The sequence below is a fragment of the Polaromonas sp. genome, from assembly GCF_016185115.1.
Classification (GTDB): Bacteria; Pseudomonadota; Gammaproteobacteria; order Burkholderiales; family Burkholderiaceae_C; genus Polaromonas.
In genome coordinates this window covers 54,263-110,884 of record NZ_JACPOF010000001.1, presented here as the reverse complement: position 1 = coordinate 110,884, position 56,622 = coordinate 54,263, and the positions used below count along the sequence as shown (strand labels likewise).

The 56,622-nt window shown below is 59.8% G+C and carries 56 protein-coding genes (2 of these 56 only partly in view); 39 read left to right on the top strand and 17 right to left on the bottom strand.

Annotated elements, in window-relative coordinates; translation table 11 throughout:
• Together HYX42_RS00610 and HYX42_RS00605 are read left to right on the top strand one after the other, a co-directional pair.
• Positions 1-654, top strand: partial view of a PAS domain-containing protein gene (locus tag HYX42_RS00610; protein WP_293398670.1) — the end only. It extends 4,251 nt beyond the left edge of the window; the window shows 654 of its 4,905 coding nt (coding positions 4,252-4,905); its start codon lies off the left edge, out of view; it ends in the stop codon at positions 652-654.
• 55 nt (positions 655-709) lie between these two features.
• Positions 710-1,087, top strand: a complete 378-nt coding sequence (locus HYX42_RS00605) for a response regulator (protein WP_293398669.1) — start codon at positions 710-712, stop codon at positions 1,085-1,087.
• A gap of 35 nt (positions 1,088-1,122) precedes the next feature.
• On the opposite strand, the gene HYX42_RS00600 is transcribed toward HYX42_RS00605, so the two are convergent.
• The 4 genes from HYX42_RS00600 to HYX42_RS00585 form a co-directional block, all read right to left on the bottom strand.
• The gene (locus HYX42_RS00600; protein ID WP_293398668.1) at positions 1,123-1,713 is read right to left on the bottom strand and encodes a cytochrome b/b6 domain-containing protein; all 591 of its coding nucleotides are present in this window, start codon (positions 1,711-1,713) and stop codon (positions 1,123-1,125) included.
• An 8-nt stretch (positions 1,714-1,721) separates the two neighbouring features.
• Complete coding sequence (locus tag HYX42_RS00595; protein ID WP_293398667.1) at positions 1,722-2,000, bottom strand: PepSY domain-containing protein; 279 nt, start codon at positions 1,998-2,000, stop codon at positions 1,722-1,724.
• Positions 2,001-2,197: 197 nt separating this feature from the next.
• Positions 2,198-2,911 (bottom strand): Fe2+-dependent dioxygenase, encoded by a 714-nt coding sequence (locus HYX42_RS00590; protein ID WP_293398666.1) that lies wholly within the window; start codon positions 2,909-2,911, stop codon positions 2,198-2,200.
• 76 nt (positions 2,912-2,987) lie between these two features.
• A complete protein-coding gene (locus tag HYX42_RS00585) occupies positions 2,988-5,162 on the bottom strand; it encodes a TonB-dependent siderophore receptor (RefSeq protein ID WP_293398665.1) in 2,175 nt (724 codons plus the stop codon).
• Between the two features lie 52 nt (positions 5,163-5,214).
• Between HYX42_RS00585 and HYX42_RS00580 the strand changes: the two genes are divergently transcribed.
• A complete protein-coding gene (locus HYX42_RS00580) occupies positions 5,215-5,406 on the top strand; it encodes a hypothetical protein (RefSeq protein WP_293398664.1) in 192 nt (63 codons plus the stop codon).
• A 194-nt stretch (positions 5,407-5,600) separates the two neighbouring features.
• Here the strand turns inward: HYX42_RS00580 and HYX42_RS00575 are convergent, their stop codons facing one another.
• On the bottom strand, positions 5,601-6,359 hold the full coding sequence (locus HYX42_RS00575; protein ID WP_293398663.1) for a protein phosphatase 2C domain-containing protein: 759 nt from the start codon (positions 6,357-6,359) through the stop codon (positions 5,601-5,603).
• A gap of 88 nt (positions 6,360-6,447) precedes the next feature.
• Between HYX42_RS00575 and HYX42_RS00570 the strand changes: the two genes are divergently transcribed.
• On the top strand, positions 6,448-6,651 hold the full coding sequence (locus HYX42_RS00570; protein ID WP_293398662.1) for a YdcH family protein: 204 nt from the start codon (positions 6,448-6,450) through the stop codon (positions 6,649-6,651).
• Positions 6,651-8,657 (top strand): ATP-dependent DNA helicase, encoded by a 2,007-nt coding sequence (locus HYX42_RS00565; RefSeq protein ID WP_293398661.1) that lies wholly within the window; start codon positions 6,651-6,653, stop codon positions 8,655-8,657. Before HYX42_RS00570 ends, HYX42_RS00565 begins: the two co-directional genes overlap by 1 nt.
• Here the strand turns inward: HYX42_RS00565 and HYX42_RS00560 are convergent.
• Positions 8,620-9,411 (bottom strand): outer membrane protein assembly factor BamD, encoded by a 792-nt coding sequence (locus HYX42_RS00560; protein ID WP_293398681.1) that lies wholly within the window; start codon positions 9,409-9,411, stop codon positions 8,620-8,622. The genes HYX42_RS00565 and HYX42_RS00560 overlap by 38 nt on opposite strands.
• Positions 9,412-9,516: 105 nt before the next feature.
• Between HYX42_RS00560 and HYX42_RS00555 the strand changes: the two genes are divergently transcribed.
• The 22 genes from HYX42_RS00555 to HYX42_RS00450 all read left to right on the top strand — a co-directional run bounded on the left by HYX42_RS00555 (position 9,517) and on the right by HYX42_RS00450 (position 31,729).
• Complete coding sequence (locus HYX42_RS00555) at positions 9,517-10,500, top strand: RluA family pseudouridine synthase (protein WP_293398660.1); 984 nt, start codon at positions 9,517-9,519, stop codon at positions 10,498-10,500.
• Positions 10,501-10,619: 119 nt separating this feature from the next.
• Positions 10,620-11,339 (top strand): SMC-Scp complex subunit ScpB, encoded by a 720-nt coding sequence (scpB, locus tag HYX42_RS00550; RefSeq protein WP_293398659.1) that lies wholly within the window; start codon positions 10,620-10,622, stop codon positions 11,337-11,339.
• Between the two features lie 9 nt (positions 11,340-11,348).
• Complete coding sequence (locus HYX42_RS00545) at positions 11,349-12,998, top strand: pseudouridine synthase (RefSeq protein WP_293398658.1); 1,650 nt, start codon at positions 11,349-11,351, stop codon at positions 12,996-12,998.
• A gap of 135 nt (positions 12,999-13,133) precedes the next feature.
• Complete coding sequence (gene ndk / locus HYX42_RS00540; protein ID WP_293398657.1) at positions 13,134-13,559, top strand: nucleoside-diphosphate kinase; 426 nt, start codon at positions 13,134-13,136, stop codon at positions 13,557-13,559.
• Between the two features lie 79 nt (positions 13,560-13,638).
• Positions 13,639-14,787 (top strand): 23S rRNA (adenine(2503)-C(2))-methyltransferase RlmN, encoded by a 1,149-nt coding sequence (rlmN, locus tag HYX42_RS00535; RefSeq protein ID WP_293398656.1) that lies wholly within the window; start codon positions 13,639-13,641, stop codon positions 14,785-14,787.
• The gene (gene pilW / locus HYX42_RS00530) at positions 14,784-15,593 is read left to right on the top strand and encodes a type IV pilus biogenesis/stability protein PilW (protein WP_293398655.1); all 810 of its coding nucleotides are present in this window, start codon (positions 14,784-14,786) and stop codon (positions 15,591-15,593) included. The genes rlmN and pilW overlap by 4 nt, the downstream gene beginning before the upstream one ends.
• Complete coding sequence (locus HYX42_RS00525) at positions 15,586-16,608, top strand: helix-turn-helix domain-containing protein (RefSeq protein WP_293398654.1); 1,023 nt, start codon at positions 15,586-15,588, stop codon at positions 16,606-16,608. The genes pilW and HYX42_RS00525 overlap by 8 nt, the downstream gene beginning before the upstream one ends.
• Entirely contained in the window at positions 16,608-17,876 is a 1,269-nt protein-coding gene (ispG, locus tag HYX42_RS00520) for a flavodoxin-dependent (E)-4-hydroxy-3-methylbut-2-enyl-diphosphate synthase (protein ID WP_293398653.1), read from the top strand. Before HYX42_RS00525 ends, ispG begins: the two co-directional genes overlap by 1 nt.
• Positions 17,877-17,884: 8 nt before the next feature.
• Complete coding sequence (hisS, locus tag HYX42_RS00515) at positions 17,885-19,183, top strand: histidine--tRNA ligase (RefSeq protein ID WP_293398652.1); 1,299 nt, start codon at positions 17,885-17,887, stop codon at positions 19,181-19,183.
• 80 nt (positions 19,184-19,263) lie between these two features.
• Positions 19,264-19,953, top strand: a complete 690-nt coding sequence (locus tag HYX42_RS00510) for a tetratricopeptide repeat protein (RefSeq protein WP_293398651.1) — start codon at positions 19,264-19,266, stop codon at positions 19,951-19,953.
• On the top strand, positions 19,950-21,113 hold the full coding sequence (bamB, locus tag HYX42_RS00505; RefSeq protein ID WP_293398650.1) for an outer membrane protein assembly factor BamB: 1,164 nt from the start codon (positions 19,950-19,952) through the stop codon (positions 21,111-21,113). The genes HYX42_RS00510 and bamB overlap by 4 nt, the downstream gene beginning before the upstream one ends.
• 29 nt (positions 21,114-21,142) lie before the next feature.
• Positions 21,143-22,486 carry a ribosome biogenesis GTPase Der gene (gene der, locus HYX42_RS00500; protein ID WP_293398649.1) on the top strand — a complete coding sequence of 448 codons (1,344 nt, stop codon included), beginning with the start codon at positions 21,143-21,145 and terminating at the stop codon, positions 22,484-22,486.
• 50 nt (positions 22,487-22,536) lie between these two features.
• Positions 22,537-22,806 carry an RNA chaperone Hfq gene (gene hfq / locus HYX42_RS00495; protein ID WP_293398648.1) on the top strand — a complete coding sequence of 90 codons (270 nt, stop codon included), beginning with the start codon at positions 22,537-22,539 and terminating at the stop codon, positions 22,804-22,806.
• 35 nt (positions 22,807-22,841) lie between these two features.
• The gene (hflX, locus tag HYX42_RS00490; RefSeq protein ID WP_293398647.1) at positions 22,842-23,996 is read left to right on the top strand and encodes a GTPase HflX; all 1,155 of its coding nucleotides are present in this window, start codon (positions 22,842-22,844) and stop codon (positions 23,994-23,996) included.
• Positions 23,997-24,051: 55 nt separating this feature from the next.
• The gene (gene hflK / locus HYX42_RS00485) at positions 24,052-25,464 is read left to right on the top strand and encodes an FtsH protease activity modulator HflK (RefSeq protein ID WP_293398646.1); all 1,413 of its coding nucleotides are present in this window, start codon (positions 24,052-24,054) and stop codon (positions 25,462-25,464) included.
• 11 nt (positions 25,465-25,475) lie between these two features.
• Positions 25,476-26,381 (top strand): protease modulator HflC, encoded by a 906-nt coding sequence (gene hflC / locus HYX42_RS00480; RefSeq protein ID WP_293398645.1) that lies wholly within the window; start codon positions 25,476-25,478, stop codon positions 26,379-26,381.
• A 9-nt stretch (positions 26,382-26,390) separates the two neighbouring features.
• Positions 26,391-26,585 (top strand): DUF2065 domain-containing protein, encoded by a 195-nt coding sequence (locus HYX42_RS00475; protein ID WP_293398644.1) that lies wholly within the window; start codon positions 26,391-26,393, stop codon positions 26,583-26,585.
• A gap of 131 nt (positions 26,586-26,716) precedes the next feature.
• A complete protein-coding gene (locus tag HYX42_RS00470; RefSeq protein ID WP_293398643.1) occupies positions 26,717-27,898 on the top strand; it encodes an ATP phosphoribosyltransferase regulatory subunit in 1,182 nt (393 codons plus the stop codon).
• 53 nt (positions 27,899-27,951) lie between these two features.
• Positions 27,952-29,292, top strand: a complete 1,341-nt coding sequence (locus HYX42_RS00465) for an adenylosuccinate synthase (RefSeq protein WP_293398642.1) — start codon at positions 27,952-27,954, stop codon at positions 29,290-29,292.
• Between the two features lie 14 nt (positions 29,293-29,306).
• Positions 29,307-29,831, top strand: coding sequence for a phosphoribosyltransferase (locus HYX42_RS00460; RefSeq protein WP_293398641.1), 525 nt, complete (start codon positions 29,307-29,309; stop codon positions 29,829-29,831).
• A gap of 467 nt (positions 29,832-30,298) precedes the next feature.
• The gene (locus HYX42_RS00455) at positions 30,299-31,504 is read left to right on the top strand and encodes a PLP-dependent transferase (protein WP_293398640.1); all 1,206 of its coding nucleotides are present in this window, start codon (positions 30,299-30,301) and stop codon (positions 31,502-31,504) included.
• A 42-nt stretch (positions 31,505-31,546) separates the two neighbouring features.
• Entirely contained in the window at positions 31,547-31,729 is a 183-nt protein-coding gene (locus HYX42_RS00450; RefSeq protein ID WP_293398639.1) for a hypothetical protein, read from the top strand.
• A gap of 85 nt (positions 31,730-31,814) precedes the next feature.
• On the opposite strand, the gene HYX42_RS00445 is transcribed toward HYX42_RS00450, so the two are convergent.
• Positions 31,815-32,408, bottom strand: a complete 594-nt coding sequence (locus HYX42_RS00445; RefSeq protein ID WP_293398680.1) for an arylesterase — start codon at positions 32,406-32,408, stop codon at positions 31,815-31,817.
• A 109-nt stretch (positions 32,409-32,517) separates the two neighbouring features.
• On the opposite strand from HYX42_RS00445, the gene HYX42_RS00440 reads away from it, so the two are divergent.
• Entirely contained in the window at positions 32,518-33,243 is a 726-nt protein-coding gene (locus HYX42_RS00440; protein ID WP_293398638.1) for an ABC transporter ATP-binding protein, read from the top strand.
• A 10-nt stretch (positions 33,244-33,253) separates the two neighbouring features.
• On the opposite strand, the gene HYX42_RS00435 is transcribed toward HYX42_RS00440, so the two are convergent.
• The gene (locus HYX42_RS00435) at positions 33,254-35,497 is read right to left on the bottom strand and encodes a protein kinase (protein ID WP_293398637.1); all 2,244 of its coding nucleotides are present in this window, start codon (positions 35,495-35,497) and stop codon (positions 33,254-33,256) included.
• Positions 35,498-35,519: 22 nt separating this feature from the next.
• Complete coding sequence (locus HYX42_RS00430) at positions 35,520-36,392, bottom strand: DUF3365 domain-containing protein (protein ID WP_293398636.1); 873 nt, start codon at positions 36,390-36,392, stop codon at positions 35,520-35,522.
• 137 nt (positions 36,393-36,529) lie between these two features.
• Here HYX42_RS00430 and rlmB point away from each other — a divergent pair, with 137 nt between their 5' ends.
• A complete protein-coding gene (gene rlmB, locus HYX42_RS00425) occupies positions 36,530-37,288 on the top strand; it encodes a 23S rRNA (guanosine(2251)-2'-O)-methyltransferase RlmB (RefSeq protein WP_293398635.1) in 759 nt (252 codons plus the stop codon).
• Between the two features lie 11 nt (positions 37,289-37,299).
• Here rlmB and HYX42_RS00420 read toward each other — a convergent pair whose 3' ends face one another.
• The 6 genes from HYX42_RS00420 to HYX42_RS00395 form a co-directional block, all read right to left on the bottom strand.
• The gene (locus HYX42_RS00420; RefSeq protein ID WP_293398634.1) at positions 37,300-39,414 is read right to left on the bottom strand and encodes a hypothetical protein; all 2,115 of its coding nucleotides are present in this window, start codon (positions 39,412-39,414) and stop codon (positions 37,300-37,302) included.
• 110 nt (positions 39,415-39,524) lie between these two features.
• Positions 39,525-40,121 carry a chromate transporter gene (locus HYX42_RS00415; protein ID WP_293398633.1) on the bottom strand — a complete coding sequence of 199 codons (597 nt, stop codon included), beginning with the start codon at positions 40,119-40,121 and terminating at the stop codon, positions 39,525-39,527.
• Positions 40,118-40,717 (bottom strand): chromate transporter, encoded by a 600-nt coding sequence (locus HYX42_RS00410; RefSeq protein WP_293398632.1) that lies wholly within the window; start codon positions 40,715-40,717, stop codon positions 40,118-40,120. Before HYX42_RS00410 ends, HYX42_RS00415 begins: the two co-directional genes overlap by 4 nt.
• Before the next feature lie 46 nt (positions 40,718-40,763).
• Positions 40,764-41,756, bottom strand: coding sequence for a helix-turn-helix domain-containing GNAT family N-acetyltransferase (locus HYX42_RS00405; RefSeq protein WP_293398631.1), 993 nt, complete (start codon positions 41,754-41,756; stop codon positions 40,764-40,766).
• A gap of 68 nt (positions 41,757-41,824) precedes the next feature.
• Positions 41,825-41,995 carry a hypothetical protein gene (locus tag HYX42_RS00400; protein WP_293398630.1) on the bottom strand — a complete coding sequence of 57 codons (171 nt, stop codon included), beginning with the start codon at positions 41,993-41,995 and terminating at the stop codon, positions 41,825-41,827.
• Between the two features lie 116 nt (positions 41,996-42,111).
• Positions 42,112-44,088: an alkaline phosphatase PhoX gene (locus tag HYX42_RS00395; protein WP_293398629.1), complete on the bottom strand. Its 1,977-nt coding sequence runs from the start codon at positions 44,086-44,088 to the stop codon at positions 42,112-42,114.
• Between the two features lie 182 nt (positions 44,089-44,270).
• Here HYX42_RS00395 and HYX42_RS00390 point away from each other — a divergent pair, with 182 nt between their 5' ends.
• The 3 genes from HYX42_RS00390 to HYX42_RS00380 all read left to right on the top strand — a co-directional run bounded on the left by HYX42_RS00390 (position 44,271) and on the right by HYX42_RS00380 (position 47,026).
• A complete protein-coding gene (locus tag HYX42_RS00390) occupies positions 44,271-44,939 on the top strand; it encodes a DsbA family oxidoreductase (protein WP_293398628.1) in 669 nt (222 codons plus the stop codon).
• 181 nt (positions 44,940-45,120) lie between these two features.
• The gene (locus HYX42_RS00385; protein WP_293398627.1) at positions 45,121-46,104 is read left to right on the top strand and encodes a tripartite tricarboxylate transporter substrate-binding protein; all 984 of its coding nucleotides are present in this window, start codon (positions 45,121-45,123) and stop codon (positions 46,102-46,104) included.
• Between the two features lie 25 nt (positions 46,105-46,129).
• Positions 46,130-47,026, top strand: a complete 897-nt coding sequence (locus tag HYX42_RS00380; RefSeq protein ID WP_293398626.1) for an NAD(P)-dependent oxidoreductase — start codon at positions 46,130-46,132, stop codon at positions 47,024-47,026.
• 209 nt (positions 47,027-47,235) lie between these two features.
• Here HYX42_RS00380 and HYX42_RS00375 read toward each other — a convergent pair whose 3' ends face one another.
• A complete protein-coding gene (locus tag HYX42_RS00375) occupies positions 47,236-48,135 on the bottom strand; it encodes a LysR family transcriptional regulator (protein ID WP_293398625.1) in 900 nt (299 codons plus the stop codon).
• Between the two features lie 402 nt (positions 48,136-48,537).
• Between HYX42_RS00375 and HYX42_RS00370 the strand changes: the two genes are divergently transcribed.
• Positions 48,538-49,989: an MFS transporter gene (locus tag HYX42_RS00370; protein ID WP_293398624.1), complete on the top strand. Its 1,452-nt coding sequence runs from the start codon at positions 48,538-48,540 to the stop codon at positions 49,987-49,989.
• Positions 49,990-49,992: 3 nt separating this feature from the next.
• Here HYX42_RS00370 and HYX42_RS00365 read toward each other — a convergent pair whose 3' ends face one another.
• A complete protein-coding gene (locus HYX42_RS00365) occupies positions 49,993-50,697 on the bottom strand; it encodes an FCD domain-containing protein (protein ID WP_293398623.1) in 705 nt (234 codons plus the stop codon).
• A 72-nt stretch (positions 50,698-50,769) separates the two neighbouring features.
• On the opposite strand from HYX42_RS00365, the gene HYX42_RS00360 reads away from it, so the two are divergent.
• The 6 genes from HYX42_RS00360 to HYX42_RS00335 all read left to right on the top strand — a co-directional run.
• On the top strand, positions 50,770-51,672 hold the full coding sequence (locus tag HYX42_RS00360; RefSeq protein WP_293398622.1) for an alpha/beta hydrolase: 903 nt from the start codon (positions 50,770-50,772) through the stop codon (positions 51,670-51,672).
• Positions 51,672-52,055, top strand: a complete 384-nt coding sequence (locus tag HYX42_RS00355) for a RidA family protein (protein ID WP_293398621.1) — start codon at positions 51,672-51,674, stop codon at positions 52,053-52,055. Before HYX42_RS00360 ends, HYX42_RS00355 begins: the two co-directional genes overlap by 1 nt.
• Positions 52,056-52,122: 67 nt before the next feature.
• Positions 52,123-53,115 carry a tripartite tricarboxylate transporter substrate binding protein gene (locus HYX42_RS00350; RefSeq protein ID WP_293398620.1) on the top strand — a complete coding sequence of 331 codons (993 nt, stop codon included), beginning with the start codon at positions 52,123-52,125 and terminating at the stop codon, positions 53,113-53,115.
• 95 nt (positions 53,116-53,210) lie between these two features.
• Positions 53,211-54,545, top strand: a complete 1,335-nt coding sequence (locus HYX42_RS00345; protein ID WP_293398619.1) for a tetratricopeptide repeat protein — start codon at positions 53,211-53,213, stop codon at positions 54,543-54,545.
• Between the two features lie 126 nt (positions 54,546-54,671).
• On the top strand, positions 54,672-55,652 hold the full coding sequence (locus HYX42_RS00340; RefSeq protein ID WP_293398618.1) for a tripartite tricarboxylate transporter substrate binding protein: 981 nt from the start codon (positions 54,672-54,674) through the stop codon (positions 55,650-55,652).
• 69 nt (positions 55,653-55,721) lie between these two features.
• Positions 55,722-56,622 carry the 5' portion of an aldehyde dehydrogenase family protein gene (locus tag HYX42_RS00335; protein WP_293398617.1) on the top strand. The gene runs 524 nt beyond the window's last position, so the window shows 901 of its 1,425 coding nt (coding positions 1-901); the start codon lies at positions 55,722-55,724; its stop codon lies off the right edge, out of view.

Below are 56,622 nucleotides of genomic sequence, written 5' to 3'. Positions count from 1 at the left end.
CCGCCGCTCACCGTCACCACGGCGTTCAATGGCAGGGTCGCGCTGGAGATGGTTGAGCAGGAGGTGCCCGACATCATGTTCATGGACCTGGACATGCCCGTCATGGGCGGGCTGGAAGCCATAGGCCTGTTGCGCCAGCAGGAGGCCGACATGGGCAGGCCGCGTGCTTATGTGGTGGTGCTGTCGTCGCATGACGATGAGGAGACCCGGGCGCGCTGCCTTGCTGCGGGCTTTGACCATTACCTCACCAAGCCTGTGACGCGCGAGCTCATACAGCAGACGCTGCTGGACTTTGTATCGTCGTCAAAACCTGTGGCCCCCGCAGTCGCTGCTGCGCCTGTGGGCTCACTGGCGCCCGTCGTGGTGGACCCGGATATTTTTGAACTGCTTCCGGGCTTTTTACCGACCCGGCTCAGGCTGCTCGATGACATGGCTGCGGATATTGCATCGGGTGACCGTGAGGGACTGCGGCGCAGGGCGCACCAGCTTGCCGGCAGCCTTGGCCTGTACGGCTTTCACTGGGCGGCAGAACAGGGCAAACACATGGAGACCGAAGCGGCCGTCATGGATCTGCAGCAGGCCGCCGCTCTGGTCAATGACTTGCGCGTACATTTGCAGACGGCCACAATCCTCAAGGGCGAGATGGCGCAATGACATGGCCGGGTGTGCCGCCTGCTGAAGACAAAGATTGAATAAAACGGAGTAAACAGTGCTCGACGAACGAAAAAAGATTTTGCTGATTGATGACGATGAAGCCATCGTTACCTACCTGGTCACCAAGCTGGCCAAGAACTACCAGCTTGCCAGCACCACGCAGCCGCGCACGGCGGTAGCGCTGGCCAAACGCGAGAAGCCCGACGTCATTCTTTGCGACATTGACATGCCTGACTTCAGCGGTGGTGATGTGGCTGCGGCGCTGGCCGAAGACCCGGTCACTGCGCGTATTCCGTTCATCTACCTGACGGCGCTGGTGTCTCCGCAAGAGGCGGAAGACATGGCCGGTTATGTGGGCGGGCGGCCAGGCGTCGCGAAAAAAGCACCATTGGCCGAACTGCTCAAACGCATTGAAGAAGAAACGGCGCGCTAGCAGGAGATCGACCGCGCGTGTGCGACGTGTGAATGTCAGTCCTCGATGTCGCCCGGAGCCGCCGCCTGCTTGCGGCCTGTGAACATGGCGCCCACGAGGTTTTCGCGGTGCCTGTAACTGGTGACCAGTACGCCGCCCAGATGGCCGGCGATCAGCAGCAAAAGCACCCATGCCAGGGCGCCATGCAACTGGTCAAGCCAGGCCGTGCCCCAGAAATAATCGGTGGTGTACAGCCAGCCCGTGATGCCCAGCGCACCCACCACTGCCAGCAGCAGCACAACCATCCACCCGCCCAGCGGGTTGTGGCCTGCATACCGCAGTTCGCAGCCTGACTTGAGCTGCAGTGCGTAGTTGCGTACGGCCCGCGGCTTGCGCACGAACTGCGCAAAGCGCGCGTGGCGGCTGCCGGCAAACCCCCAGATCACGCGTGTGACCACGACGGCGAGGGCCACGTAGCCTGCGGGTTCATGTGCCTTGACCCAACCCAAGCCCAGTGTGCTGAGCCATGCCAAAGCCACCGACAGCACCAGCAGCCAGTGCAGCAGGCGAACCAGTCCGTCCCATACCTTGACGGTGTTGTGCGGCGCGGGCATCAGGCTTTCAACAGCGATCGGCGGGGCTGCCATGCGGGCTGTCAGGAGGGCTGCTTGACCTCGCCGATTTTTTCAAAGGTCTTGGGGTTGAAGTAGATTTCGATGCGCTTGCCGGTGCTGTCAAAACCGTAAACCTCATAACAGCCGTTGTCGACCTTGACCTGCCGCACCTTCCAGCCTTCGGCTGTGAGCTTGCGCTGCAGTTCCATCTGGGGTTGCCATTCGGCCTTGGGTACGTCGCATTTGAAATCACCGTGCGCGAGGGCGCCAGCGGAGGCCAGGGAGAAAAAAGCCGCAAGTGCGAAAGAAGTGCGTTTCATTTGATTTCCTGCTTGTCTGATGTTTGAAGAAGAGACTGTCGAATGCGCTGGAGTCCGGCGATTCGGCGTCTGCTTGCGTTTGGTTTGTTTTCTGGCTTTCCGGTCACGGCCCAAATCCGGATGGCTGGTCTGATTATAAATGCGAATGTGTCGCATTTATATGAATACCGATGGGCGGCAGCATCAAGGGCAGAGTCTCAGACGTCAGCCCACATCCGCAGCAGATTGTGATAGCAGCCTGTCAGGCGCACGACCTCGTCACTTTCAACATGGGCCTGGTCGCGACCGGCCCTGTCCAGGTCTTTTTGCCGCAGCGCCGTAATGGCCATGTCCATGTCGTAGAGCAACCTTCTCTGCGCATCAGAGCGGACCATGCTTTCGATCCAGAAAAAGCAGGCGAGCCGTTCGCCCCGGGTCACCGGAGTTACCCGGTGGACGGAGGTGCCCGGGTACATCACCAGATCACCAGCAGCGAACTTGATGCTCTGCTCGCCGTAGGTGTCCTGTACGACCAGTTCGCCGCCGTCATAGGTTTGCGGCTCGCTCAGAAACAGCGTGCACGAAATGTCTGTGCGCACATGCCTTGCCGTGGCGGCATGGGTGCGGACGGCATTGTCGATGTGGTTGCCGAACGCATTGGACTGGCCGCCATACCGGTTAAACAGGGGAGGGTAGACCGACTTTGGCAAGGCACCCGTGACGAACATGGGGTTGCGTGCCAGCGCGACCGAAACAATATGTCTGGCCTGCTGTGCCTCAGGCAACTCTTCAGGCAGCTGAAGGTTGTTTTTGACCGCACCGCTCTGCACGCCTGCAGTGATGCGGCCATCCGACCAGGGCGCTGTGAGTACGAGCTGTCGAACCTGGGTCAGTTCTTCAGGGGTCAAGACCTGTGCAACGCGGAGCAACATGTTTGCTATCCAAAATAAGAATCGGACATCCTGGTATGTGCCTGGATGCCCGGTTTAACGCTCCGATATCGGGTACCTAGAACTTGCTTGTGAGCGTTGCCCTGACCGTACGCATCGGCGACTGTGTTGGCCAGCCCTGGTAGAGCGAGCCGTAGTAAACCTTGTTGGTCAGATTGTCCACGTTGAGCTTGATGGTGTTGTCCTGGTTGATGCGATATTCAACCAGTGCATCCCATTTTGTGTACGCGGGTGCGTGGTTCATCAGGTTTGCTGCCGAGGCTGACGATGGTGCCTGGGCGCCTATATGCGTGAAGCCGCCGCCTATGCGCCAGTTGGCTCCCAGCCTGTAGGTGGTCCACAGGTTGGCCTGCCGGTTGGGGGTCAAACCAGGGTTGAGCCCGACAGTAGCCTGGGCTGCGGCGGAGGAGCCTGCCTTGTCAATGACACCGTGCATGAACACTATCCCGCCGAAAACATCCCATTGCGGATTGATGCGGCCGGCGACTTCAAACTCCAGGGCATTGGTGTGGCGCTGGCCTGACAGCAGGAACTCTCCCGTCGCCTGGTTCACGTCGGTGTTGCGCTCGTTGTATTTGTCGGTGCGGGCCAGTGCAGTGCGCAGGGAGAGGTCGCCTCCGTACAGTTCCCACTTGGCGCCAATTTCCAGGTTCCGGCTGCTCTCCGGTGGCGTTTTTGCGCTGTTTGCATCGTATTGATAGAGGTCGCCTGACGTGTTGAAGGAGGTTCCGTAGGACGCGTAATAACTCACCTCATCCGTCGGCTGGTACATCACACCGGCCCGCTTGCTGAGTTTTGTATCCCTGCGTGACAGATCTCCGGCAGGTACCGCCAGCCCCGAACGATCGTATGTGCCACCGAAGCTGTCGAGGCGAAGCCCGCCCACAAGCTTCCAGGATGGCGTGAGGTTAATGGTGTCCTGGACATAAGCTCCTATGGCAGTCGACGTGAAAACCGTGGAGCGAATCAGGTTGCGCCTATCCATAAGTGCCAGGTTTGTCGGGTCGCCCACCGTCACGTTGGTCCGTGTCGGTACGTTGACGTAGCGGTAAACGATGGCGTTTTCGCGCGCGATATCCGTTCCTGCCAGAATCTGGTTTTTGCGGCCGAACCAGTTGGTTGTTGTGATGTAGTCGCTCTGAAGGAAAGTGTGATGATCGCGGCCGGCGCGGGTTTGCGTACCTCGCGGAACCACCGTATTGAATCCAAAATTGGCCTGGGTGACGTTGGCCGCCAGGCCATTGAGCTGTGTTGCCCACAGGTCACGGTTGAAATGTCCATCCCTGAAGGTTGTTTTCAGGGTGCTGCCGTCATTCCAGCGGTGAGTGTGGGTGATTGTTCCGATGTCGGCGGCGTCTCTTTGATAGTCGGAAGCGGCGTTATATGACAGCCCCGATGGAAACGGCGCAGGAGCACCTTGCAGCCACCTTCCGCCCAGGTTATCGGGCTTGTCGTTGTAGTTCAGGTGATAGAAGCTGAAACTGAATTCGTCTGAGGTGCCTATACCCAGGCTGTAGTCAAAAGCCAGTCCACGGCGCCTGGTTGAAACCTTTCCGCCTTTGCTCTCACCGTCAGTCGTCATGGCCCCAATGCGCAGGGCGGACTCTTCGCCGGTACGGACGTTGAAATCACCCGTGGTACGCAAATAGCCAGGGCCAACTGTCAGATTGACTTCATTCTCGGTCAGCAGGCGAGCGGTCTTGCTCACCTGATTGACGACGCCACCGGTGGACCCGCGGCCAAACAGCATGGAGGCCGAGCCGCGCAGCACTTCGATACGGTCGTAGTTGAATGTGTCACGGTTGTACTGCGCGATATCGCGCATGCCATCGAGATAAATGTCACCCGCAACGCTAAAACCGCGCAGGCGGATGTTGTCACCTATGCGGCCGCCTTCGCCGGCTTCAAAAGTAATGCCAACGACGTTTTCGAGCGCGCCCTTGAACGTGTCACGGCCCTGATCGTGGATGAGCTTCTCGTTGACCACTGTCAGCGATTGCGGCACGTCTTTGGCAGCAACCGGAACCTTGCCAATCGTAGTGACCCCGCTCTGATAGGTTTGTGTGGCCCGGTCCCTCGTATCCTTGATCGTTACTGGGGCCAGCGTTTTTCCATCGACTTGCGTGATGGCTGTTGTCGTGGTCGCAGGCGTACTGGGCAACGCAGTCACGGTTTGTGCCCAGCCGCTTACTGAGGCGGCAAGCATGAGCGCGCCCAGCGGAATTGCGTTCATCTCTGCGGCTCTCGGCCTGTGAGCAGTAATTGCTGGTGTGGAGTTAACGGTGATGGACGATGATTTGTCGGGAGTGCTGCGTTTTACGCTGCTCTTGCGTGATGTGTGGCGTGCCAAGGAAAGCTCCAAGCGATGTGATCTTTTGCCGGTCCGGCAAAAATGGTGGTTGGGCAAATGCTTGGCTGTGCTGTCCCGGATGATCTGGACGCGTTGGCTGGATTTGTGCAGCAATAATTATATTTGAAAAAGAATGATTCGCAATAACATTTGGATTGATACATGTTATTTCGCCATGTGTGTAACGTCTGAAACGGCCTCAAGCGGGTTGCCGGAAGCGGATTTTTCGGGGGCGGGAATGTCAACAGGCCGTGGTCGTGCACTGTCAATATCAGTACGAATTGAGCGCCCGAAAAGTATGGCGCGCGGGTGCCTGGCTGCTTATTCGAGGGGCTCGAACTTGACGATGACCAGTGACAGGTTGTCGCCGCCGCCACGTGCCCGGGAGCGGGCTTTCTGGATCAGGAATTCGGTCGCCTCGCGCGGCGAAAGCATGGAGAGGGCGGAACCCATCTCGCTGGGGCTGAAGTAGTGCCAGACGCCGTCGCTGCAGGCGATCAGCACGTCCTCAGGCTGCAATTGCTGAATAAAGTGATGGCTGATGGGGGGCGGGTCTTCGGTGCCCAGGCAACCCATGAGGATGTTTGACTGTGGGTGCACATTGGCTTCTTCTTCGGTGATCTCACCCTTGTCGACAAGCGTCTGGACATAGGAGTGGTCAACCGTGCGATGGACAAGCTTGCTGCCATGGAAATGATAGATGCGCGAATCGCCGGTATGCACCCAGTGACAGTCGCCAGCCGGGTTGATGAGGAAGGCTGCGAGTGTGCTGTGCGGCTCCTGCTCTGCGGAGATCGCTGTCAGCTTGATGACGATGTGGGCTTCTTCAACGATCTGCTTGAGCATTGAAGGCGCGTCGTCGCTGTCAGGGGAGTAACGCTCAAACAGCTGTTTGGCAGTCATCATGACCTGATCGGATGCCTTGCGTCCACCGCTGCGACCGCCCATGCCGTCGGCCACGATGCCCAAAATGCAGCCGGCTATGCGCTGGTGGCTGATCAGGTTGACTTGGTCCTGCTGGTACTCCCGGTCTCCCTTGTGGATACCTGTTGAAGCCGTGATTCGATAGCCTTTTGACATCTTGCAATTGGTCGAGCCGTTGGGACTCGATTTATCTCCGTAATCAACGTATTATCAGAGCAAGCAGCGAGCGCTGATAAAAAATACCTTGGACCTAAATTTACACTCGCCGGAACGTCGGCTGATCGAACTCAAGATCGAACATGCCGACCTGAATGCGCTGGTGGATATTACGGCACATGCAACGCCCATTGACGAACTGATGCTGCGCCGTCTCAAAAAACGACGCCTCCATCTCAGAGACCAGATTTGCCAGCTTGAACTGGCGCTGGATCCGCCCGAACCCGCCTGATGTACCTGGAACTTGAAGTTCAGGAGGCATTTGCCCCCGATGGCGTGCTGTCGCGCACCACCGAACAGTTTGTCGCAAGAGCAGGGCAGACTGAGATGGCCGTCGCGATTGCACGCGCGATTGAGCGTTCGGAAGTGCTGGTGGTTGAAGCCGGCACCGGTGTGGGTAAAACATTTTCCTATCTGGTACCAGCGCTTCTCAGTGGTGAGCGCGTGCTGGTATCCACCGCTACCAAGGCCCTGCAGGACCAGCTTTTTGTTCGTGATCTGCCGCTACTGGTCGAGGCACTTAATGTTCCTGTGCGCATCGCCCTGCTCAAGGGGCGTGCCAGCTATCTGTGCCTGCACCGCATGGCGTTGGCGCGGCAAGACCCGGCGCTCGCCGACAGGACGGCCGCACGCTCGCTGGCAAAAATTGAGGAGTGGGCGCAGTTCACCAAGGCTGGCGATCTGGCCGAGCTGCCAGGGCTGGATGAGCGTTCGCCCTTGATACCGCTGGTGACGTCCACGCGTGAAAACTGTCTGGGCGCGCAGTGCCCCCAGTTTCGTGCCTGCCACGTCAACCTGGCGCGCCGCGAGGCACTGGCGGCTGATGTAGTCGTGATAAACCATCATCTTTTTTTTGCCGACCTGGCCGTGCGCGAATCTGGCGTTGCCGAGTTGCTGCCTTCGGTCAAGGTCGCTATTTTCGACGAGGCCCACCAGCTCAACGAGACCGGCGTCCAGTTTCTTGGCAAAAACCTCACCACTGGGCAACTGCTGGATTTTTGCCGTGACCTGTTGGGCGCAGGCCTGCAATTGGCCCGGGGACTGGTTGACTGGCAGGCAGTGGTCGGCGCCTGTGAACAGGCCGCACGTGAATTGAGGCTTTGTGCAGGGCGGCAGCACCCGGGAACAAAGCTTCGCTGGACGAGTGTCGCACCAGAAACAATAGAAGCTGGCGCCTGGACGGTGGCTCTCGACAATCTTGGCGTGGCTTTGTCTGGTGCCTCCGAGTCCCTGGCCACCGTCAGTGAGATCGCAGGCGATTTCCCGAGGCTGCAAGAGCGTGCGTCAGAGCTGGCTGAGCGCGCAGCCGCTTTCGCGCGTGCCTGCCCACCCGGATTGGTGCGCTGGGTAGATGTCGGGACGCAATTGCGGCTGGTGGAGTCGCCGCTCAATATTGCTGAAGCCGTAAAGACCAAATTGCTGGGAGCTTCGGGGGAGTCTGCGAAGTCCTGGATTTTTACGTCGGCCACGCTGGGCGACGACGAGAAGTTGAGCTGGTTCACTGAACCCTGCGGACTAGGGGACGCACGTGTGCTCAAGGTGAGCAGTCCATTCGACTATGCGCAGCAGGCCGCCATTTATATTCCTGCCGACTTCCCCAAGCCTGCAGATCCGTCTCATTCCCAGGCCGTGGCCGATTCGGCGGGCCGTTGGGCCGCCCGGTTGGGTGGACGCACCATGGTGCTGACCACAACGCTGAAGGCCTTGCGTGTGATCGGTGACAGTCTGCACAACACATTTTCAGACTCGGGCGGGATTGAGGTGCTGGTTCAGGGCGCCATGCCCAAGCGGGTGTTGATCGAGAGATTCCGGCTCGGCAATACGGATGGCCAGCGGGGCTGCATCCTCGTGGCTTCAGCTTCTTTCTGGGAAGGCATTGATGTGCCGGGCAATGCGCTTCAACTGGTGATCATCGACAAGCTCCCTTTCCCGCCACCCAACGACCCGATGGCAGAGGCGAGATCCAGAAGCCTGGAGGCAGAAGGCAAAAGCGCCTTCAATGACTATTTTTTGCCGGAAGCAGCAGTTGCGCTCAAGCAGGGGGCCGGCAGGCTGATTCGACGCGAGACTGACCAGGGTGTACTGGTGATCTGTGATACCAGAACCCGGCAGATGGGCTACGGCAAACGGCTTTTAAGGGCTGTTCCACCGATGCAGCGCCTGAATTCTGATGAAGAACTCCTGACGCGGCTGGATGAACTTACCAGAACTTGTACCAGGGATTGTCAGCAGACCTGAATCCCTTGGTGGTGAATTCGCTTTGCGGATAGGTTTTTTCGAGTACGCGTCTCGCGTCGTCCCGCAGTTGGGTCATGCCCAATGCGTCGTACGACTTGTAAATGATGTACGTGGCTTCCTCGAGCGCTGGCACGTCGCGGTAGTCGCTGATGGCGGTCTGGGCCCGGTTAATGGCTGCGATATAGGCGCCGCGCGAGTAATAGTAACGTGCCACATGGACTTCGGACTGGGCCAGCGAGTTGACGGTATAGGTCATGCGCAGGCGGGCGTCTGGTGTGTATTTCGAGTCCGGGAAGCGTGTCACGAGTTCCCTGAACGACTCAAATGACTCCTTGGCGGCTTTCTGGTCACGCTCGGCAAGATCCTGACGCGAGATGGCACCGAACAGGCCGAGGTTGTCGTTGAAATTGACAATGCCTTTCAGGTACAGCGCGTAATCCAGCGCGGGGCTTGCGGGATGCAGCTTGATGAACCTGTCAAGGGTTGCAATGGCCTGGGCCTGTTCGTTGCCCTTGTATTGGGCGTAGGCCTTGTCGAGCTGTGCCTGCTGAGCCAGGGGTGTACCTGCTGCACGGCCTTCAAGTTTTTCAAACAGGGGTATGGCCTTCTCATAACCGCCGTTATTGAGCTCGTCCTTGGCCTCTGCGTATATCTTGTTGGGGCTCCAGGTCGATGTTGGGTCAATGGGCTTGCTGGAGCAGCCGGCCATCAGGGCGCAGAGCAATGCGATCGCCGCCACAAATGGCGATGCCATGGGTGATGCACTGGGAACAACCGATAATTTGGTGGAAAACATTGCGATCGACCTCTACTAATGACTGATTCTGAACAAAGCAAATCGATTATATCGAGCGTTGTCATGCCCGATGCCACTGATCACGCTGGTGACGAATCCGACGTAGACGGCGAGATTGAACTGCGGCAGCTACGCGTGCCGCTGGAATCCCACGGAAAGAGGGTTGACAGTACCCTGGCCCTTACCGTGCCGGAGTTCTCGCGCAGCTACCTGCAGCAATTGATCGCGGCCGGTTTGGTCCAGCTCAATGGCGTGGTTCTGGTGAAGGCGTCGCATGCCGTCAAGGCGTTTGACGAACTCCGCATCGAATTGCGACCGACGCCTCAAAGCCAGGCGTTCAAACCCGAGGCCATGGCGCTTGACGTGGTGTTTGAAGACGAATTTTTATTGGTGATCAACAAGCCTGCAGGCCTGGTTGTCCATCCTGCGCCTGGCAACTGGAGCGGTACGCTGCTCAATGGCCTGCTTGCGCGCGACAGGGAGGCTGGATTGCTGCCCCGGGCTGGCATCGTGCACCGCCTTGACAAGGACACCAGCGGTCTGATGGTGGTTGCCAGGAAGCGGCAGGTGATGGACGAACTGGTCAGGATGATTGCTGCGCGCAGTGTCAACCGCCAGTACATCGCCCTTGCACATGGTGCATGGACCGGGGCTGCGACACGCCACGTCAATCTCCCGGTGGGGCGTGATCCCCGTAATCGCCTGAGGATGGCTGTTGTGGATATGGACAGGAATCCGGGCAAAACAGCGTCCACGGATATTTCTGTTCTCCAGAGCAATACTGATTACTGCATGGTCCGCTGCAAGTTGCACACCGGCCGGACCCACCAGATCAGGGTGCACATGGCTGTGCTGGGGCACCCGCTGGTTGCGGACGAGCTATACGGCGGCCGGAGCGCGGGGGGGCTGGAGAGGCAGGCTCTTCACGCTTGCCGGCTGGCTTTTGAGCATCCGATCAACGGCAAGTTGCTTGAATTCAGGTCGCCTCTGCCGAAAGACATGGCAGCCGCCGCCGTAGCTTTGGGCCTGCGATACAATCCCGAATAGTAAGTTAGAAGCTTCTGCAGAACCCAGCCGTTGACCGCAATGGCATCTCACAGGTACTGCGCTCCATGTGAGTCGCGCCTTTCGGCGCCATACCCGACCATTTTCGGAAACAAGAAATCATGAATACGACGGATGCGAAGCGCGTCCTCGAGACGGCACTTATTTGCGCCCAGCAGCCTTTGCCGCTCCGAGAGATGGGGGTTTTGTTTAACGGTGCCCTGACGCCTGACAGCATCCGGCTGGCGCTCGACGAACTTCAGAATGACTGGGCGGGGCGGGGCGCGGAACTGGTCCACGTGGCCACCGGCTGGCGCTTCCAGAGCCGGCCACAGATGCGCGAATACCTTGACCGGTTGCATCCAGAAAAACCGCCTCGCTATACGCGGGCAACCCTCGAGACGCTCGCCATCATTGCGTATCGTCAGCCGGTCACCCGCGGTGATATGGAAGATATTCGGGGTGTGACCATCAACAGCCTCATCCTCAAGCAGCTTGAGGATCGGGGTTGGGTTGAGGTCATCGGGCATAGAGAGACCGTGGGCAGGCCTGCGCTGTATGCGACGACAAAGCAGTTTCTGGACGATCTGGGCGTTGATTCGCTGGATCAGTTGCCGGCCATGGATGGCGGCGCGGGGCAGGCGGCGATGCTTGAGCAGATCGAATTTGGAATGGCGGACGCAGAGCCCCTGGCCAAAGATGGTGGGCAGGCCCCTGCCGTTGAAGAGTTGCAGGAAGCCGTACAACCCCAGGCAGCGCCTGTGGAAACCGCGGATGAAGTAAACGAAATCAAGGACGTTGCCGGGCCGGGTGAGAAACAGCCCGATGAACCCAGCGCATGAAGTAAAAGCATGAACCTACCAGACCATCAGGATCCTCCGGCACCGCTTGAGCCCCCTCCAGGGCATGTCGAAGCCCTTGTTGAAAAAGCCGGCGCTCCTGATGCGGCTGGTGAACTGCCGCACTCTGTGGCCCCGGGCAATGTTGTCCCTGGTGCTGCCAGGGTCCATCCCGGATCGCGCACGACTTCGATCGCCGCAGTTCGTTTTGATGAAGTGGTGACCGGACGTTTTGATGAAGATGAGGCTGATCCCGGCGTGGAGTTGTCCAAGAGGGTTCTACTGCCTCAGCCAGAGACTCCCAAGTTGCACAAGGTGCTGGCGCAGGCTGGACTGGGATCCCGCCTGGAGATGGAGCAACTGATTCTTGAGGGGCGCATATCGGTCAACGGTGAACCTGCGCATATCGGGCAGCGTGTCAAGTTCGGAGACACGGTCAAGGTCAACGGCAAACCTATCAGGGTCAGGATTGATCCGCCGCCGCCTCGCGTGATTGCGTATCACAAGCCTGCAGGTGAAGTCGTCACGCACGATGACCCCCAAAACCGGCCCACCGTTTTTCGGCGCCTCCCAAAGCTGTTCCAGGGCAAATGGCAGTCTGTCGGCCGCCTTGACCTTAACACCGAAGGGCTGCTCCTGCTGACGAGTTCTGGCGAACTCGCGAACAAACTCATGCATCCCCGATTTGGCCTTGAACGTGAATATGCAGTGAGGGTATTGGGGGCCTTGAGCGCGGATGAAAAGAAGCGCCTGCTGGAGGGGGTTCTGCTGGATGACGGAAATGCCTTTTTCTCGTCCATCGAGGCAGGTGGCGGCGAAGGTGCCAACTGCTGGTACAAAGTGACCATTTCAGAAGGGCGCAACCGGGAGGTGAGGCGCATGTTCGAGGCGGTAGGGCATGCCGTCAGTCGCCTGATTCGCATACGTTATGGCGCCATGGTATTGCCGCGCGGACTCAAACGCGGTGCCTTCGTGGAGCTTGATGAACGTGACATCATGGCTTTGACCAGTGCTGCCAATCGCAGCGAAGCCCGTGCGGATGCTCGAGGTGGCGTGGCTGCGCAGGAGACTTCGGGGCAGGATGCGGGGGGCGATTCCCGTCGCGCACGAGGCCTTCGCCGTGGTGGCCGTGTCCGGGGCGGCGAGCGCCCGGCAGCACGCGAACAGACATTCGGTGCGCAGGCCAACCAGCCGGACAACCGCGCCGAAGCAGGTCTTCAGGACGAGGATTCGGACCAGGATGACGTGCAACCCCCAAATCTTCGGCATGACGTCAGCGGTATTGCTGGTGCCAATGGAAAAAGGCGCCGTGGGCGTAATCAGGGGGGTGGTTTTGGGCCGGGAGCACCCTCAATGCCGCCACCTTCAGGATTCGCCCGAAATCCGGGGAACAACACTGCAGGTCAGGGGCGCAAGCGGCGTGATGATCGTGGTGCGCGAGACGACAAGGCCAGTGGTGCGGCCCAGCCAGATCCGATGAAGACATCTTTCGGCTACATCGGCGCAGATACCTTTACGCGCCAGCGGCAAGTCCAGGGGGCCCGGCGCGGTGGTGGCTCGGGTCCCACTGGTGGGGGCGGCGGTGGTCAGCGACGAGGTGGTAGTGGTGGCACCGGGGGCGGCAAGGGCCGTGGCGGTAACCGGGGTGGCGGCAATCGCTAGGAAACCATCTGCAATACCGGAGTTCCTGAAGGCCAATGTGTGCATTTCGGGACTTCAGGCATGAACGGCGGGTTAAAATCAGAGGCTGTATTCATTTTTTGAATATCCAGAAAATCAAAGGTTAAGGAAAACAAAATGGCTATCGAACGCACACTCTCAATCATCAAGCCCGACGCAGTGGCAAAAAATGTTATCGGCCAGATCTATGCACGTTTTGAGGCTGCCGGCCTGAAGATCGTGGCTGCCAAGCTTGCCCATCTTTCCCGTGGCGAGGCGGAAGCGTTTTACGGCGTCCACAAGGAGCGTCCTTTCTTCAAGGATCTCGTCGAATTCATGATTTCCGGTCCTGTGATGATCCAGGCGCTGGAGGGCGAGAACGCCATTCTCAAAAATCGTGAACTGATGGGGGCGACCGATCCGAAGAAGGCGGCCGCCGGTACCATTCGTGCTGATTTTGCTGAAAGCATTGATGCCAATGCGGTACACGGATCCGATGCGGCCGAGACCGCCCAGGTGGAAATCAGCTTCTTCTTCCCTGGCATGAACATTTACTCGCGTTAAACATGTCTGCCTCAAGCTTTGCAATGCCTTCGCGGGTTTTGCCACGTGCTTGGGGCCAGGTCGCGTTGCGCTCGCTGCAATGACGACCAACCTGCTTAATTTCGATCTCGAGGGCCTGGCTGCTTTTTGCGAAAGCCTCGGAGAAAAGCGCTTTCGTGCGATGCAGCTTTTTCGCTGGATACACCAGCGGGGTGCGTCTGACTTTTCTCAAATGACGGATCTGGCAAAATCCCTGCGGGAGAAGCTGCCCGCTTTAGCCCATATACAAGGGCTTCCGGTGGTGTCCCGGCATGATTCCGCCGATGGAACCATCAAATGGCTGTTTGACGTGGGTGCCGGTGATGTCGTTGAAGCCGTATTCATACCTGAGACTGACCGCGGTACTTTATGTATTTCCTCCCAGGCGGGTTGTGCCGTGGGTTGCCGGTTCTGCTCAACAGGCCATCAGGGGTTCAGCCGCAACCTGACCACTGCTGAAATTCTGGCCCAGCTTTGGTTTGCCGAACACGAATTACGCAGGCAATTCGGAAAAGACGAGCGCGTCATTTCCAATGTCGTCATGATGGGCATGGGGGAGCCGCTGCAAAATTACGCCCAGTTGCTGCCTGCCCTGAAGGTGATGCTTGATGATCATGCGTATGGAATGTCCAGGCGCCGTGTCACGGTCTCCACCTCCGGGGTCGTGCCGATGATTGACCGCCTTGCGGTCGATTGCCCGGTCGCTCTGGCTGTGTCCCTGCATGCACCGTCAGACGAGTTGCGCGATCAGTTGGTGCCGCTCAACAGGAAATACCCTATCGCCGAGTTGCTGGAGGCATGCCTGCGCTACCAGGCCCATGCGCCGAGGGACTTCATTACTTTTGAATACTGCATGCTGGATGGCGTGAATGATCAGCCTGAGCATGCCCACGAGCTTGTCAAACTGATGAAGCAGCAAGCACTCAGTGGTTTGTCATGTAAATTCAACCTCATTCCCTTTAATCCATTTCCTGCATCGGGCCTCAAACGTTCTGCCATGCCGCAAGTTCTTCAGTTTGCAAAAATCCTGATGGCTGCCGGCATCGTGACGACAATCAGAAAAACACGGGGTGACGATATAGACGCAGCCTGCGGACAACTGGCTGGCGATGTTCAGGACCGGACGGGTGCGCGCGAGCGCATGGCCTCACAGCGGCAGGGTATGCTGGGTGGTATCAAGGTCGTGATCGATAAAAGGATAGCGTCATGAAAATCCTTCGTAGTGCCCTTATGCTGGTTTGCTGGGGTACGGTGCTTCTTGCAGGTTGCGCCGGAAACACCGGCGGCGTGCGCAGTGCGGCTGACGGGAAGACGGACATGGTGACCGAGTCTGATGAGCCTGCAACACGCCGGCGCGCACGTTTGCGGCTTGAGCTTGCGAGTGGTTATTTCGAGCAGGGGCAGACAAATGTTGCGCTGGACGAACTCAAGCAGGCTCTTGTGATTGACCCAGGGTTTGCTGATGCCTACAACCTTCGCGGATTGGTGTACATGCGGTTGAACGATGCGCCGCTGGCTGAAGACAGCTTTCGCCGGGCGCTTGCAATAAATCCACGTGATGCAGATGTTGCTCACAACTATGGCTGGTTTTTATGCCAGCAATCCCGGTTCCGTGAGTCTTCACAGATGTTTGCACAGGCAATAGCGAACCCGACTTATGGGGGACAAGCCAGAAGCCTGATGGCACAGGGCGTCTGTCAGGTTCGCGCTGGCCAGCGTGCCGAGGCCGAGGAAAGTTTTACGCGGTCTTATCAAATTGATGCTGGCAACCCATTGACAGGCTATAACCTTGCCAGCCTTCTTTACGACCGGGGTGAACTGGTGCGGGCCCAGTTCTACATTCGCAGGCTGAACAACAGTGCCCTCGCCAATGCCGAGACTCTGTGGCTTGGGATAAAGATCGAGCAACGACTCAATAACCGGGAAGTTGTATCCCAGTTGGGAGATCAGCTCAAGAGACGGTATGCCCAGTCGAAAGAAGCGGCATCGTATGAGAGGGGGGCTTTTAATGAGTGATCCTGCGGAGGCCGGCAACCCGGTCTTGACCGAGGCTTCGAACGAGGGTGAGGTGGTTTTCACGACGCCCCATGCGTCGGCCGGGGAGGCGCTTCGACTGGCGCGCGAAGCGGCTGGTTTGCATATAGCGGCATTGGCTGTTTCGTTGAAGGTGCCTGTCAAGAAACTTGAAGCCCTGGAGGCTGATCGCTTTGATCTCCTGCCGGACGCCGTTTTTGTGCGGGCGCTGGCGTCCAGCGTATGCCGAACCCTGAAAGTTGACCCAGGTCCCGTGCTGCAATTACTTCCGCAGAGCAGCAGTCCGAAGTTGCTCTATCAGGGCGCAGGCATCAATGCACCATTTCGTGCTCCGAGTGACGGGCCGGGACCTTCTGCCTGGACACAGGTTTCAAGGCCCGCCGTTCTTGCGGGACTGGCTTTTCTGCTCGCCGCACTCGTCCTCATCATGATGCCGTCACTAAGGACCGGCATGGGGGACACCATTTCGGGCGCAGGATCGCCGACCCAGAGCAGCGCTCCAGTCAAAACCGCAGAAGTTAATGTCGTCGGGGAGGCCCGGGAGCAGGACGCCCCCAAAAAACCGGATGCGCAGCCAGAGTCCGGAGCTTCAGCCGAGCAGTCGGTGGTGACATCTGCGCTGCTGTCATCGCAGGCATATTCAGCTCCGGCTGTCTCGGCGTCGTCCGAACCTGTGAGGCCATTGGTCGCCAGCTTGTCCCAGCCACCCGCCGGCACAACCACTCCATCAAGCGCAGTTGCGGCGCCGCTATTGCCGTCATCGGGCATCGTGGTGTTCACTGCAAAAAGCGAGTCCTGGGTGGAGGTCACTGACTCCAAGGGACAGGTTGTCCTTCGCCGGATACTTGCGGCAGGTGAGGTCGCAGGTGCTTCGGGAGCGCTGCCGCTTGCAGCCGTGGTCGGCAGGGCGGATGCAACCCAGGTACAGATACGTGGCAAGGCATTCGATTTGAGTGCCCTGGCAAAGGATAACGTCGCGCGGTTTGAGGTGAAATAGTGCAAGTTCCGATAGATGTAGCGCACCCGAAAGTGCGTCGATCCCGTCAGGCGCGTGTTGTGTGGGGTGGCCGCATTGTGACCGTAGGTGGTGATGCGCCTGTTCGCGTGCAGTCCATGACCAACACCGACACCGTGGATGCCATTGGCACAGCCATTCAGATTAAAGAGTTGGCCCTGGCCGGCTCCGAGATGGTGCGGCTGACGGTCAACACGCCCGAAGCTGCGCAGGCAGTGCCTTATGTGCGGGAGCAACTGGATCGTATGGGCATTGATGTGCCCCTGATCGGAGACTTCCATTACAACGGCCATCGTTTGCTGACTGACTATCCTGCCTGTGCGCAGGCTTTGTCCAAGTACCGCATCAATCCGGGCAACGTTGGCAAAGGCGACAAGCACGACAAGCAGTTTGGCCAGATGATAGAGGCTGCTATCCGTTGGGATAAAGCTGTACGGATTGGCGTGAACTGGGGAAGTCTCGACCAGGATCTGCTTGCCAGCCTGATGGATGAAAACAATGCGCGCCCCACTCCCTGGGATACGAAGCAGGTAATGTATGAAGCGTTGGTCACGTCCGCAATCGATTCTGCGCGCTTGGCTGAAGACATGGGCTTGAACCGTGACCAGATCATCCTGTCCTGCAAGGTCAGCGGGGTACAGGATCTTGTTTCGGTTTATCGCGAGCTCGCAAGGCGTAGTGACTATGCCCTGCATCTGGGTTTGACAGAAGCTGGCATGGGAACCAAGGGAACTGTGGCTTCTTCCGCAGCGCTTTCCGTACTTTTGCAGGAAGGCATTGGCGACACCATCCGTGTTTCACTGACGCCCCAGCCGGGTGAGGCTCGTACACAGGAGGTGGTCATTGCCTCTGAAATACTTCAAGCCCTGGGATTGCGGAGTTTTGTGCCGAGTGTTACGGCCTGCCCCGGTTGCGGGCGCACGACGAGTACCACCTTCCAGGAGTTGACTCAGGAGATCGACAACTTCCTGCGGGCCCAGATGCCGGTCTGGCGAACGCGATATCCCGGCGTGGAGAAGCTCAAAGTAGCCGTGATGGGCTGCATTGTGAATGGCCCCGGTGAAAGCAAGCACGCTGACATCGGTATCAGCCTGCCTGGCTCGGGTGAAGCCCCGGCTGCACCTGTTTATATTGACGGCGAGAAAAGCGTCACGCTGCGTGGCGAGAATATTGCACGGGATTTCCGCGTCATCGTTGAAGACTACATAGAAAAGCGCTTCGGTACGCAAACCGCTGCTGAAGTCGCCTGAAAAACACCATGGCTGAAAAATTGACTGCCGTCAAAGGCATGAATGATATTTTGCCGCCTGATTCGGCGCGTTGGGAGTGGCTTGAAGGCAAGGTGCGTTCCCTGATGGGGCTATACGCCTATCGAAATATCCGTACGCCCATTGTTGAACCGACATCGCTGTTCGTCCGCGGCCTTGGTGAAGTGACTGATATTGTCGAGAAGGAGATGTACTCCTTCGAAGACCGTCTCAACGGGGAGGCCTTGACCCTCCGGCCGGAGAATACCGCCGGTGTTGTACGGGCTGTCGTCGAGCACTCCATGTTGTACGAGGGCGGGAAACGGCTGTACTACATGGGGCCGATGTTTCGCCACGAGCGGCCGCAGCGCGGACGGTATCGGCAATTTCACCAGATAGGCGCTGAAGCGCTCGGGTTTGCTGGCGCGGAGGTAGATGCAGAGCTGATACTGCTGGCAGACGCTTTGTGGAAAGAATTGGGCCTGAAGGATGTGCGGCTGGAGCTCAACAGCCTTGGTCAGCCGGAAGAGCGCAAGCAGCACCGAGCAGCTCTCATTGCCTATCTTGAGGCCAATAATGAGGTGCTGGACGATGAGGCGAGGCGCAGGCTGCATAGTAATCCCCTGCGGATACTGGACAGCAAGAATCCCCTGATGCAGGCCATGCTGGAGCAGGCCCCAAAGCTGATGAGTTTTCTGGGCGCGGCTTCGCTGGCGCATTTCAACCGGGTGAAAGACATCCTGGACGCCCACGGCATTTCCTACCGTATTAACCCAAGGTTGGTGCGCGGAATGGATTACTACAACCTCACTGTATTTGAGTTCGTGACCGAAAGCCTTGGATCGCAGGGCACCATTTGCGGCGGGGGTCGTTATGACTACCTGATAGAGCAGATTGGCGGCAAGGCGGCTCCGGCCGTAGGCTGGGCGCTGGGTGTTGAGCGCGTGCTTGAGCTTATACGCGAGCAGGGCCAAACAGTCGACATACCGGCGCCCGATGCCTATGCTGTCATTCCCGACGCACAAACCCTGCCAGCAGCCCTGCGGGTCCTGACTGCGTTGCGTTCTGCAGGTGTCAGTGTCCAGATGCATGCAGGTGCCAATGCTGATGGCATGGGCAGTATGAAGTCGCAGTTTAAAAAGGCCGATGGCAGCGGGGCCAGGTTTGCTCTTATTTTCGGGGTAGATGAGTTCGCACAGGGGTGTGTTGCAGTCAAGCCCCTGCGTGGCAGCAAAACCGGTTCTGCCGAAGCACAGACCCTGCAGCGCCTGGACGATGCTGCGGGCTGGGCACATGTCCTGAGAAGCTGAACTGGGGCTTTGAGCCCTGTCAGCCAACTACAATCACCACAATTCAACTGGCGCCGCCGCCGGGCACTACAAACACATTTATGGCAAAACATCTCGATCTTGAGGAGCAGGAGCAGCTCGCCGAACTCAAGCATTTCTGGAAACAGTATGGCGACCTCATCACCTGGGCATTGATTGTCGTTTTTGGTGCTGTTGCCGCCTGGAATGGCTACCAGTATTGGCAAGGCCGTCAGGCTTCTCAGGCTACGGTCCTGTATGACGAGGTTGAACGGGCCGCTTTGTCCGGTGATATGGCCCGCCTGGAGCGTTCACTGGCAGACATGAAAGACCGATTTGGCGGCACAGTGTACGCAGGTCAGGCTGGATTATTGGTTGCCAAAACCTATTACGACAAAGGCAATATTGATGCCTCCAGGGCTGCCTTGACCTGGGTCGCAGACAAGGCTTCTGACGATGGCTATCAATCCATAGCCAGGTTACGCCTGGCGGGCATCCTTTTTGAAACGAAAGCCTATGATGAGGCTCTGAAGCTTGCATCCGGTTCGTTCCCAAAGGATTTTGCGGCACTGGCTGCTGACAGGCGAGGCGACATCCTTGCAGCCCAGGGCAAAAAGGCCGAAGCCAAGGCGGAATACCAGACCGCTTACAAAGGTTTCGATGAGCGATCGGAGTACCGGCGTCTCGTAGAGGTCAAGCTCAACGCTCTGGGCGTGGACCCTGCCCCAGCAAATAGTGCAGTTGCCGCTCCGAATTCCGAGGTGAAAAAATGAATCTCCTTTTGCCCAGGCATCTTGGCCGTGCGTTGCAGACTTCGGTTGTTCTGGCAGTGCTGGCTTCCCTCTCTGCCTGTTCGATGTTGTCCATTTTTGATGGTGGCCCCGGAAAGCCCCAGCCAGCCGCGCTGCAGGCTGTCAGCGGTCTTGTGTCTGCCAGGCAAGCGTGGAGCAGCCGGATTGGACCTGTCACCTTCCCCCTGGACATCAATGTCACGGGCACAACGGTCTATGTGGCGGCAAATGATGGATCTGTCGCTGCCATTGATTCAAGAACTGGCGGTGACGTTTGGCGCACCAACGTGGGCGCCCAGATCGCTGCAGGTGTCGGCAGCGATGGAACTGTAGCTGCCGTTGTCACGCAAGCCAACGAAGTTGTTGCGATACAGGGCGGCCGAGAAATATGGCGACAAAAGTTAAACGCGCAGGCGTACACGTCTCCGTTCGTGGCGGGAGGGCGCGTATTCGTGCTTGCTGCTGATCGGTCAGTCAATGCCTTTGACGGGCAGACCGGACGAAAGTTATGGGCCCAGCAACGCCCCAATGAGCCCCTGGTTTTGCGTCAGTCCGGCGTGATCCTCGCAGTTGGCGATACGCTGGTTGTAGGTCTTGCCGGTCGTCTTGCGGGTTTGAATCCGTCGAATGGCAGCATTCGCTGGGAGGCACCTATTGCCTCCCCACGTGGCATCAATGATGTCGAACGTCTGGTGGATCTGGTTGGACGGGTCGGACGCGAAGGCGACATCGTTTGCGCGAGAGCTTTCCAGGCCAGTGTTGGCTGTGTCAACACCCTCAGGGGAAGCCTGATCTGGACAAAACCAGCCAATGGTTCCCAGGGTGTCCAGAGCGATGATCGTTTTATTTTCGGCACCGAATCCGATGGCACTGTACTGGCGTGGCGCAAAGCCGATGGTGAGCGTGCCTGGACCACGGACAATCTGCGCTATCGTCACCTTACTGCGCCGCTGGTCATTGGGCGTTCCGTCGCCATCGGTGATTCGTCCGGTTTTATACACCTTCTATCGCGCGAAAATGGTTCTGCGCTGAATCGCCTCACTACTGATGGTTCTGCCATTGCGGCGCCTCCCACACTGGCCAGAAATGCACTGATCGCCGTGACGCGCAATGGTGCTGTATACGGTTTTGTTCCGGAATAATGACCGATCTGGTCGCATGAATTGCATCGATGAAACCCGTAATCGCCCTGGTGGGCCGCCCAAATGTAGGCAAGTCGACGCTTTTTAACCGTTTGACCAAGACGCGCGATGCCATCGTCGCGGATTTTGCCGGTCTCACGCGTGATCGCCATTACGGCAATGGCAAGCTGGGCAATCACGAGTACATCGTCATTGATACAGGTGGTTTCGAGCCCGATGCCCAAAGTGGCATCTATAAGGAAATGGCCAAGCAGACAAGGCAGGCTGTGGCCGAGGCTGACGTGGTCATATTTGTTGTGGATGCCCGCGCTGGAGTCAACGCTCAGGACCATGATATTGCCAAGTATCTGCGCAAACTGGGCAAGCCCACGCTGCTGACGGCCAACAAGGCAGAGGGCATGACTGAAGGCGTCCAGCTTTCGGAGTTTTTTGAGCTGGGCCTCGGTGAAGTGCTGGCTGTTTCTGCCGCGCACGGTCAGGGCATGCGAACCCTTGTCGACAGTGCGTTGGCTCTGCTGGATCTTCCCGAAGGGGACGAGGACGCCGAAACGCAGGACCCGTCCGTCATCCGGCTTGCAGTCGCCGGGCGGCCCAACGTCGGCAAGTCCACGCTGATCAATACATGGCTGGGCGAGGAGCGCCTTGTGGCGTTTGACTTGCCGGGGACCACGCGCGATGCGATTTCAGTGCCATTTGAACGCGACGGGCAGAAGTTTGAACTGATTGACACCGCGGGTTTGCGGCGCAAGGGCAAGGTGTTTGAGGCTATCGAGAAATTCTCGGTGGTCAAAACGCTGCAAGCAATCGAGAACTCCAACGTGGTTCTGCTTCTCCTTGACGCCACACAGGGTGTCACGGATCAGGATGCACACATCGCGGGTTATATCCTTGAGAGCGGACGTGCGGTAGTGCTCGCGGTCAACAAGTGGGACGCCGTCGACTCATATCAGCGGGAAATCCTGGCCCGCTCCATTGAAACCCGCCTGGCTTTCCTGAAGTTTGCGTCGATCCACCACATCTCTGCCATCAAGCGGCAGGGCCTTGGCCCTGTCTGGAAGTCCATCATCCAGGCGCATGCTTCGGCCAATCGCAAGATGTCCACTCCGGTGCTGACGCGTCTGTTGCTTGAGGCGGTTCAGTTCCAGCAACCGCAGCGGTCCGGTGTATTTCGACCGAAACTACGCTATGCCCACCAGGGCGGCATGAACCCTCCCATCATCATCGTGCACGGCAACTCGCTTGAGCATGTCAGTGAGTCGTACAAGCGCTACCTGGAAGGCCGCTTCCGCAAGGAGTTTGACCTGACGGGTACGCCCATGCGCATCCAGATGAAGACGTCACACAACCCCTTCAAGGACAAGGAATCAGACTAGGACTACAGGCTTTAAACAATCGCTGTGGTATTGTCAAGCTCCATCAACTCTTGAACACGGAAAATATCGTGAGCAATAACAAAGGTCAGTTACTCCAGGACCCGTTTCTCAATACCCTGCGTAGAGAGCACGTTCCTGTTTCAATTTATCTCGTTAACGGGATTAAATTGCAGGGCCAGATCGAGTCTTTCGATCAATATGTCGTCCTGCTGCGCAACACGGTGACACAAATGGTGTACAAGCACGCCATTTCGACCATTGTTCCCGGCCGTGCCGTGAATTTTGCGGCCGCTGACTCCGAAGAAAGCCCTTCGAGCTGAATTCCGGAGAACCCGTCGGTCGTGGAAAACTCCAGGTGAAGCCGCGGGCCATTCTGGTTGGCGTCGATTTGGGGCTTCCCAATTTTGACCAGGGTCTTGAAGAACTGGGCCTGCTGGCGGAAACGGCAGGCCTCCACCCGGTAGATCGCGTGACCTGCAAACGCCGGGCACCTGACGCAGCCCTTTTTATCGGCAGTGGCAAGGCTGACGAGATCAAGATGCTCGCCCAGCAACTGGGTGCGAGCGAAATCCTGTTTGACCAGGCGTTGAGCCCGGCCCAGCAGCGTAACCTCGAGCGCCATCTTGAATTGCCTGTCAATGACAGGACACTTCTGATTCTTGAAATTTTTGCCCAGCGTGCGCGTAGCCACGAAGGCAAACTTCAGGTTGAACTTGCGCGCCTCCAGTATTTGTCTACACGCCTTGTCCGCCGCTGGTCACACCTTGAGCGGCAAACCGGTGGTGCTGGTGTTCGTGGTGGCCCTGGCGAAAAGCAGATAGAGCTTGACAAGCGGATGATCGGCGAAGCCATCAAGCGAACCAAGGAGCGGCTGACCAAAGTCAAAAAACAGCGGCAGACCCAGCGCAGGCAGCGTGAACGCCGCAACTCCTTCACCATCTCTCTGGTCGGCTACACGAATGCGGGGAAATCAACGTTGTTTAACGCATTGGTCAAAGCGCGCGCCTATGCTGCCGACCAGCTGTTTGCCACGCTCGACACCACTACCCGCCAGCTCTATCTCGGCGAAGCAGCGCGCTCTGTGTCCCTTTCCGATACGGTAGGTTTTATTCGTGATCTGCCGCACGGCCTGGTGGATGCTTTTGCGGCTACCCTCCAGGAGGCAGCGGACGCTGATTTGTTGTTGCACGTCATAGATGGCGCCAATCCCAACCATCTGGAGCAAATCGAGCAGGTTCAGCGGGTGCTCGAAGAGATAGGCGCGTCTGAGGTTCCGCAAATTCTTGTGTTTAACAAGCTCGACGCTATTGAAAAGTCGCGCTGGCCGCTGCAACTAAGTGACATGTTTGAACTCAAGGACGCTTTTTCTGACGCGGTACGGCGGGTGGAAAGGGTTTTTGTCAGTGCCAAGACCGGCGACGGATTGCCTTTGCTGCGCCAGCTGCTTGTCAAACATGCGACGGAGGGGTCGCCGGACGATACCCCCGAGACATCTGAGGTCGTTGTCTGAGTACAGGCCGAATTAGGCACAATGGCGAAGTAATGAAAAAAACGAGTTCGAACCAATGAATCTGAACCCTGCGCTACAGACCCTGGTGACTTTCCCCGGCCGTTTGAAACAACGCGTACTGGGCATGTTTAATCTGAACGATCCTCGTTGGGGTCGAAACGACGATAAACCTGCAGGCGATGAGTCCGGGCCCAAGGCAAGCCCCGAGAGCAGTGCTCCGCCGCCTCCGCAACCCGAGAAGCGTCCCCAGGGCCAGGGACCCAATCAGGGGCCGCCTGATCTGGACGAACTCTGGCGCGACTTCAATCGCAAGCTGGGCGGCCTGTTTGGCGGCAACAAAAATGCCGGTCGGGCGCGCCCGGGCGGCAACGGTGGTGGAAGTGGTGGCGGCGGTTTTCAGCCGGACATGAAAAGTGCCGGCATAGGCGTCGGCTTGATTGCCGGTGTTGCGGTCCTGATCTGGCTGGGCACCGGCTTTTTCATTGTTCAGGAGGGTCAGCAGGCTGTTATCACCCAGTTCGGCAAGTACAACTCTACGGTGGGCGCAGGCTTTAACTGGCGTCTTCCTTATCCCATCCAGCGCCATGAGATGGTGGTGGTGACCCAGATTCGTTCTGTTGATGTGGGGCGTGACACCATCATCAAGGCCACAGGCTTGCGTGAATCGGCCATGTTGACCGAAGACGAAAACATCGTTGAAATCAAGTTTGCCGTCCAGTACCGCCTGAATGACGCACGTGCCTATCTTTTCGAGAGCAAGGACCCCGCGAATGCTGTGGTGCAGGCCGCAGAAACAGCGGTGCGTGAGGTTGTTGGCAAGATGAAGATGGACTCGGCCCTCGCGGAAGAACGCGACCAGATTGCGCCGCGTGTGCGGACCCTGATGCAGACCATCCTGGACCGCTACAAGGTTGGCGTCGAGGTCGTGGGCATCAATCTGCAGCAAAGTGGTGTGCGTCCGCCCGAGCAGGTTCAGGCCGCATTCGATGATGTATTGAAAGCCGGGCAGGAGCGCGAACGCGCCAAGAACGAAGCCCAGGCCTACGCCAACGATGTGATTCCCCGTGCGGTGGGTTCTGCTTCGCGCCTGAAAGAAGAGGCTGATGCCTACAAGGCCCGTATTGTGGCGCAGGCTCAGGGTGATTCACAGCGTTTCCGATCCGTGCTGGCTGAATACCAGAAGGCCCCGCAGGTCACCCGTGACCGCATGTACATCGACACCATGCAGCAGGTATATACCAACGTCACGAAGGTGATGGTTGAATCCCGCCAGGGCTCCAACCTGCTGTATCTGCCCCTGGACAAGATCATGCAGATGACAGGGCAGGGGGCCGGCCCGGTTGCTGAAGCGACTCCTGGCGCCGGTAGCGCCACATTGCCGGCGGCGCCGGTTGCGACTGCGCCCGCTTCGACCGTTGATGCACGCACCCGTGATGCCGCCCGCACACGCGACCGCGATACCCGCTAAGGAAGACAAAAGTGAACAGAGTTGGATTTATCGCATCGTCGTTGCTGGTGATCCTGGCGCTTGCCAGTTCCATGCTGTTTGTGGTTGACCAGCGCCAGTTTGGTGTGGTCTACGCCCTGGGTCAGATCAAGGACGTGGTCACCGAGCCGGGCCTGCACTTCAAGCTGCCGCCGCCTTTCCAGAATGTGTCGTACATCGACAAGCGGCTGCTCACGCTGGATAGCGTGGACGCTGAAGCCATGCTCACGCTTGAAAAGCAGCGCGTGGTGATCGACTGGTATGTGCGCTGGCGCGTGACGCAGCCTACCGAATACATCCGTAACGTAGGCCTGGACGAAAAAGCCGGTGCCAGCCAGTTGAACCGGGTCGTGCGCAATGCTTTCCAGGAAGAGATCAACAAACGTACCGTCAAGGATTTGCTCTCGGCCAAGCGCGAAGCGTTGATGGCCGATGTCAAGCGCGAGGTCTTGCAGGCTGTGCAGGGTGCCAAGCCATGGGGCGTGGATATCGTTGATGTACGAATCACCCGCGTTGACTATGTTGAGGCGATCACTGATTCGGTCTACAAACGCATGGTCGCAGAGCGTCAGCGTGTGGCCAACGAGCTCAGGTCCACAGGCGCTGCTGAAGGTGAAAAAATTCGCGCTGATGCAGATCGCCAGCGCGAGGTGACCATTGCCAACGCCTACCGCGACGCACAGAAAATCAAGGGCGAGGGCGATGCCGAGGCGGCACGCACCTATGCCGAGTCATTCGGCAAGGATGCGCAGTTCGCACAGTTCTACCGCAGCCTCGATGCCTACAAGGCCAGCTTCAGCAAGAAGAGCGACGTGATGGTGCTTGACCCATCGTCCGATTTCTTCAAGGCCATGCGTAGTTCTGGCGCAGGCGCTGCGCCTGCTGCCGGCAAAAAATAATATTTCACCGTGGATGGCAACAGCCTCTGGCTGGCGCTGGCTTTCATGCTGGTGCTTGAAGGCATGTTGCCTTTCCTGTCGCCAGGCGGATGGCGCAGGATGTTTGAGCAGATCCTCAAAATGAGCGATGGGCAGATCCGGTTTTTCGGGCTCTGCAGCATGCTCCTGGGGCTGGCCGCAGTTGCGCTGGTTCTTGTTTTTTAACTGACCATCCCAGGCCGCGGCAGCCTTGACCGGGCGTGATTTCCGCAGCCCGTCGCATTCAATCTGGCTCTGCGGCAAAAACCGCTGCCAAGCCCGGTAAAATCCTGTTTTTAACAGCGCCCAATAAATACATGCCCGCCTGGTCGTCATCATGGCAATTGCCGGATCAAATTGCCGATGTCCTGCCTTCCGAGGCGCGTCACATTGAAGAGCTCCGCCGCCTGTTGCTGGATACCGCTCGCAGCTATGGCTACGAGCTGGTCATGCCCCCGCTGCTGGAGCATCTTGAGTCCCTGCTCACCGGTACCGGTGAAGCTCTTGGCTTGCAAACCTTCAAGCTGGTAGACCAGCTCTCGGGCCGTACGCTTGGTTTACGGGCCGACACGACCCCCCAGGTTGCGCGCATCGACGCCCATCTGTTGAACCGCAATGGTGTTGCGCGGCTTTGCTATTGCGGGCCCGTGCTGCACACCCGCGCCGACAGGCCGCACGCCACGCGCGAGCCCCTGCAATTCGGTGCTGAAATATACGGCCATGCCGGCCTGGAGGCTGACCTTGAGGCCCAGCTGCTCGCGCTTGAGGGCCTGAAAGTTGCCGGCGTGAGCGACCTCAGCGTCGACATGGCTGATGTACGTGTTGTCAACAGCCTGCTGGCCGGGGCCACCATCCCGGCAAAGACGCTTGCATTGATACACGCCGCACTGGCTGCCAAGGATGGCAGCGAACTCGACAGCCTGACCGCCAGTCTGGGTGGTGATATTTCAGCCGCATCGCGTGAAGGCCTGAAGGCCCTGCTGCAGCTCTATGGCGACGAGAAGGTGCTGGCCGAAGCTGCCCGGGTCCTCAAGCCTTTGCCTGGCGTTGCTGAGGCACTCAAGGATCTGCAGTGGCTGGCCACCCATGTGGGCGGCGACGCCAAAGTCAGCTTTGACCTGGCAGACCTGCGCGGCTATGCGTATTACAGCGGAACACGTTTCGCCATCTACGGGCAGGGCGCAGAACTCGCGCGTGGCGGCCGTTATGACGAGGTCGGGGCGGTGTTTGGCCGCAACCGCCCAGCCGCAGGTTTCAGCCTCGATCTGAAAGAGCTGGTCAACGTTCTGCCGCCCCGGCCGCTCAAGGCCGCTGTCAGGGCGCCCTGGGCCGAAGACGCTTCACTGCGTGATGCCATTGCCAGCCTTCGTGCGTCCGGTGATACCGTGGCCTGTGTGTTGCCAGGCCATGAGCATGAGGTCAACGAATTCGATTGCGACCGCCACCTGGTTCGTGTCGCAGGCAAGTGGGTCGTCCAGCCTCTGGGCAGGACGGTCTGAGCAGGCCCGTGTAGAACCGGCCTATCCCAAGAATCCCTTAACGAGAATTGAAGATGACAAACAAAATTGCCGCGACAGCGGGACGCAACGTCGTGGTCGTGGGCACCCAGTGGGGCGACGAAGGCAAAGGCAAGCTGGTCGACTGGCTGACCGAACTGTCGCAGGGCGTGGTGCGCTTTCAGGGCGGCCACAACGCGGGCCACACGCTGGTCATCAACGGGGTCAAGACCGCGCTTCACCTGATTCCCAGCGGCATCATGCGCCCCGGCGTCAAGTGCTACATCGGCAACGGTGTGGTGCTGTCGGCAGGCAAGTTGTTTGAAGAAATTGAAGGCCTGGAAAAAGCCGGTGTTGAAGTGCGATCACGCCTGCGCATCAGCGAGGCCTGCCCGCTGATTCTGCCGTTTCATGCCGCACTTGATATAGCCCGTGAGGCTTTCCGCGAGAAGGGTGGTACGACAAAAATCGGCACCACCGGCCGTGGCATAGGCCCCGCCTATGAAGACAAGATTGCCCGCCGCGCGCTGCGCGTGCAGGACCTGAAGTACCCGGAGCGCTTTGCCTCCAAGCTGCGCGAACTGCTGGATCTGCACAACTTTGTACTGACCAATTTCCTGCATGCGCCGGCCATCGACTTTGACACGGTCTACAACGAAGCCATGCGCCATGCGGAGTTGCTCAAGCCCATGATGGCTGACGTCTCACGTGAACTGAACGACGCCCACAGGGCCGGTGCCAACCTGCTGTTTGAGGGTGCGCAGGGCACGCTGCTGGATGTGGACCACGGCACCTACCCGTATGTCACCTCAAGCAACTGCGTGGCCGGCAATGCAGCCGCGGGTGCGGGCGTAGGCCCGGGCATGCTGCATTACATCCTTGGCATCACCAAGGCCTATTGCACCCGTGTGGGTGGCGGTCCTTTCCCGACCGAGCTTGACTGGGAAACCCCCGGAACGCCCGGTTATCACATGAGCACCGTGGGCGCTGAAAAAGGCGTGACGACGGGACGCAGCCGCCGTTGCGGCTGGTTTGACGCCGCGCTGCTCAAGCGCTCTGCACAGGTCAACGGCCTGACCGGCCTGTGCATTACCAAGCTTGATGTGCTGGACGGCATAGACAAGCTGCTGTTGTGCACGGGTTACGAGCTCGACGGCCAGATCACCGACATCCTGCCCATGGGGGCGGACGATATCGAGCGCTGCAAGCCGGTGTATGAAACGCTGGAAGGCTGGAGCGACAGCACCGTCGGTGTGACCGATTACGACAAGCTTCCCGTGAACGCGCGCCTGTATTTGCAGCGTATCGAGCAGGTGACGGGTGTGCCCATTGCGATGGTGTCGACTAGCCCGGACCGCGACCACACCATCATGCTTCAGCACCCGTATCTGGCCTGATCAGGAGCACACCCATGTTGACAGAAGACGGCAAGCATCTCTACGTCAGCTATGACGAGTACCACAACCTGATTGAAAAGCTGGCGATCAAGATTCACCAGTCGGAGTGGAAGTTCGACACCATCCTGTGCCTGGCGCGCGGGGGCATGCGGCCCGGCGATATTCTTTCGCGCATCTTCGACAAGCCGCTGGCCATCATGTCGACCAGTTCCTACCGCGCTGATGCCGGCACGGTGCAGGGCAACCTCGACATCGCCCGCTTCATCACCACCCCGAAAGGCGAGATCGCCGGCAAGGTATTGCTGGTCGATGACCTGGCCGACTCGGGCCACACGCTGAACGCCGTCATCAATCAGCTGCGCAACAACTACAAACCGATTACCGAGCTGCGCAGCGCGGTGATCTGGACCAAGGGCGTGTCTACCTTCCAGCCCGACTATTCGGTGGAAACGCTTCCCACCAACCCATGGATACACCAGCCCTTTGAAGGCTACGACTCGCTGTCTCCAGCGCAGTTGATGGCCAAGTGGAAGATATAAGCCCCCACGCTTTTCACTGCGTGTAATACGCTGCCCCCCCGAGGGGGCTGGCCTTGCTTGGGGCGGCCCGGCGCTGGCGGCCGTAGCCCCCACGGTCGCTCACTTCGTGTAGCTCCTGCCCCCCGAGGGGGCCGCCCCGCCTTGCGGCCTGGCAGAGCCAGTTCCGCGGCTCCTGCTTGCGAAGGCATCGCTGCGCTTGAGCGATTAATAGAAGGCAGTGCCTGCTAAAACAGCTAATTTAGCTATAACAGCTGTTTTGAGCTTTCGATTGGAGTTGATGGATGCTGAAAAACGTCCAAAACTCCGAAAAACGCCGTATTTTGGGCATCAAAAGTGCCCTGAAGCCAATAAAAATGTACGTGAGCAGCTATCTAAATCATAGCAACCGTTTGCGTTTCCTGTTTAAGCACCTTGCATGGGTGGCCTCCATTTGCCCCCGGATATCAGCGGGCCGTTAATATCGCCCCATGAGCGATACACCTGCGAAACTTTCAACAGAACTGATCCATCATCCGTACCGGCCACCTGCAGGCTTTGAAGCCGTTCCGCCGGCAGTGCACAAGGCTTCGACCATTGTTTTCCCCAGCGTAGCGGCGCTGCGCTCACGTGACTGGAAACACAAGACCGGCTACACCTACGGCCTGCACGGTACGCCCACCACCTTCACGCTGGAGGAGCGCATCGCCACCCTGGAGGGCGGCCAATACTGCACGCTGGTGCCCAGCGGCCTGGCGGCTGTCGTGCTGGTGGGTATGGCGCTGCTCAAGGCGGGTGACGAGTTGCTGATCCCGGACAACGCCTACGGCCCCAACAAGGCCTTCGCGCAGGGTGAACTGGCAGCCTGGGGCATTACCCACCGCTTCTACGATGCCATGAACCCGGCTGACCTGGCTGCAAAGCTGGGGCCGAAAACACGGCTGGTCTGGCTTGAAGCGCCAGGCTCCATCACCCTTGAGTTTCCCGATCTGCCGCAACTGGTCGCGGCCGTCAAAAACCACCAGAACACGCATCCGCAGGGTGTGGTCATTGCGCTCGACAACACCTGGGGTGCGGGCATTGCCTTCAAGGCGTTTGAGCTGGGCATTGATATCTCGGCCCACGCACTCACGAAATACCCCAGCGGCGGCGCAGACGTGCTCATGGGTTCTGTGGTCACCAGAGACCAGGCCTTGCACCATCTGCTTCATTTCTGCCACATGCGCACCGGTTTTGGCGTCTCGGGCAACGACGCAGAACTGGTGCTCCGCGGCCTCCATTCGGTCGCCCTGCGTTATGCAGCCCAGGACAGCGCCACGCGCTCATTGGCAACCTGGCTGCAGGGGCAGCCGCAGGTCGAAACGGTTTTACACCCGGCCTTACCCGGCTCGCCGGGCCACGAAGCCTGGAAGCGCGACTGCACAGGCGCCGCCTGCCTGATGAGCGTGGTGTTCAAGCCCGGGTACAGCCAGGCGCAGATTGACCACTTCTGCAACAGCCTCAAGCTCTTCAAGCTCGGCTACAGCTGGGCCGGGCCCATGAGCCTGTGCGCGCCCTACGACATTCCGGCGATCCGTACCACGGGCTGGCCTTACAAGGGTGGTCTGGTGCGGTTTTCAGTCGGACTTGAGGCTGTCGCCGACCTGCAGGCAGACCTCTCACAGGCCCTTGCAGCGATGCAGTACAGTAAGGCTTAATGGTCTGTCTCCAGCAGGCCTCAACATTCACGAAAGCACTTAGTGGCAACTCCCAACTACTCCTACGAAAAACGTCAGAAAGAGCTCGCCAAAAAGCGCAAAAAAGAAGAAAAACTCAAGCGCAAGGCCGAAGGCAAGCCTGACGAGCCCGAGGATGGCAGCGAAGACGGCGCGGAGTCACCCGACGGCCAGCCCGGCACGCCACCGGTTGACCCTGCTGTCTGACGAGCCGGCAACGGCCAGCAAACAAGCAAAAGCCCCTGACGGCATCAGTCGTCAGGGGCTTTTGCATTGTGTGCTGTGACCGTGTTTACTTCAGCAGCTTTTTGAGTTCCGGCCAGACATTGGCCAGCATCTTCGGCTGCGACTGCTCATTGGGGTGAATACGGTCTGCCTGGAAGCGGCTGGCCGAATCGTCCACATCGGCAATGCCTTTCAGGAAAAAGGGCACCAGCGCAACCTTTTCAGCCTTGGCCACCCTGGCAAACAGGCCCGAGAAAGTGGCCGCATAGGCGCCACCGTAGTTCGGCGGCACCTGCATGCCGACGATGAGCACTTTGGCGCCGGCCTTTTTGGATGCCTGAACCATGGCCGTGACGTTGTTTTCCGTCATGTCCAGCGGCAGGCCGCGCAGCGCATCGTTGCCGCCCAGTTCAATAACCACCACATTCGGCTTGTGCTGCGTCAGCAAGGCAGGCAGGCGGGAACGGCCCCCAGAGGTGGTGTCGCCGCTGATGCTGGCGTTGACCACCTTCGCCGATTTTTTATCCTGCGCGACCTGTTTCTCAAGCAGCGGCACCCAGCCTGTACCGCGTTTGAGGCCGTATTCGGCGCTCAATGAGTCGCCAACGATGAGCACCGTATCGGCTCCCTGCGCCCATGCAGGTGCCGCCAGGGCCATCATCGCCCCAGCCAGCAGCCCGGATAAGGGCTTTGCCAGTTTTACCCGCAACGCGCCGGCAAGCTTGGTAAAGTCGCCGTGACTGAGTTTCCAGTTGATTGCTAAGGTGGACATGTCTGAACCTGTGGTTGCTTCAAGAAGTGTGGATGTGGGCGGAACCAGCCCTTCAATTATTTCCGTTGAGCACGTTTTCAAGTCCGTTACCGACTCAACCGGCACATTGACCATTTTGCGCGATATCGATTTTTCGCTTGCGCCCCGTGAAACGGCTGCCATCGTCGGGGCGTCCGGTTCCGGCAAAAGCACCTTGCTGTCCATCATTGCGGGGTTGGATACACCCACACAGGGAACAGTTCACCTCGCAGGGCAAAACCTTTTTGGCATGAATGAGGACGACCGGGCTGCGCTCCGGGCGCAGAAGGTAGGCTTTGTGTTCCAGAGCTTCCAGTTGATGGGCAATCTTTCGGCGCTGGAAAACGTCATGCTGCCGCTTGAACTCTCAGGCGCGGCCAATGCGCGGGCGCAGGCGACAGAGATGCTCAGGCGCGTCGGCCTGGGCGAGCGGCTTGGGCACTATCCCAAGGTCTTGTCGGGTGGTGAACAGCAGCGCGTGGCGCTGGCACGGGCGTTTGTCGTTCAGCCGGCCGTCCTGCTCGCGGATGAGCCTACCGGCAGCCTGGATTTCGCCACCGGTGAAAAAATCATGACTCTGATGTTTGACCTCAACCAGGAACTGGGCACCACGCTGGTCCTCGTGACACACGACAGGGCAATTGCCTCACGCTGCGAGCGGCGCATCACCATCGAAGCCGGGCAGGTTGTTGCAAATGCGGATTGACAGGGAATGATCAGCGCGAAGCCAGCATCTTCTGCATGAGTGCCAGGCACCTGCTGCGGTCAGCCGGTTTGTCGATGTGCAGCGACAGCGCTGGCAACAGGGCCTCAAGAGTCAGGTGGCGTGAAGATTCTTTCCTGATGATCACCCTGGCCATCGGGCCAATGTGTTGGCTCAGCACTTTTTCCAGCATGGCAAACTGCTCAAGGCTCAGGTTCTGCAGTGGCAGGGACGCCGGCTGTGAATCCCCAAAACGCGAAACCGGCTGGCTGTGGACATCAACAGGCCTGCTCATCGGCTGGCTTGCGTCACTGCGCGAGCGGCTGGACTGACCACTTTGCGGCATGCTGTTGGGCCTGGTCAGTGAGTTCGTACTGGTGATGCTTTTGACCTTCACGAAAGCTTCGCGGGCCGCCGTATCGGGAATGGATATGGACAGCATGTCGCGCAGGCTTTGGGCACTGTTGGCGCGGGGCACGGCTTTTTTGACCAGCACCCTGGCCAGTGGCCCTATGAGGCGTGCCAGTTCATTTTCAATATCGCCCGCCATCTCCGGCGTCAGTGAATTGAGGGGTACTGTCAACGACCCGGTGTTGCCAAAACTGTGGGTGACGTCAGCGATGGCTGCCATTTGCGTGGCTTGCGCGGTCTGCGGGTCCATCACGGCATAGATGTCGTGGGAACGCATGTGCTTGTCGATGTGCGGACCCATGGGGCTGAAAAGCCCCGCGGCCGTATCGGTGATGCGTGACACCACGTCGTAGTAGGCGCGTGACGCCATGATCTGGTTGGGCCGGGCAAAGTCCATGATGCGCTGCGCGACATTGATCCCGTCGCCAATCACATTGACGCGTTTGTTGATGTCAAACACCATGCGCATCGGTCCGAGGTGCAGGCCCATGCGTACCGACAACGCCTTGCCGTACTTCTGCATCAACAGGCCGCGCAGCAATAACGCTGATTGCAGCGCTTCTTCCGGGTCACCCAGAAAACAGACTGCTGCGCCATCGCCGGTGTCGATCACGATACGTGAAGGCTCGGCCACGCCCTTGAGCGCCTTGCCGAGTAGCTCGTTGAAGCGCGATTTTGAGTCGACCTGCTGGTCTGTCGAGTATTTTGAGTAGGACACCAGGCCCATGAACATGATGGTGCCGAGCACGTTCCGGCGCAGGCTGTCGGCCTGGATTTGCGGCGCTGGCTGCGAACCAGCGGCAAAGGCTGGCACGTCGCTGCGGTTGCCGGCGGTACTGGCGCTGTCGCCAGCACTTGTCCGGGTCGGGGCGTGTTCCCTGAAGCGTTGTGGGTCGGGCTGGGTGAGCGTTTGGGTCCTGCCGTCTTCAAGCCCGACCAGGGCGGCACGGAGCTCGGCCACGCTTTGTGGCCTTTTGCCTTCGTCAGGCGTGATGGCCCAATCGATGGCCTTGAGCAGCGGGACGCAGAAAAAAGAGTGGCCCGCATCGACTGCACGCGGCATTTTGTCCTGCTTGACGCGTGATGCTGACTCCAGCGGTTTGTGCCCGGTGACCATCCAGTACATCACCGCCCCCAGCGAGTAAACGTCTGTCCAGGGCCCCTGATTGCCCTGGCTGTGATACTGCTCGAAGGGCGCAAAGCCGGGGCTGATGATATTGGTCATGTCGCGGTCTGCGGTGACCCTGCGCGCTGCGCCGAAGTCCAGCAGCACGGGCGAGCCGTCGGCGCGGATATAGATGTTGTCGGGCTTGATGTCGCGATGAAGAAACTTCATCCTGTGCACCGCTTCCAGGCCGTCCATCAGGGGGTGGACGATGTTCAGAAGGCCTTGCTGGTCCAGGCTGGATTGCCGGGCGAGCCAGCGTTTCAGCGGGTCGCCCGTTTCGTACTCCATGACGATGTAGGCGGTGCCGTTTTCCCTGAAGTAACGCAGCACGCGCACGATGTTCGGATGACGGAAGGAGGCGAGGGCGCGCGCCTCGTCAAGAAAGCGCTCCAGCCCCCAGGTGAACTGTGACGCGCTTTCTGCCGCCCGAACGTGCACTGAAGAATCCACAGACCGGGTTGCCAGGTCACCCGGGTAATACTCCTTCAGCGCAACCGGCAGTTCAAGGTTGATGTCGTGGGCGAGATAGGTCAGGCCAAATCCGCCGCCGCCCAGCATCCTGTCGATACGGTATTCAAAAACGCGATGCCCCGCCGGTAACGCCGCAGCGTCCATGCGCGGTCTGGCCGGTGGCGTCGCCGAAGGGCTGCCCATATTGGGGTCGTCAAGGTCAATCACGGCGAAAAGGCTTTACAGCAGCTTAATCACCAATCATCTGCATGGCTTTTTCCAGGCTGCGGCGCATGCGGTTGAAGGAACTGCCCAGAACCGACATTTCATCCTTGCCACCATCAGCGAATTCCGGGACGTCGAAGTCGCCTGTGCTGATCCTGTCGGCGGACTGGCTCATCTTGCGGATGGGCCGCACGATGAGCCAGCTCAGCATCAGGTTGAGTACGATAAATACAACGGCAAACACGGCTGCCAGCGAGATCATGAAGGTCTTGAAGGCGCGGTCAGCGTTGCGAATCGGTATTTCCATGGGCACTGTCACCACCTGTGCGCCAACGATCTCGTTGTGCTTCCAGCCGAAACCATTGGCCTCGCCGTAGATCCTGATCATGCTCGCCGGTGCGTTGGCAGGCACACTGTGGCACACCAGGCAGGCGGCATTGGAGATCTGGATGGGCTTGGCGATGTACAGGATGCGGCCCGTGGCGCCACTACGCTCGGAAACCAGTTCCTTCGACTCGGCATTCTGGCGAAACTGCTGCACCAGGTCTGCTTCCCAGTCCGTCGCGCGGTCACGCGGGTTGGTGGGGTTCAGGGTGGCTTCCTTGTAGCCGTAGTCCCGGTATTTTTTCTGGATGTTGTTCAGCGTTTCTGTCGCTGCATAGGCCGGAACGGTTTGCGGAAGGAAGACTTCCTCAAGCTGTTTGTCCAGATGGGGCTTGATCTGTTCGACGGTGTAGGCACGCACGGAAAGTGCGGTGTCCATCATCAGGCGGGCATTTCTCAGCACCTCCTCGCGGGCGTTGTCCTGCAACAGTTGCCTGGTGATAACGCCGGCAGCGGCAAAACCTGCAAGAAAAACGACGACCAGGACAAGATTGAATTTAAGCCTCAAGCCCACGGGAACCCCCTCATCGATTAATTGTTATTTGATGGCGACGCAACTAACTTTTGCTTACTATTTTAGGGGCAGACGTCTTGAGGGCGGCCGGTTTGTTTCAGCGCGCTGTGTACCGGTACTGCAGTGATAATCCTTTGATGTCTTCTTCTCCCAAAGTGCTTTTTGGCTTTCATGCCGTTGGCGTACGGCTAAAAACCGCGCCCAAGTCTGTTTTTGAGGTGTTTTACGACGTTGCCCGCCGGGATGCGCGCATGCGGCAATTCACGGACCGGGCCAGGGAAGCCGGGGTTCGCCTCATCGAATCTGACGGCCTGCGGCTGGCCAAGATGTGCGGCAGCCATGGTCATCAGGGGGTGGTTGCACGTGTAGATCCGCTGGCGCAGGTCAAGTCCCTGGAGGAGCTGCTGGAGCAGCTTGAGGAAGCCGGGGGTGCCCAGCCGCTGCTTCTGGTGCTGGACGGCGTCACTGACCCGCATAACCTTGGCGCCTGCCTTCGTGTGGCCGACGGTGCCGGCGCCCACGCCGTGATCGCACCCAAGGACCACGCGGCCGGTATCAACGCCACTGTGGCCAAGGTGGCCAGCGGCGCTGCCGAGACAGTGCCCTATTTCATGGTGACCAACCTGGCGCGAACACTGGGCGAGCTCAAGGAGCGCAATATCTGGTGCATAGGCACCAGCGACGACGCCGAAAAAACGATTTATGACGTGGACCTCAAGGGCCCGGTCGCGCTGGTTCTCGGTGCAGAAGGTGAGGGCATGCGCCAGCTCACACGCAAGACCTGCGATGAGCTGGTGCGCATCCCGATGCGTGGCGCGGTCGAGAGCCTCAATGTCTCGGTCGCCAGCGGCGTCTGCCTGTATGAGGCACTGCGCCAGCGTGGCGGTCCAGGCTGAGTTTTTACCTGCTAGAACAGATAGCCGCCAACTTTTTGCAGCAGCACCTCGGCTTCCGCATAGCGTCCGACGCTCTGTAACACCCTCGCTGTGGCCAGATCGCTCCTGACGATCAGGTCAGTGGTGACGAGCGTGGCTTCTGCAGCGCTGATGCCCGCTGTATTTTGCGCCAGCTGCCTGAACTGGGATGCCTTGGCGGGCAGGCCGGCTGTGGCGTACAGCAGTGATATGTGGGTCAGCGCCTGAGCTTTTTCCAGGCCGGACTTTGGCTCAAGCTGTGCCTGCAGGCTTGCCGTTGCAGCCTGGAATGCTTCTTCAACTGCACCTTCCGACAGCCGCGCGACGGTACGCAGCCGTATCGCCTGCTCCAGCGGCGTGCCGCTCTTCAGCAGGGGCGCCAGGGCTGCAGTCAGGCTCTGGCCGGCCTTGTCAGTCTGGCCCAGCTGGAGTTGTATCTGGTGGTCTACGGCCTGCAGGCGCGATTGCGCCCAGGGGTCCGGTGCCTGCTTGATGAGGTCCTGCACCTGCGCTGCACTGGCCTGCGCCTTGTTCCAGGCGCCAGCCCTGGCGCGCGCCGCTGTTTCATTTGAAAAAACCTGGGCCATGGACACGGCCAGGTCACCCAGAGAGGTGCTGTTTTGCGGTGCTGCAACTGCCTTGAGCGACTCTGCACCCAGCGACAGGAAGGCGCGAGGAATGTCAGTCGGAACTTGCGGCAGGCGGCTGAGGATGACCGCCAGATTGCCCAGCAACTGGGTGCGTTCGATGGGGTTGACCACTGCCATCGTTTTGGCCTTGAGGTCTTCCGCTGCAGCTTTGGCCTGGCTGCCGTCCAGCTTCTGTATGCCCCAGGCCTGCGACCTGAGGGATGCGCTGCGAAACGCCCTGGTTTCCTCGGAGTCTGCCGCCTGGTCTACCGATGCAGACAGGGCCTTGAGGACTTCGCGTGAACGTGCGGTCTGCCCGAGTTCTGCCAGCAGTGCTGCGAAATCGGCCGTCAACACCTGTTTGGCCTGTTTGGGAATGGCCACGGCAGGTTCACCCCCGCTGACGCCGGCAACAGCACCAGCGCCACCTGCACCTGCACCGCCTGCACCGCCTGCACCGCCAGCCCCAGGGCCACCTGCTGCGCCGGCTCCTGCGCCACCTGCCGCGCCACTTCCGCCGCCGCCACCCGCGAGGGCGCGCTCTGCAGTGGTATTTCCGACTGATTTGCCCAGTGTGGAGGCAGCGGCAACGGCCTCCTCCAGCGACAGGCCCTTTGCACCAATGCGTTTACCGCCTGCAGCCTGGATGAGCGGATCGTCCACATCTGCATCGCCGGTGGGTATGGCTGCGCCATTGGCCTCGGCTGCGGCAGCTGTGGCTCCACCCGCACCAGCCACGGCCGCACCGGATTTTTTCTGCAGGCTGTCTGCGGACATGCCGCCCGCCGCCGATGAAGTGGCTGACTTGTTCCATGGCAGCTTGAAGCCTTCTGGCGTAAAGCTCTGCCCGCCCACGAACGCTACGGCTACCAGCCCCACCACAAGGGCGCCCTTCAATGCGCCTTTGGCCTTGCGGTTGCCCCCAACGCCGAACTCTTTCTCAAGTTCGGCGCGAATTTTTGCGCGCATCGCCGCTTCAACCGAATCGCGCGCGCTTTTCTCTGCATTTTTGGCTGAGCGGGCCTGCTGGAACTCAAGCGCGCCGCGCTCCTGGTCCATGATTTTTTTCTTCAGCAGGTACTCTTCGGTAATCTTGTCGACATACACGTTGCACTCAGGGCACTGCCGTGTCGGGGTGATGGTGATGCGCTTGCCGCAGGCGGGGCAGGACTCCAGGCCGTCATAGCTGCCCCTGGTGACCGCCGCAACCGACAGCAGCGGCGTAACGTCTACAAGCAGGCCAGCCCTGGTGAAGTTGGCTTTTTCCTGCTGGGCGCGCTCCAGGGTGACGGCGGCCCCGACCTTGGCGTTGGGCGAGTTGCGCAGGGCCTTGATCAGGCGCTCAACGCGTTCCGGTGGGAGCTCGGGCACTGCGGCGGCAAGATTCTGGATATCTTCCAGCCGTGCCCCGGATGGGATCTTGACGACAACATCAAACAGCGGCACGGCTGATTCGATGAGTCCTTCTTCCTGCGCCATAAAGCACTCCTCTGGGTAAGTCTTTACAAGAATTGTATCTATTTGATTCCAATAATCCCGTCGTCCCGATGCAAATATGGGGCCAGATTACGCATGGTCTGGGGCGTTGGTCAGATCCATCCGTACCAGCCCAGCAGGGCGCCCGCGCCCAGCAGCCACAGCAGGTGCAGTTTGGTGCGCCAGACAACCAGCGCGGTTATTGCTGTTACAAGCCAGGCCGGCCAGTTTTGCAGCCAGCCGCCGTCACCGTGGACGTTGGCCGTTGCCAGCACCCAGCTGGTGGCAATCAGCAGTGCCACCACGATGGGCGCCATGCCCTGCTTGAAGGCGCGCACTGCCCGCAACTGGCGATTGCGATGGCCCCACTGGGCCGTCACATAGGTCAGCGTGGTGCTGGGAATCATGATGCCCATCATGGTGAGGAACACACCCAGCAGGCCGGTGCCCATGCCGCCCGCATTCAGGCCGACGTTCCAGCCCAGCAGGGCGATGAAGAGCACATTGGGCCCGGGGGCAGCCTGTGCAATGGCGATGGAGGCGTTGAACTGGGCGTCGGTCAGCCAGTGGTGCTCCTCGACCAGAAAACGGTGCATGTCGGGTGCGGTGGTGATGGCTCCGCCAATCGACAGGAGCGACAGCGACAGGTAGTGCAAAAACAGCGTCAGCCAGTCCTGCACGGCGAACACGAGGTGAACCGGTTCTGTCATGGCAGTTCCGCCGGCTTCAGTTTCTGCCAGGCCAGCACGCATGCCAGCCCACCCAGCCCCAGCAGCACATACACCAGCGGCCATCGCAACAGGGCCACAGCAACGAAACAGGCGATGCCGAAGGCGATGCACAGGCGCAGCCCCATTGCATTTGTTTTGAGGGCTGCAAACAGCTTGAGCCCGGTGGCGCCAATCAGTCCGGCGGCCACGGCACCCATGCCGCGCAGGGCGCCCGCCGCGCCCGGGTGTTCTGCAAACTGCGCGTAAAACACACCGAGCAGCAATACCAGAATGAGTGGCACTGTCAGCATGCCCGCCAGCGCGGCCAGCGCACCCCTCAGGCCAAAGTAGCGGCTGCCAATCATCAGCGAGAGGTTGATGACGTTCGGCCCCGGCATGATTTGCGCCACCGCCCAGTCTTCGATGAACTCCTCACGCGTCATCCAGCGCTTTTTCTCGACCAGTTCGCGTTGCACCACGGCCAGTACGCCGCCGAAACCCTGGAGGGCCAGCACGGTGAAAGATACAAACAGGTCGGTGAGGGATTCGGGCTGCGGGTGCGGGGTCGGCTGGTCTGGCGAGGGGGGCGAATTCATGGCGGAATTATCGCGGCTGGATTTCAGCTTTGCTGCTGTCGCCCGTTCAAAAGAGTTTGCCCTTGCCTTGGGTTGTTTGCAGTTTGAGCTCCCAGGTTTCGCCGACGAGGTCCTTGCCAAATCCCTGGTAAGGCTCGCTTTTGGTCAGTACAAATCCCCGGCGTGTATAGATGGCGCGCGCAGCGTCCAGGCAGCTGTTGGTCCAGAGCTGCATTTTTTTGTAGCCCTTGCTGCGTGCAAAGGCAATGCACTCATCCGTCAGGCGCCCACCCAGTCCCAGGCCGCGCGCTTCAGGCGTGAGGATCAGCATGCGCAGCTTGCAGAGCGTGGCCGACTGGCGCACGACAAACACCGCGCCCACCTTCACGCCATCGAGTTCGGCAATCCAGCATTTCTCGGCCTCGGGCCTGAATTTGCTGATGAACTTCTGGACGATCCCGGCCACCAGCGCTTCAAAGTCGCTGTTCCAGCCGTACTCACGCGCATAAATTTCGCCGTGCTGCTGCACCACCCAGCCCATGTCCCCTGGTTGCGGGTCCCTGAGCACCACGGTGCGGGTGGCAGCTTCCTTTGTGACCGGCGCCATGAGCCGCTGCAGGGTAGCCATGGCGCTGACCAGTGTTTGCTGGTCGCCAGTCGCCAGTTTTGCCAGAAGACTGGCAGCGGAGGCGTTTGACTGTTCCTCAAGGGGCATGAACACCGCCTGGCCTTCCGGGCTCAGTTTGATCAGGCTGACGCGCGCATCGGCAGGCGATGGCGTTCGCTCCAGCCAGTGACGGCTTTCGAAACGCCTGAGGATGCGGCTGAGGTAGCCGGGGTCAAGGGCAAGGTCACGGCCAAGCTCTGCAGCCGTCGGCTGATCGCGATAGGCCAGTTCATACAAAACCCGCGCTTCTGTCAGGGACAGGTCAGCGCCGAAAGAAGCGCTGAGTACGCCAATTCGCTGGGTGTAGAAGCGGTTGAAGCTGCGGATGGCCTGCACATGGCGGGCATCGGGCGCGTGTTGATTGGCTGAAGTTGACGACGGCATGGTAGCCATCGTCAATCAATTAATTGACTATGTCAACTAATTTGGAAGTGCGGCGCCCGGCTGTGGGGCGCCGGGGGTCAGGACGGGTCTTTGCTGCGGGTGCGGCTGACTGCGCTGAAGATGCCGATGCCAAGAAAAATCAGTGCACCAATGCCGATGTAGAGCTGCGGCACACCGGCGACCACAGCTCCCCAGATCACGCCGCCCAGGAAGATCACAAAACCAATCATGTAAAGCGCAAAAGACATACTCTTCTCCTTAAAGTTGTGCATCCACTATGCAAAGTGCACAGCCCTGCAGCTATCAGGGAGAAGCACCGGCGCTTGTCAGCATTTGCCTACCAGCGCCGGTCATGCTCAATTGCTCAGGCCTGGAGTTTCAGGCCGGTGTTGTCGGCAGTCAGGTAACCCACAGCCGAACCGAAGCGGTCCCTGTAGTTGGCGCGCACCAGCGGTTCGACCGTGGCCTGCACCTTGCCGTGCAGCGCGGGAATCCAGTCGCCTGCGTGCTGGAAGTTGCTGGTGATGTAGGTCCAGCCGTTGATGTCATCGGCCACATGCAGGCCGGTGGCCTCTGCGCCCACGGGCATGGACATGATGCGCGACAGTTCCCTTGTATCGACGTTGTAGGCCCAGAGAAAGTTGTTCACATGGGTGCCGCTGTCTTCGCCGATGAACAGTGTGCGCATTTTTTCGGAGAATTTCAGGTTGTCGGGGTTGGACACCTTGTTCGGGTTGGCCAGGTTGCCCAGCGCGTCGGACGCAATGTCTTCGCCGACCAGCAAAGCCTTCATCTGCACCGGCATCCATTCGCTGTTGATGGCGTTGCCCGCCGTGTCTTTCTGGCCGCCTGCCAGCGTGTGCGCCATGATGCCGCCGGCAATCAGCGCCTTGTCCAGTCCTATGCCGCTGGCCGCATTCCAGCCCTTGCCGGTTTTGACCATGGAGTCCTGCATGTTTTGCAGCGCCGAATAGGCAATCTTGTCTTTGGCATTGACGGTCGTACCTTCCATCTTTGAAAAGCCCATGCTGCCGCCCACCAGATAGGCATAGCGGTGGGTTTCAAGAAAGGCTGCGGCCTTTTCCATGCCGGGCTTGAGCTTGACCCAGTTCGGGTTGCCGTTGTAGAAAATCTTCGTGAAGCTCGCGTCGTTGGGGTCGGTCTTGCGCACGTCCATGATTTCGGCCGGCTTGAGTTTGTCGGCCATCTTCTCGATCTCGTCGCTCCTGGCGTGGCCGAGTCTGATCCATGTGATGCCCGCGCCTGCAGCAGCCGGGTCGATTGAGAAACCCGAGCCCAGCTTGCCGACATACAGCGTTCCGGCGGACAGGTCTTTTTCCTTGTCGGCGACAAACACAAACAGCCCGCTGTTGGTCGCGTCGTCGCCCATCAGCACGGTGCGGTTGTCCGGCATGACCTGCACCAGCTCATGCGAGATGCGGCCCATGTTGAAGTGCTTTTTGATGCTGCCCGTGCCGTCGGGGTTGACGGTGACTTCAGGCAGATGGCCGTAGTGGTAGGGGTTGGCCACGCCGACGGAGCCGAACAGGTTCTTGCTGTAGGCCTGGAAGCGCTTGTCGTCCGCAGCAAACGGTGCGTCGGGTTCGTACTCTTCGCTCGACAGATGGGTGTTCCATGGCGAGAGGCTGGAGCCGCAGGTGATCCACAGGCCGTTGACGGCAGAAGTATCGACGTTGTGGTACTGCACCAGGCTGAGCTTGCCGGTGGCCTGGTCCTGGTCAAGTGTCAGCACGGCGATGGGCGAGGGCAGAAGGCCGTAGGCGTCAACACCGGCCTGGTCGCGGGTGGCGTATTCAAACTGCACCACGGCGTACACGGCTTTGCCCTTGATGCCCTTGACGGTGGAGTTGTGTGCAGCGAACAGCGAGGTGCCATCCGGGCTGTCAGAGAAGAAGTGCCGCGCTTTCGACGGCACCGAGTTGTCCATGATGGGCTGGTTCAGGATGTTGTAGTAGCCGCCTGCCAGCACATTGCCGCCCTTGCCGTTGGGCACCATGTCGCCGGTGATGAAGAAGGGGTGGTAGGCCAGCTTGTAGTCCTGCGTGGCGCCGCCGTTGAAGGCGACTTTCAGGCTGGAAGCGACGCTGGTGGTGGCCATCGCTGCGGGGTTGCCCAGGTTGGGCGCTGCCATGGATGTGAAGCTGACAGATGCGTAGGAGCCGGTGGCACCGGTGCTTGCACAACCTGACAGCACAGCGCTGGATGCAAAGGCGCCCAGTGGCAGCATGGGTGCGGCAGTGATGAAGCGCAGGGCATCACGGCGTGAGTATGTGGCTGGCTGGCTGGCGCGAGCCGGGGCGGGCAGGGACTTGTTGGTCATTGTTATTCCAGAGGGGTTCGTGTATTCGTGGGGAAGCCCGCAGAGCTTATGAATCTTGTGTGACAGTTTCTTGAAACAGGTGCTGAATGCGGCGAATCTGCAGAAAAGACCTTGCAAAGCAGGGTTTGCGGCATCAGGTGAAAATTCTGCAAAACCGCCAGCAAGCGCATCAAGGAGAACCCATGGCCAAACAACTCAAAATCGATTTCGTGTCCGACGTGTCCTGCCCTTGGTGCGCCGTCGGCCTTGCCTCGCTTGACCAGGCACTGACAAAGGTGCAAGGTGACATCAGCGTCAACATGCACTTCCAGCCCTTCGAGCTGAACCCGAAGATGGTGCCCGAAGGCCAGGACATCACCGAGCACATCACTGAAAAATATGGCATCAGCGCCGAGCAGGCCAATGCCAACCGCGAGAACATCCGCCAGCGCGGCGCGCAGGTCGGCTTCAAGTTCAGCGGCCCGGATGAACCGGGCGGTGGCCGCAGCCGCATTTACAACACCTTTGACGCACACCGCCTGCTGCACTGGGCTGAAACCGTCAGCGCCGACAAGCAAAAGGCCCTGAAGCAGGCGCTGTTCAAGGCCTACTTCACCGACGGCCAAAGCCCCGGTTCACACGAGGTGCTGGCGCGTGTGGCGGGCGAGGTGGGGCTGGATGTCGCCCGGGCCAAAGAGATCCTGGCGTCTGATGAATACGCAGGCGACGTGCGCAAGCGCGAACAGTTCTACCAGCAACTGGGCATCAACTCCGTGCCTGCCGTGATCATCAACGACAGGCACCTCATCTCCGGCGGCCAGCCTGCCGAGGTGTTTGAGCAGGCTTTGCGGCAGATTGCTGCTGAAGCCTGACCTGCGCTGAAACTTTATTTTTGCTGTCAGCAAGCAAAAATATGGTGAACGCCCGCAACGCTATAACGAAATTGAATAACACGTTGTGGGTTCCTCCGCTTGCGGGCCGGGCTTCTTGTCTGGATAGTTCAGTCTGCCTTTTTCATCCTCGCGTTCATAAACGCCCATCAGGATTACATTCATGAAACCTACTCTTCGCCGTACCGTTCTGCGTACCCTTTTTGGCGCTGTTGCCGCCCTCGGCATCGCCGCAACCGTCCAGGCCCAGCCGCTTTCTTCCAAACCCATACGCATCGTTGTGCCTTTCGGCGCAGGCGGTGTGGCTGACCTGACTGCACGTGTCGTCGCCAAAAAAATGGCCGAGAACATGGGCCAGTCCGTCATCATTGAAAACAAGCCAGGCGCCGGCGGCGTGGTGGCCGGCGACACCGTCGCCAAGGCCGAGCCCGATGGCCACACCCTGCTGCTGATGTCCAACGGTACCGCCGTCAGTGCAGGCCTCTTCAAGAGCCTGCCTTTCGACACGCTGAAAGACTTCGCACCCATCTCCACCCTGGGTTACTTCGACATCGCTGTCGTTGTGCCGCAAAACTCCCCCTACAAGACGCTGGCGGACCTGCTGGCAGCCGCCAAAGCCAACCCCGGCAAGCTGAACATTGGCACCATCAACATCGGCAGCACACAGAATCTGGCCGCCGAGTTGTTCAAGAGCAGCGCCGGCATACAGGCGCAGGTGGTTCCTTTCAACGGCACGCCAGCCGTCATCACCGCCTTGCGCGGCGGCCAGCTTGACGCTGCGGTTGAAATCCTGAGCCCCATGCTGCCGCAGATCCAGTCGGGTGCCGTGCATGCACTGGCCGTCATGGGCGCCAAACGCTCCATCGTGCTGAAGGATGTGCCTACTGCCGCCCAAAGCGGCCTGGCCAACTTCAACGTCGCTTCGTGGAACGCGCTGGCTGCACCATCGAAGACACCCAAGGCCGTGCTCGACCGCCTGAACAAGGAAATCAATGTCGCGGTCAATTCGGCTGAAGTGAAGAAAAGCCTGCTCGACCTCAACATCGAAGCCAGCCCCAGCACCCCCGCCCAACTGGCCGACCTGCTGGCCAGCGAAACCAAACGCTGGGCCGGTGTGATCGCCGCCGCCAAGATTCCGACGCAGTAATCACCTTCCGCACAGGACCTTCGCCGTGAATTTCAAGACCATTGGGCTGATTGGCTACGGCGAAGTCGGCAAGATCTTTTGCGCCGGGCTTCAGGGCAAGGATGGCGTTGAAGGCGTGCATGCGTGGGACCGCAAGTTCGTCGGCGACACCGCCGCCTTTGAGCTGGCCCACGCCGAAGAGGCGGGCGTCACGACGCAGATGTCTTCAAGCGCGTTGTGCAAGGCCAGCGACCTGGTCATTGCCGCCGTCACCGCCTCCCAAAGCCTGGCCGTTGCAGAAGAAGCCGCCAAAAGCATTCGCCCCGGCAGCGTCTACCTGGACCTCAACTCCGCCTCGCCCGGCACCAAGCAGCGCAGTGCTGAACTCATCGAGGCGGCTGGTGCGCGCTATGTCGAAGCGGGGGTGATGACCTCGGTGCCACCCTACGGCATCCGCGTGCCCTTGCTGCTGGGTGGCGAACATGCGGGCGAACTGGCCATCCTGCTTTCCGCCTGGGGTATGGACGCCAAAGCCGTCAGCGAGAAGCTGGGTGTAGCCAGCGCCATCAAGATGTGCCGCAGCGTGATGATCAAGGGCATGGAAGCCCTGGTCATCGAGAGCTACGCCACGGCCCGTGCCTATGGGGTTGAGGACTACGTCATACCCACGCTGGAAGAAACCTTCCCCAACATGGACTGGCAGAAGACTGGTGCCTACTTTTTCTCAAGGGTCGTGCAACACGGCCAGCGCCGGGCAGAAGAGATGCGCGAATCCGCCAACACCGTGCGCGAAGCCGGTTTTGAGCCCTACATGACAGCATCGATTGCCGACAAGCAGCAGTGGGTCGCCGACCAGGCCAAAGCCGGCGTTTTCAACGGTGTGGGCAAGGATGCCGCCTGGCAGGAGTACGCGGACAGGTTGCTGGCTGCGCGCAAGGGCTGAGTCACTGGTCGATGGATTTAATGCGTCTTTAATAAATCCTTAAGTGCTTAATGATTTATTTTTGACGCATTAAGTTCTAAGGCTTTTTTTTGAAGGCTTCCAGACGCTAAAAGTGAGCCCAAAACTGCTCTTTTGGGCCATTTTCAGGGGCATTTTAGGCCTCCAGCCCTTTGTTTACGTACGTGAGTAGCTATTAAATATGTAGCATGTCAGTCGCTGGTTTCAGCGCAAACATCCCGCACGCACCCGCGCAGCCAGCTGTGCGCCAGATCGGCGTGCAGTCTGGGGTGCCAGAACATCGACACCGTGACTTCCGGCACGGCCACGGGCAGGGCAAAACTGAACATGCCTTCGCGCAGCCTGCCGGTGTGTCGTTCAGGAACAGTGGCAATCATGTCGGATGCCTTTGCCAGCGCCAGCGCACTTGAGAAGCCCGAAACAATGGTGGCGACATGGCGCGCCAGACCCAGCAGTTTCAGGGCATCGTCTACCGGCCCGCCCGCATGGCCGCGTCGTGATACCCAGATGTGCCGGCCGGCCGCATAACGTTCGGGCGTGATCTCGCCCTGGCTTAGCGGGTGGCCCGCACGAACCACGCCTGTGAAGCGGTCGCGGAACAGGGCCTGAACACGCAGCTCTGGTCCCATGTCATGGCCTATGACACCGGTTTCGAGGTCTACCGTGCCGCCACGCAGGGGCGTGCTGTCCTTGTCAGGCTTTTGTACAAACCGCAGTGTCACGCCGGGCGCTTCCTTGCTGACGCGGGCAATCAGGTCCGGCCCGAAATTTTCGACAAAACCGTCGCTGGTGCGCAGGGTGAAGGTTCTGGCCAGCTTTTTCAGTTTCAGCGTCCGGGCAGGGCGAAGCACTTCTTCGCTTTGCTCGACCAGCTGGCTGACCCGCTCGCGCAGCTCAAGCGCCCGCGGCGTCGGCACCAGGCCGCGACCAGCCCTGACCAGCAACGGGTCACCGGTGGTTTCGCGCAATCGCGCCAAGGCGCGGCTCATGGCAGACGGGCTGAGCCGCAGGCGGCGTGCTGCCCCTGCAACGCTGCCTTCCTGCAGCAGTACATCCAGGGTCACCAGCAGGTTCAGATCAAGTGTGGCCATGAGTCCAACCATAACGCAATTTGAGTTGATGTGGCGTCAAACGCAATGATTACCTGCAACTGCTGCGTCTTCCGCTTTGTCTGGCCAGGACATACGCTTAGGGCCTGTCGTCCTATAAATCACCTCCGCGTGGCCCCCGGAAGGATTGCAATCTAGGCGCGAAACGAAACCGGGGTAATCCCCGGTGAGGCTTCGCAACAACGAGTGCAGTCTTTTCCGGGGGCCACCCGAAGGGCTGGGGCTGCAAGGGATGCCTCGCGTCGTTGCAGTCCTTGACCGGGGATTACCCCGGCCGGCGGCCTGCGTCTAGCGCTGCACCCCTTGCAGCCCCAGCGCGGAGGCGATTTATAGGATGACAGGCCCTAGAACTCCATTTCGGGAGCTGAAACAACAAAGGAAGTTATGTCCAACCCAATCATTTCGGGCCTTGATCAGGCTACTGCTGCTACCCGGGACCCGGTGCGCGCTGTCCGCTGGGCGCTTGCCAGTCTGTCCCTGTCGGTACTGCTGTCTTCGCTGGGCACCAGCATCGCCAATGTAGGCCTGCCGACGCTCGCACAGGTGTTCGGCGCAACCTTCCAGCAGGTGCAGTGGGTGGTGCTGGCTTATCTGCTCGCCATCACCACCCTCATTGTCAGTGCAGGCAAGCTGGGCGATATCGTTGGCCGCCGGCGTCTGCTTCTGGCCGGCATAGCGCTCTTCACGCTGGCCTCGGTCCTTTGCGGCATGGCGCCCACGCTCTGGCTGCTGGTGGCCGCCAGGGCGCTGCAGGGGCTGGGCGCTGCCATCATGATGGCGCTCACCATGGCCTTTGTCGGCGAGACAGTGCCCAAAGAGAAAACCGGCAGCGCGATGGGCTTGCTGGGCACCATGTCTGCCATCGGCACGGCGCTCGGACCCTCGCTGGGTGGCGTGCTGATTGCGTGGCTGGGCTGGCGCGCCATCTTTCTCGTCAACCTGCCGCTGGGCATTGTGGCGTTGGGTCTTGCGTATCGCTGCCTGCCGCCCGACGGCGCGGAGCGCAAAGCAGGGGCGGCGGGCCTTGACCGGCTGGGCACCTTGCTGCTTGCCTTGACGCTCACGGCCTATGCGCTGGCCATGACGCTTCACCCCGGCGGCGCACGCAGCGGCTTTGGTTTGCCCAACATGGCTTTGCTGCTGCTGGCTGCAGTGGGTGTGGGTCTGTTTGTGCTCATCGAGTCAAAGGCGGCATCACCCCTGATACGCCTGGCGATGTTCCGCGATGTTGCGCTCAGCTCAAGCCTTGCAACAAGCACGCTGGTCGCCACGGTGATGATGGCAACCCTGGTGGTCGGGCCGTTTTATCTCGCGCGTGCGCTGGAGCTTGATTCAACTGCTGTGGGCCTGGTTCTGGCCGTCGGCCCATTTGTTGTCGCGTTGACAGGCGTGCCCGCAGGCCGAATCGCCGACCGCTTTGGCGCACAACGCATGACTGTGGCGGGGCTCACCGCGATGGCTGGGGGTTGCTTTGCTCTTTTCATCTTGCCAACGGCGCTGGGCATCCCCGGTTACCTTGCGCCCATCGTCGTCATCACCGTCGGCTATGCGCTGTTCCAGACCGCCAACAACACGGCAGTCATGAAAGACATACGCCCAGACCAGCGCGGCGTCATCTCGGGCATGCTCAATTTGTCTCGCAATCTGGGGCTCATCACAGGTGCCTCGGTGATGGGCGCCGTGTTTGCATTCGCGGCGGCGAGTGGCGACGTTGCCACTGCGCAGCCGGAGGCGGTTGCCAGCGGTATGCAGATTACGTTTGCAGTCGCGGGCATGCTGATACTTCTCGCTCTGGGCATCTCGCTCGGGAGCCGTGCCTCAACAAGAAAGGTCTAGTGTCTATACGCCGACGCCTGGCTTCCAGAACGAACTCACAGCGGTAGCCGTGTTGTTCAAATGACTGTGCACCAGTTCCACCGCACGTTGGGTGTCGCGGGCCAGCATGGCTTTCATCAGCAACTCGTGTTCGTCATTGACCGTTCGCACCAGCTCTTTGGCGGGCACTGAGTGGAAGAGGCGAATACGGCGATAGCGTTTGGAGTGGTCGACCATCTGGGCGTGCATGCGCAGCAGCCAGGGTGAGCCGCAGCCCGCCACCAGCGCATCATGAAAGGCGCGATGGCAGCTTTCCCAGTACATGGTGGTTTTCTCATCGTGATGGTCGCCGGGCAGGTTGGCGAGTGACAGGCGGTGAAAGGCTGCGACCACGCCGGCCTCCCACTCTGCATCGCCCATGGCGATGGCTTCGGTGACCAGCAGGCTTTCAATGCGGATGCGGGCGCGGGTCAGGTCCTGCAATTCTTCAAGCGAGACAGAAGCCACAGCAAAACCGCGCTGGCCTTCTGCGACCACCAGGCCTTCGCTGATGAGGCGCAGCAGTGCTTCACGCAGCGGGCTGATGCCGAGGTCATAGCGCTTTTGCAGCTCAGCGATGCGCAGGCGCTCGTCGGGCACCAGCCTGACGGCCAGGATGTCATCGCGCAAAAGCCGCAAAGCGCGGTCTGCAAGGGTCTTGTCTTTCACTGGTGAAACGGAATCGGCCATCTTGTGTGAATTCTACGGAATTTTCAAAATTTATATTGACGTTAAAAATTTATATTCATAACATCCGCTCATATGCTGACTTACGACGAGGCCAATCCCGATGGCCAGATACCCATGCCTTTCAAGGCCGCCGAAGACTACGCCTGCGAGGTGATGGGATGGGCCCGGGAACCGGAGAGTGCGGTGGGCATGGATGTCCACAAGGACATCGCCTACGGACCGCACCGCCTGCATCGCTACGACGTGTACAGCCCCATTGGTGCAGAAAACGCGCCGGTTGTGATCTTCTGGCACGGCGGCGGCTGGACCAACGGCTACCGCGACTACAACGCCTTCATGGCGAAGCACATCACGGCCATGGGCTGCGTGCTGGTGTCGCCGTCTTACCGCCTGGTGGGCGAGGCGAAGTTGCCCGCAGCTTTTGACGACAGCCTGGACATGCTGGGCCATGTCTATCAATACATTCATCGCCAGGGCGGTGACCCGTGGCGTCTTTATCTTGGCGGGCATTCCGCTGGCGCGCACCTCGCATCGCTGGTGGCGTTGCGGCCGGTAGACCGCGCGCGTTTTGGCGTGCCGCAATCAGCGGTGAAGGGCTGCCTGCCCATCAGCGCCATCATGGATCTTTACCACCCCGCACCCGCGCCCGGCAGCCTTGAAGAGCGCGTGTACAGCATGGTGCTGAAAGACCCGTCGCTTGATGCCGTGATGAGCCCGATCTGCTGGACGGCCGGCAACAGCGTGCCGTTTTATCTGAGCCATGGCGAGCATGACAGCGAACGTGTGCAGAAGTCCAACCTGCGCATCCAGGCGCTGCTCAGGCTGCAGAACGCGCCTGTTGAATTGCGCATCATGCCGGGGCAGGACCACTTCAGCGCGCACACATCGCTGCATGATGCGCACCATCCGTGGTACGCCAAACTCGCCGAATTCACTGGTGAAACGCAAACCGCTGACAAGCTGGAAACCGCCTGATGAAAGAAGTCATAGACATCGGCCTGCCGCCGCTCAAACAGCCATTTTCGTGGGCGGTGAAATCTGCCGGCATGCTGTTCACGGCGCATGGCCCAGTGCGCAAGGACGGCACGATCGATACCGGTTCGATTGAGGACCAGACGCGCCTGACGCTGACCAATCTGAAGATGGCGCTCGAGGCCGCAGGCGGTACGCTGGCCGACGTGGCGCAGGTGCTGATCTACATGAGCGATGTGGCCGACATGCCCGTCATCGACAGCATTTACCGCGAGTTCTTCACCGCGCCATACCCCAATCGTTCAAGCGCAGGTGTCGCGCTGGTCGTGCCTGGCATGAAAATTGAGATCGTTGCCTATGCGATGGTTGACTCTGCAAGGTCTTAGCTTTTCGTTGTTGTCTTTTTTTCCCCGTTTCCATCTGTCAGTTGTTTCCACTTTCCAAGGAGTCTTCATGCAAAACGCCCGTCGCCGTGTCCTCACCCTCCTGGGTGTGATGGCCGCCATCACCGCCACATTTGCCTCGGCTCCTGCCATGGCACAGCTTTACCCCAGCAAGCCCATCACCATCGTCGTGTCTTACCCGCCAGGCGGCGACACCGATGCGCTGGCCCGTCTTTATGCTGAAAAGCTTTCCACCAAGCTTGGCGTGCCGGTTGTTGTTGACAACAAGCCGGGCGCCAGCGGCACCATTGGCAATGCCTTTGTGGCCAAGGCGCCTGCAGACGGCTACACGCTGCTGTTCACGCCGAACACCATCTCCATCGCCACGCTGGTGCTGAAGTCCGGCTCGGGTGCAGCTTACGACGTGCTCAACGACTTCACGCCCATCATCCAGGCTGGCAGCCAGTCGCTGTTCCTGGTTGTCAACAAGGACACCGGCATCACCAGCGTCAAGCAGCTTGTTGACGCCGCGAAGGCCGGCAAGGTCAAGGGTTATGCCAGCCCAGGCAGCGGTTCACCCATGCACATCCTGGGCGAGACCTTCAACAAGGCGGCCGCAGTGAAGATTGCACAGGTGCCTTACCGCGGCAGCGGCCCTGCAGTGGTGGACCTGGTCGGTGGCCATGTGCCCATGTTCTGGACCACGCTGGGCCCGGTGCTGCCGCACATCACCTCCGGCAAGCTGCTCAACATTGCGGTGGCCGACCCGAAACGCTCCCCCCTGCAGCCCAACGTGCCCACGCTGGCTGAAGCCGGTGTGGCTGACGTGAACGTCGGCGCATGGCAAGGCCTGATGGGCCCCAAGGGCATGCCTGCCGATGTGGTGCGCACACTCAACGCCAACATGAACGACATCCTCAAGATGTCCGACGTGCAGGCCAAGATGGTCACGCTGGCACTGGTGCCCGTGGGCGGCGACCCTGCCACGCTGGGCAAGCTCAATGCGTTTGACCACAACCGCTACGCCAAGGTCATCAAGGAATTCGGCATTCAGGCTGAATAGACGTTTGCCAGTTTGACGAGGCAAAAATGCCCGCCCGCTTCATGCGGCGGGCATTTTTATTTGTGACTGGCGGGCAGCATGTATAAACAGTGCCCATGAGCAGCACCCCACCCCATTTTGAAGAAGCCAAACGCGCTTTTCTTGCAGGCATAGCGCATTACGAAGCAGGCAGCTTTCCTGAGGCGCGCAGCAGTTTTGAAGAGGCATTGCTGCTTGTGCCGGGTCGCGTCTCCACGCTCGGCAACCTGGCCGCCACGCTCATCCGGCTCGATGATCCGCAGGCAGCCCTGCCGCTGCTTGAGCAGGCCCTCGCGACAGACCCTGCCTACCTGGACGCCTGGCTGCACCGCAGCGAGGCGCTTGCAACATTGGGGCGCCATGACGATGCGCTGGCCAGCCTGGACAGCGCGCTGACCCTGAAGCCCGACAGCGTTCCCGCCCTCTACCAGCGCAGCGTGCTGCTCAACACCATGGGCCGTCATGCCGAATCGCTGGCGGCCAGCGCGCGGCTGGTCGCGCGTGAGCCAGCCAACACCGATGGCTGGGCTGTTCGGGCAGAAGCCCTGCACAGGCTGGAGCGGCTTGAAGATGCGCTGCGCGCGTTCGATACCCTGCTTGAGATTGACCCCAAGCAGCACCGGCCCTGGAGCCAGCGCGCGGGCATCCTCAAGGACCTGGGCTACCGCGAAGACGCAGCCGCATCGTTCAGGCAGGCCATTGCGCTGGGCGGTGATGCGGCGCTCAACGGCTACTTTCTGGCATCACTGACGGGCGAGGGCGCACCAGCCACCGCGCCGCCCGGGTATGTCGAGGCATTGTTTGATGACTACGCGGGGTTGTTCGACACCCACCTCGTCAATGTGCTGGGCTACAAGGCGCACAGCGTGCTGGTCGGGCACGCGCAGGCGGTGGGCAAAAAACACTATCGTGCTGCGCTTGACCTGGGTTGCGGCACCGGCCTGTGCGGCCCGCTGGTAAAAGCCTTTGCAGATCGGGTGGACGGCGTGGACCTGTCGTCAAAAATGATTGCGAGGGCCGGCGAGCTGGGTGTTTACAGCAGCCTGGTGCAGGCTGATCTGGCGAGTTTTCTGCAGGGCACAGACCAGCGCTATGACATGGTGTTGTCTGCCGACGTGTTCATTTATGTCGGGGCGCTGGAAGCCGTGTTTGCAGGCGTTGAGCGTGTGCTGGAGCCTGGCGGCCTGTTCTGTTTTTCAGTGGAGCGGGCCGAACAGGATGAGGATGGATCGGCGGGGGCGGATGTCGAGTACCGGCTCATGCCCAGCCAGCGTTATGCACATTCGCTGCACTACCTGAGGGCGCTGGCCGCCAGCCATGGGTTCAGGGTTGCCGATGTGCTGGAGCAGCCGATCCGCGAAGAGCAGAAAAAGCGTGTCGAGGGCTTCTTTGTTTACCTCCTGAAGACCTGAGCGGCTGGTGGCTGGCGGCACTTCCGGTGCCACCTGGCGATTTCGCTCCGCGAAAAGTTGGAAATTTTCAGTTGTTGGTATCAGTGGTTTCTGTGGACACTCCGCCCATAACTACTGGAGACAACGATGAAAATCGCCGCATTCCCCCGCGCGCTTGCATGCATGGCAAGCCTTTTACTCGCGCTGCCGGGTGCTGTTCATGCGCAAAGCGACTGGCCCAACAAGCCTGTCCGCATCATTGCGGCCTTTGCGCCTGGCGGCAGTTCCGACCTGGTGGCCCGTCAGCTCGCGCTGTACCTGAGCACGCGCTACGGCCAGCAGTTCATTGTCGAGAACCGCCCCGGCGCAGGCGGCAATATCGGGGTGACGTTTGTGGCCAAGGCAGCGCCTGACGGCTACACACTGGGCCTGGGTACATCGGGGCCGCTGGCCAACAACAAGTCGCTTTACAACCCCATGCCCTACGACGCCGAGAAAGACCTCTCGCCCATTGCCCTGGTTGGCGAAATTCCGCTGATGATCGCCGTCAACCCGTCGGTGAAGGCGAGCAATCTGAGCGAGCTGGTGGCCCTGAGCAAGACCGGCACTAACGTACTGTCGCTCTCCCATCCGGGCAACGGCACCATAGGGCACCTGGCTATCGAGTACCTGCGCATCAACAGCGGTGCCAGGCTGCTGTCGATTCCCTATAAGGGCGATTCGCCCGCGATGACTGATGCCATCAGCGGCCAGGTCAATGGCGTTTCGGCGCCTGTCACATCGCTGATTCCAAACGTGCAGGGCGGCAAGCTGAAAGCACTGGCCGTCACAGCAAAAACCCGTTTTGCAGGGCTGCCCAACGTTCCTACGGCCAATGAACAGGGCATCAAGCTGGAGGCCACGGTGTGGAGCGCCATGGTGGGGCCGGCAGGCTTGCCGAAGTCCATCGTTGCGTCGCTGAATCAGGAAATCAACAAATACACCAGTTCTGCCGAAGGCAAGGCCAAGCTGGCTTCGCTGGGCATGACGCCGCTGGCCGGCACACCCGCCCAGCTCAGCGCCCTGATGGCCACCGAGGCGAAGAAGTGGAAGCAGGTGGTTCAGTCCGCAAAGATTTCGGTCGAGTAAGGCCGGTGCGGCCGGCCCCCGGTTCCGCATCAACAGCCCGCCGCAAGCGGGCATCAAGAGAAAAGAACGATGGACAAATTGAATTTCTACATTGACGGCGGCTGGGTGGCTCCGGCCATTCCTGCAAGGCTAGGTATCGTCAATCCCGCCACGGAAGAAACCTTCGCGCGTATCAGCCTGGGTTCAGCGCAGGACGTTGACAAGGCCGCACAGGCCGCGCGGCGGGCGTTCGACAGCTACTCCGGAGAGAGTGTTGAACAGCGCCTGGGCTACCTGAACAACATCATTGCCGGTTTCCGGGCGCGCCTGCCCGAGCTGGCCCGGATGATGACGCTGGAGATGGGCTCGCCCATCACGTTTGCGACTGAACGGCAGGCGACCGTTGCGCTGTTTCATTTTGAGGAAGCTGCGCGCGTGCTGGCCTCCTACCAGTTTGAGGAGAAGATGGGCAACGGCATCGTGCGCCGCGAACCCATCGGTGTCTGCGGGCTGATCACGCCATGGAACTGGCCGCTGAACCAGGTGGCTTCCAAGGTCGCACCTGCGCTGGCCACAGGTTGCACCGTGGTGCTCAAACCCAGCGAGATTGCACCGCTCAGCGCCATGCTGCTGGCCGAAATCATTCACGACGCAGGTGTGCCCGCCGGTGTCTTCAACCTGGTCAACGGCGACGGCCCGACGGTGGGTGAAGCGATAGCGCGGCATCCGGAAATCGACCTCATCTCTTTCACCGGCTCTACGGGTGCGGGCATCAAGGTCGCCAAGCTGGCCGCGGACACCGTCAAGCGTGTCGCACAGGAGCTGGGCGGCAAGTCGGCCAACATCATCCTGGCCGATGCCGACCTGAAGGCTGCGGTTATTGCAGGTGTGCACTCCTGCTACACCAATGCAGGGCAGAACTGCCAGTCGCCGACCCGCATGCTGATCCCGCGTGCGCAGCGTGAGGCCGCCTTCGAAGCGGCGCGTGAGG

Excerpts from the sequence above, each read along its gene's own strand:
- hflK (WP_293398646.1), top strand. The coding sequence starts at position 24,052 with ATGAATCTGAACCCTGCGCTACAGACCCTGGTGACTTTCCCCGGCCGT.
- HYX42_RS00415 (WP_293398633.1), bottom strand. The coding sequence starts at position 40,121 with ATGACAGAACCGGTTCACCTCGTGTTCGCCGTGCAGGACTGGCTGACG.
- pilW (WP_293398655.1), top strand. The coding sequence starts at position 14,784 with ATGAAAATCCTTCGTAGTGCCCTTATGCTGGTTTGCTGGGGTACGGTG.
- HYX42_RS00385 (WP_293398627.1), top strand. The coding sequence starts at position 45,121 with ATGAAACCTACTCTTCGCCGTACCGTTCTGCGTACCCTTTTTGGCGCT.
- HYX42_RS00400 (WP_293398630.1), bottom strand. The coding sequence starts at position 41,995 with ATGTCTTTTGCGCTTTACATGATTGGTTTTGTGATCTTCCTGGGCGGC.
- HYX42_RS00365 (WP_293398623.1), bottom strand. The coding sequence starts at position 50,697 with ATGGCCGATTCCGTTTCACCAGTGAAAGACAAGACCCTTGCAGACCGC.
- bamB (WP_293398650.1), top strand. The coding sequence starts at position 19,950 with ATGAATCTCCTTTTGCCCAGGCATCTTGGCCGTGCGTTGCAGACTTCG.
- HYX42_RS00375 (WP_293398625.1), bottom strand. The coding sequence starts at position 48,135 with ATGGCCACACTTGATCTGAACCTGCTGGTGACCCTGGATGTACTGCTG.
- HYX42_RS00390 (WP_293398628.1), top strand. The coding sequence starts at position 44,271 with ATGGCCAAACAACTCAAAATCGATTTCGTGTCCGACGTGTCCTGCCCT.
- HYX42_RS00405 (WP_293398631.1), bottom strand. The coding sequence starts at position 41,756 with ATGGCTACCATGCCGTCGTCAACTTCAGCCAATCAACACGCGCCCGAT.
- HYX42_RS00395 (WP_293398629.1), bottom strand. The coding sequence starts at position 44,088 with ATGACCAACAAGTCCCTGCCCGCCCCGGCTCGCGCCAGCCAGCCAGCC.
- HYX42_RS00370 (WP_293398624.1), top strand. The coding sequence starts at position 48,538 with ATGTCCAACCCAATCATTTCGGGCCTTGATCAGGCTACTGCTGCTACC.
- HYX42_RS00545 (WP_293398658.1), top strand. The coding sequence starts at position 11,349 with ATGAACCTACCAGACCATCAGGATCCTCCGGCACCGCTTGAGCCCCCT.
- HYX42_RS00575 (WP_293398663.1), bottom strand. The coding sequence starts at position 6,359 with ATGTCAAAAGGCTATCGAATCACGGCTTCAACAGGTATCCACAAGGGA.
- HYX42_RS00345 (WP_293398619.1), top strand. The coding sequence starts at position 53,211 with ATGAGCAGCACCCCACCCCATTTTGAAGAAGCCAAACGCGCTTTTCTT.
- HYX42_RS00440 (WP_293398638.1), top strand. The coding sequence starts at position 32,518 with ATGTCTGAACCTGTGGTTGCTTCAAGAAGTGTGGATGTGGGCGGAACC.
- HYX42_RS00600 (WP_293398668.1), bottom strand. The coding sequence starts at position 1,713 with ATGGCAGCCCCGCCGATCGCTGTTGAAAGCCTGATGCCCGCGCCGCAC.
- HYX42_RS00340 (WP_293398618.1), top strand. The coding sequence starts at position 54,672 with ATGAAAATCGCCGCATTCCCCCGCGCGCTTGCATGCATGGCAAGCCTT.
- HYX42_RS00585 (WP_293398665.1), bottom strand. The coding sequence starts at position 5,162 with ATGAACGCAATTCCGCTGGGCGCGCTCATGCTTGCCGCCTCAGTAAGC.
- HYX42_RS00510 (WP_293398651.1), top strand. The coding sequence starts at position 19,264 with ATGGCAAAACATCTCGATCTTGAGGAGCAGGAGCAGCTCGCCGAACTC.
- HYX42_RS00360 (WP_293398622.1), top strand. The coding sequence starts at position 50,770 with ATGCTGACTTACGACGAGGCCAATCCCGATGGCCAGATACCCATGCCT.
- HYX42_RS00355 (WP_293398621.1), top strand. The coding sequence starts at position 51,672 with ATGAAAGAAGTCATAGACATCGGCCTGCCGCCGCTCAAACAGCCATTT.
- HYX42_RS00525 (WP_293398654.1), top strand. The coding sequence starts at position 15,586 with ATGAGTGATCCTGCGGAGGCCGGCAACCCGGTCTTGACCGAGGCTTCG.
- rlmB (WP_293398635.1), top strand. The coding sequence starts at position 36,530 with ATGTCTTCTTCTCCCAAAGTGCTTTTTGGCTTTCATGCCGTTGGCGTA.
- HYX42_RS00470 (WP_293398643.1), top strand. The coding sequence starts at position 26,717 with ATGCCCGCCTGGTCGTCATCATGGCAATTGCCGGATCAAATTGCCGAT.
- rlmN (WP_293398656.1), top strand. The coding sequence starts at position 13,639 with ATGACGACCAACCTGCTTAATTTCGATCTCGAGGGCCTGGCTGCTTTT.
- hisS (WP_293398652.1), top strand. The coding sequence starts at position 17,885 with ATGGCTGAAAAATTGACTGCCGTCAAAGGCATGAATGATATTTTGCCG.
- HYX42_RS00455 (WP_293398640.1), top strand. The coding sequence starts at position 30,299 with ATGAGCGATACACCTGCGAAACTTTCAACAGAACTGATCCATCATCCG.
- HYX42_RS00590 (WP_293398666.1), bottom strand. The coding sequence starts at position 2,911 with ATGTTGCTCCGCGTTGCACAGGTCTTGACCCCTGAAGAACTGACCCAG.
- HYX42_RS00580 (WP_293398664.1), top strand. The coding sequence starts at position 5,215 with ATGGACGATGATTTGTCGGGAGTGCTGCGTTTTACGCTGCTCTTGCGT.
- HYX42_RS00445 (WP_293398680.1), bottom strand. The coding sequence starts at position 32,408 with ATGATGGCCCTGGCGGCACCTGCATGGGCGCAGGGAGCCGATACGGTG.
- HYX42_RS00460 (WP_293398641.1), top strand. The coding sequence starts at position 29,307 with ATGTTGACAGAAGACGGCAAGCATCTCTACGTCAGCTATGACGAGTAC.
- HYX42_RS00465 (WP_293398642.1), top strand. The coding sequence starts at position 27,952 with ATGACAAACAAAATTGCCGCGACAGCGGGACGCAACGTCGTGGTCGTG.
- HYX42_RS00555 (WP_293398660.1), top strand. The coding sequence starts at position 9,517 with ATGCCCGATGCCACTGATCACGCTGGTGACGAATCCGACGTAGACGGC.
- scpB (WP_293398659.1), top strand. The coding sequence starts at position 10,620 with ATGAATACGACGGATGCGAAGCGCGTCCTCGAGACGGCACTTATTTGC.
- HYX42_RS00420 (WP_293398634.1), bottom strand. The coding sequence starts at position 39,414 with ATGGCGCAGGAAGAAGGACTCATCGAATCAGCCGTGCCGCTGTTTGAT.
- HYX42_RS00565 (WP_293398661.1), top strand. The coding sequence starts at position 6,651 with ATGTACCTGGAACTTGAAGTTCAGGAGGCATTTGCCCCCGATGGCGTG.
- HYX42_RS00350 (WP_293398620.1), top strand. The coding sequence starts at position 52,123 with ATGCAAAACGCCCGTCGCCGTGTCCTCACCCTCCTGGGTGTGATGGCC.
- HYX42_RS00410 (WP_293398632.1), bottom strand. The coding sequence starts at position 40,717 with ATGAATTCGCCCCCCTCGCCAGACCAGCCGACCCCGCACCCGCAGCCC.
- der (WP_293398649.1), top strand. The coding sequence starts at position 21,143 with ATGAAACCCGTAATCGCCCTGGTGGGCCGCCCAAATGTAGGCAAGTCG.
- ndk (WP_293398657.1), top strand. The coding sequence starts at position 13,134 with ATGGCTATCGAACGCACACTCTCAATCATCAAGCCCGACGCAGTGGCA.
- HYX42_RS00595 (WP_293398667.1), bottom strand. The coding sequence starts at position 2,000 with ATGAAACGCACTTCTTTCGCACTTGCGGCTTTTTTCTCCCTGGCCTCC.
- HYX42_RS00560 (WP_293398681.1), bottom strand. The coding sequence starts at position 9,411 with ATGGCATCGCCATTTGTGGCGGCGATCGCATTGCTCTGCGCCCTGATG.